The organism is Ruegeria sp. AB5, from assembly GCF_056542645.1.
Window position 1 is genome coordinate 1 of sequence record NZ_JBQGAE010000005.1, and the last position, 56,698, is coordinate 56,698.

Here is a 56,698-nt window from a genome sequence, read left to right on the forward strand (position 1 = left end):
GCTCGATCTCATCGCGCTGACGGCCCAGTTCGGACGTGATCGAGCCGAACAACTCAGCGTCGCGGTCAGATAGGGACTGGGTGAAAAAACCGGTGTCACGGAGATTGGCGTTCATGAGTGCTCCACATGTCTGGGGTATTTCTTGCGGATTTCCTATCGGAAACTTGAGGGGGGCAACAGCGTTAAAGCGACGAATTGCACCGCTGCGGCGTCAAGTCTGGCCTATTGGGGAAAGGTATGTTTGTTTCGGAACCAAATGTGCAGCACCGGAAACCGCGAAACATGAAAAAGAGAATCGCCTTTCTCGCCAGTGAAGTCGACGTGGCGCAATCGGCTCGGGACATGTTGGTGGCGAAGCATGGCAACGCCGCGCCGCGCGATGCGGATGTGGTTGTGGCGCTGGGCGGGGACGGGTTCATGCTGCGCACGCTGAAGAACATGCAGCATCTTGATGCCCCGGTTTATGGCATGAACCGGGGCACGATCGGCTTTCTGATGAACAAATACAGCGAATCCGATTTGTTGACACGTCTGGCTGAGGCGGAAGAAGAGGTCATCAACCCGCTGGCGATGCGGGCAATGGACCAGTCGGGCAAGTTACACGAGGCTTTGGCGATCAATGAGGTCTCGCTGCTACGTGCTGGTCCGCAAGCCGCGCGTCTGAAAATCAGCGTCGATGGGCGCGAGCGGATGGGGGAGCTGGTTTGTGACGGCGCACTTCTGTCCACCCCGGCCGGATCGACGGCCTACAACTATTCGGCCCATGGTCCAATTTTGCCAATCGGGTCGGATGTGCTGGCCCTGACGGCCATTGCAGCTTTTCGCCCGCGCAGATGGCGCGGCGCCTTGTTGCCCAAAGTCGCAAAAGTGCGATTCGATGTTCTGGATGCCGACAAGCGTCCTGTCATGGCCGATGCTGATTCGATTTCCTTTCTTGACATCGATTGGGTCGAGATTCGATCAGAGCCTGCGATTAGGCACCGAATCCTCTTTGACCCGGGTCACGGCCTTGAAGAGAGGCTAATTTCCGAGCAATTCACATAAATCTCCCCATTTAGATGCAAATAGACGTCGCTTGTGTGAAGAACTTCACACGAAGGTGATCTTTCCTCGGGTAGTCTCTATCTGCCCGGAGAACACGCGTTGGTGGGAGTGAGTGGCCACCAAGTCCGCGTTTTCGAAACAATTGCGCAGATTCCGCGCTGGCGAGGGTGGGTGGTGCCGCGCTCGTCATTAGAAATTCGGGCATATTTCAGCAAGGAAACCCCGGGTGTAACAGCCCGGGGTTTATTTTTGCGTGCTCAATTGGATTGGTCCATGTGATCCCACAATTGTTGGCACATTTGTCCAACGCGCGTTTCGATTGCCGCGGCGGCACCAACCGCCAGATCCTCGCGCCAGCGTCGCGCTGCGATTTGCACGTTGATGGGTTGCGGACCGTTCGGCAGGTCGGCCAACAGCGACGGAACGCAAGCGGCGGGCAGGCCCAGAAAGTTCATCGCGTAGGAATACACGGCGCAGCCCAGAACTTCGTGTACACCTTCGGCCCCTTCGGTATCGCGGTCAGGCTTGAAAAAGGGCTGGGGTAGGAACGGGGACAGGACCAAGGGGTAGTCTTGCATGAACAAAGACCACTCGCGCGCGTAATGCGTGCGTTTGGCCAGCATCCGCAGCAGATCGGTTTCGACAATAGGTGGGAATTCCTGGAAATAGACCTCGAATATGTCCCGGATGGTGTCGGAACCGGCAGCTTCGATATCGGACTGCAACAACGTCAGGACCTCCCCCATCAACGAGCGATACCCGATGCGCCCGCATTCGAACACATCCGGAGGATCGACCTCTTCCACAAGGTACCCAGCGTCGATCAAGGCGTCACGGGCGATGTCCAGCGCCTTTTCGACTTGCGGGTGCAAGGCATATCCGAAGGTGTTTTTGGTGAAGGCCACTTTGATCGGGGCCTCCAGCGGCTCGCCGTGCCACGGCAGGGGCACGTGGAAAGGGTCATGCGGATCTGCTGCGATCAGGCTTGGCATGGACAGCTGCAAATCTGTCGCCGACCGAGTGATCAGGCCTTGAACCGACATGGATTGGGCCAGCAGTCCACGCTCGGCCTGTTGGCTGGGGTTCCAGGCGGGGACTCGACCGAGCCCGGGTTTGATAGTCACCGCGCCATTGGCTGCCGCCGGAAACCGCAGGCTGCCACCAATATCATTCCCATGACCCAAGGCGCCGATCCCGGCCATCACCGCCGCTCCGGCTCCGCCCGAAGACCCACCGGGTGAGATATGCCGCCCCCACGGGTTGTGCGTTCGGCCATAAAGCGGATTATCCGTGTCGGCGCGAAACGAGAATTCGGGCGTGTTGGTGCGTCCGATCACGATTGCACCTGCCTTCTGCAGGTTTGAAACAACCGGTGCGTCGTCGGGTGCAATGACGTCTTTCAGGGCAACCACCCCATTTGTGGTGGCATGACCTTTCTGGTCAACGTTGACCTTGATCGTCACTGGCACCCCATGCAGCGGACCGGTCGGGGCCCCCGCAACGCGCGCCCGATCCAGATCGCGCGCACGCTCTTTGGCAAGATCGCCCAGGTCCTCGACCACGGCATTGAGGTCGGGATTGACGGCGTGCATGCGCTCAATCGCGCTGGAAACCGCGTCCTCGGCGCTCAGATCGCCCGCACGGGTCAGAGCGGTCAACTCGGTGGCGCTGAGCCGCCAGATTTCGGTATGTGTCATGGGCCCTCACTGTCTTGTGGCGACAGTAAGGGGCCTGTTTCAGGTTGCAAGAGGGGGCTGGGTTTACTGTGCGTAGCCGATGGTTTGCAGCGCTGTCTTGATCTCATCCAGAATGACCGGATCGTCGATGGTTGCAGGCATCTTGTATTCTTTGCCATCCGCGATCGACACCATGGTTCCCCGCAGGATTTTACCCGATCGGGTCTTGGGCAGCCGATCCACCACTACGGCAAGTTTGAATGCCGCCACGGGGCCGATCTTTTCGCGTACCATCTTGACGACTTCCTGCACGACCTCATTGTAATCGCGCGCGGCACCCGCGTTCAGGCACAGGAACCCGACCGGCATCTGACCTTTGAGCTGATCCGATACGCCTATTACGGCGCATTCAGCAACATCCGGGTGCGCGGCCAGAACCTCTTCCATCCCTCCAGTGGACAGACGGTGGCCTGCGACGTTGATCACGTCATCGGTGCGCGCCATGATGTAGAGGTAGCCGTCCTCGTCAATCATGCCCGCATCACCGGTCTCATAATAGCCTGGGAAGTGCTGCAAGTATGACTTCCGAAAGCGATCTTCGGCATTCCAGAGCGTCGGCAAAGTGCCCGGTGGTAGTGGCAGTTTGACCGCGATTGCGCCCAATTCTCCTGCTTTGACCGGATGGCCACCTTCGTCGAGAATCTGCACGTCGTAACCTGGCATCGGTTTGGCGGGCGAGCCCAGCTTGACCGGAAGTGCCTCGATCCCCAGCGGGTTTCCGGCAATGGTCCAGCCGGTTTCGGTTTGCCACCAATGATCGATCACCGGCACGTTCAGCGCGTCTTGCGCCCATGTGATCGTATCTGGATCGGCGCGCTCGCCGGCCAGATACAGGGCGCGCAGACCGGATAGGTCGTATTTTGCCAGCATCTCGCCCTTGGGGTCCTCGCGTTTGACGGCACGGATGGCTGTCGGGGCGGTAAAGAAGCTGCGGACGTTGTGTTCCGAGATCACGCGCCAGAAGGTGCCCGCATCCGGGGTGCCGACGGGTTTGCCTTCGAACACAATGGTGGTGTTTCCGTGGATCAGCGGGGCGTAGCAGATATAGGAATGGCCCACGACCCAGCCCACGTCCGAGGCCGCCCAGAACACATCTCCCGGATCGACATTGTAGATGTTCTTCATCGACCAGTTCAAAGCGACCAGATGGCCGGCGGTCGGACGCACAACGCCCTTCGGTGCGCCTGTGGTGCCCGAGGTGTAAAGAATATAGGCCGGATCATTGCCTGCCACCGGCACACATTCGGCTGGTTCGATCCCGTATTGGAAGCCGTGCCAGTTGTAATCGCGCCCTTCAATCAATTGCGCCACTTCCTGTTCGCGTTGGAAGATGACGCAAAAATCGGGTTTGTGCGTGGCCATATCGATAGCCCCGTCCAGCAGCGGTTTGTAATGCACCACCCGGCCCGGCTCCATCCCGCATGACGCGGCGATGATGGCCTTGGGTTTTGCATCGTCGATGCGCACGGCCAACTCGTTGCTGGCAAAGCCGCCGAACACGACCGAATGCACGGCACCCAGGCGGGCGCAGGCCAGCATGGCTTCAAGCGCTTCGGGGATCATGGGCATATAGATGATGACGCGGTCGCCTTTTTCTACGCCTTTAGCGCGCAACGCTCCGGCCAATGTGGCGACCCGATTGCGCAGCTCGACGTAAGAGATCTCGCGCTTGGTATGGGTGATTGGACTGTCATAGATAATGGCGGTCTGCTCTCCGCGCCCGTTTTCCACATGGCGGTCGACCGCGTTCCAGCAGGTGTTGACCTGCGCGTCGCTGAACCATTCGTATAAGGGAGCGTTTTCGGCAAACAGAGCCTTGCTGGGCGGTGCTACCCAATCGATGCCCTTTGCGGCCTGCATCCAGAACGCCTCGGGGTCGTTTTTCCAGCTGTCATACACGTCCTGATAGGCCATATCGTCCTCCTCCCAATCTCCTGCGCATGTTGTTATGCATCCCCGTGGCACGGAACAAGCGGTGCAAATGACGGCGCGTCAGTTTATCGCAAAATATTTGCAGTATGCCCAAAATTCATCTGCAAATTTTTGCAAACTCATTGCTCAGAGGGATTTTAGGGCGGTAGACTACGGATTTTGCAAAATTGCAAATTCCATCGTGCAAAGAGCGGTAAGTGAGTCGCGCAGCCAGGCACCGCCGAGGGGTGCCTGACCGAGGTAGGTTTCCGTCAACCGTAATGTGCCACAGGTGTGCCTGCGATGGCCGCCATGTTGAGCAAACCACGTGAGGTTATCGAAGGAGTGACGATATGCGCCTTGTTGCCCATCCCCATCAGGATCGGGCCCACCTCGATTCCGTCGGCTTTCATCTTCAGCACGTTGCGCACGCCGCTGGCGGCATCCGCATGGGCGAAGATCAACACATTTGCAGCGCCTTGCAGGCGTGAATTGGGGAAAATACGCTCTCGCAACTCCGGGCTCAGCGCCGTGTCGAGGTTCATTTCCCCTTCATAGGTGAAATCCCGCGGTTCGCTGTCCAGAATGGCGATCGCCTCGCGCAGGCGCTTGCCTGACCCCTCGGCCTGATTGCCGAATTGCGATTGTGAGCAAAAGGCAATCTTTGGATCAAGGCCGAAGCGGCGCACATGGCGCGCAGCACCTATGGTGATCTCGGCCAGCTCGGCCGGGTTGGGCAATTGCCGCACGTGGGTATCGGCAATAAAGAGCGGCCCGTCTTCTAGGATCATAAGGGACAATGCCCCATGCGGTCGCAGGTCCCCGGTACCCAGAACCTGTTCGACATAGTTCAGATGCCAGCGGTATTCGCCGAATGTGCCACAGATCATGCTGTCAGCTTCGCCGCGCTGTACCATGATCGCACCGATAGCTGTGGTGTTCGTGCGTAAGATCGCCTTGGCCAGATCGGGCGTGACGCCCCGACGCTGCATGACCTGATGATACGAACTCCAATAGTCATAATAGCGAGGATCGTTTTCCGGGTTTACGATCTGTAGGTCTTTGCCGGGGCGCACCATCAGGCCGAGGCGTTCGCACCGAGCCTCGATCACGTCGGGACGACCGATCAGAATCGGGGTTTCTGTGGTTTCTTCCAGAATGGCCTGCGCGGCACGCAAAACGCGCTCATCCTCGCCTTCAGCAAACACGATCCGGCGGCTTGCGGCGGCAGCGGCTTCGAAAACCGGGCGCATCAGCAGGGCGGACTTGAAGACGTTCTGGTTCAGCTTTTCCTTATACGCTTCCAGATCGTGGATCGGACGCTTGGCGACACCGCTTTCCATCGCGGCTTTGGCCACGGCCGAAGACACGATCCCCACAAGGCGAGGATCGAACGGTTTAGGGATCAGGTAGTCCGGTCCAAAGGTCAGTTGCTCACCCTTGTAGGCTGCGGCCGCTTCGGCGCTGGTGGTGGTGCGGGCCAGTTCGGCAATGCCCTCTACACAGGCAATCTGCATTTCGTCATTGATCTCGGTCGCGCCCACGTCCAGCGCGCCACGAAATATGAAGGGGAAACACAAAACGTTGTTGACCTGATTTGGAAAATCGCTGCGTCCGGTGGCGATAATCGCGTTGGGCGCCACTTCGCGCGCCGCTTGGGGCAGAATTTCCGGCGTGGGATTTGCCAGGGCAAAGATGATCGGGCGGTCGGCCATTTTTGCAACCATCTCGGGTGTCAGAACGTTGGGGCCGCTGAGGCCCAGGAACAGGTCCGCCCCACCGACCACATCGTCCAGCGTGCGCAGGTCGGATTTCTGCGCGAACTGGTCTTTGTGCGGGTTCATGTCTTCTGCACGGCCCTCATACACGAGCCCGTGGATATCACACAGCCAGATGTTTTCGCGTTTGACGCCCAACTTGACAAGCATGTTCAGGCAAGCAATCCCGGCGGCACCGCCGCCGGTGGAAACGATCTTGATATCCTCGAACTTCTTTCCAGCGACGTGCAGCGCATTCCTTGCCGCGGCGCCCACAACGATGGCCGTGCCGTGCTGGTCATCATGGAACACCGGGATGTTCATCCGTTCACGGCAGAGCTTTTCGACGACAAAGCAGTCGGGGGCCTTGATGTCTTCGAGGTTGATTGCGCCGAAGGTGGGTTCCAATGCACACACGATATCGGCCAGCTTTTCAGGGTCGGGTTGGTCGACCTCGATGTCAAAGCAATCGATCCCCGCAAACTTTTTGAACAGAACGGCCTTGCCCTCCATCACCGGTTTTGAGGCAAGTGCGCCGATGTTGCCAAGCCCCAGAACCGCCGTGCCGTTCGAGACGACCGCCACCAGGTTGCCGCGCGCCGTATACTGTTCCGCATTGGCGGGATCGGCCTTGATCTCCAGACTGGCCTCGGCCACACCGGGCGAATACGCGCGGGCCAGATCCCGACCGTTGGCCATGGGTTTGGTCGCCTTGATTTCAAGCTTTCCGGGCTTGGGGTGGGCGTGATAGTCAAGCGCGGCCTGCCGCAGGCTGGGTGTGTCTGACATCGGCTTTTCAACTCCCTAAAAAATTTGATTTAGCCTTAAACTATTTTTTTCAGCTTGGCTACGCTACGTCACTTTTTCAGCGGGATTTGGCGCCAGTTGCTCAGTTGGTTGCTTTTTGAACCCAAAAAAAATACACACCGCGAATTCAGTATCCACGCGCTGCACGAGCCTTGCCATGACCCGAAACCTGAAACTTTCGACCGCAGAGGTCTTGCCTGCCACACGGTTCCGGTTTGGAATTGACCGGTTCTGGTTCTGGGTCTCTCTGGCTGTAGCCACACTATTGCTGTCTGTCATTGCACTTTGGCCGGTGCAGGCAGCAGCGTTCAATCAGGAAGGTGGATTGATAGAGACGATTTCGGCAGCCTGCCTGTTTGCAGCTGGGCTGGCGGCTTTGGTGCGGTTCCGGGGCCTAAAGCGGTTGTACATTGGTTTGGTATGTCTGCTTTTGGCGGAACGCGAGTTGGAGGCCGAAATTTATGCCGAAGGCACCACGCCGTTTATGGTGCTGAACGGGCTGGATGTGCTGCTGGACATGACGTTGGTGCGTGTGGTTCTGGCCGTCCTTGTGCTGGGTGGCCTTGTCTGGCATGGCATTCCGGCGGCGTGGCGTGCCGTCAAACTTCAGGCTCCCTTTCTGTCCGTTTTTGTGCTGGCTGGTTTGGCTGCTGTGGTTGCACAGGGTCTGGAAGAGATATCGAGTCTCTACCAAGCCAGTCTGTCGACAAAGATGATGACGCGGCTGTTCGTGCTGGAGGAAACGCTCGAGATGTATTTTTCGATTGGCATTCTGGCCTCGGTTCTGATCGGATGGCCAAAAGAACCGACCGAAGAGACCCCGCATGACCCAGACGCCGCGCGTCCTTCAGATCCGCGCTGAAATCCGCCTGCCCACGCAGGAACTGCGCGACGACATCCCGTTTTACACCAGGGTGTTGGGGATGAAGATGGATATGATCTATCCTGCCGACGACCCCCGGATTGCTGTGTTTTCCGGCCATGGTTTGCGGCTGCGGGTGGAAAAGGATGCCCCTGAACCTCCCGGAACCCTGCGCATTCTTACGGATGACCCCGATGGGTTCGCCGAGGGGCAGCGGGTACTTGTGGCCCCAAACGGAACCCGGATCGAGATTGAGGATCGCGACCCGCCACTGGTCATGCCCGAGACGGTGCATTCTTTTGTGGTGCGCAGGCTCAAGGATCAGGCTCCGTGGATCATCGGACGGGCAGGTATGCACTATCGTGATCTGGTGCCGGATCGGCTTGGCGGGTCGATCATTGCCAGTCATATCCGTATTCCCGACGGCGGCCCGGTTCCGGACATGGTGCACTTCCACAAGGTCGGCTTTCAGTTGATCTTTTGCATCCACGGTTGGGTCGATGTTGTCTATGAAGATCAGGGCGACAAGATGCGCCTGACAGCCGGGGATTGCTTCATTCAGCCGCCGGAAATCCGTCACCGCGTGCTCGAGGCGTCGGACAATGTACAGGTGATCGAGATCGGGGTTCCTGCCGAACATGTCACCGAGATCGATCATGACATGGAGTTGCCCACGCCCTACCTGCGCCCCGAGCGGGAATGGCAGGGGCAGCGGTTTGTCTACAATCGGGCGCAAGATGCAGAATGGGGGCCGTTCCGACTGCCGGGATTTATCTGCCGCGACACGACAATTGCCAAAAACACCAAGGGCGTCGCCGGAGTGCAAGTCGTGCGCCGTGGGCAGGGGGATCCGGTCTGGGCGCGTCACGATACCGACATTCATTTTACTTTTGTCATGAAGGGAGAGGTGACGCTGGAAGGCGAAGATCGCGATCCCTATCGGTTGGAGCAGGGCGATGCCTTCGTGATCCCGCCCGGTATGCGCACGCGGCTGTCCGACCCGACTGATGATATCGAGCTGCTTGAAGTCACTTTGCCCGGAACCTTCCAGACGACCCTTGGATAAATCTGCGGTTGGGGCTTCTACTCGGGATCTGTTTTCCAGTAAGGTATCAACTTCTGACCAACTGATCAAAAAATTGGGGAATCGCCATGTCGCTGAAAGATGCCGCCCTGAAGGTCCGCGAAAACGCCCATGCGCCTTATTCGAACTTCAAGGTGGGCGCGGCGATCCTGTCGGGGTCGGGTGCGCAGTATGTCGGATGTAACGTCGAGAATGTGGCCTACCCAGAAGGCACCTGCGCCGAGGCCGGGGCGATTGCGGCCATGGTAGCAGCCGGTGAGACCGAATTGGCCGAGGTCTACGTCGTGGCCCAGAGCCCGCAACCTGTGCCGCCCTGTGGCGGCTGCCGTCAGAAACTGGCAGAGTTCGGGGCACGAGGCGTCAAGGTAACCTTGGCGACCACTGACGGAACCGAATTGGAAACGACCATCGGACAACTTCTGCCGGGCGCGTTCGACGCCTCGCATATGCAAGACGTTTAGACAGATGGACGCTCGCTCGATCATCGCGAAACTGCGTCGCCATGAGGTGCCGACCAGCGAAGAACTGTCGTGGTTCGCGCAAGGTCTGGCCGATGGCGGTGTCAGTGACGCGCAGGCCGGGGCATTTGCGATGGCCGTGTGCATGGGAGGGCTGGGCGCACAGGGCCGGGCCGATCTGACTGTGGCAATGCGCGACAGTGGCGATGTCCTCAGCTGGGATGTCGATGGCCCTGTGATCGACAAGCATTCGACAGGCGGCGTTGGGGATTGCGTCAGCCTGATACTGGCCCCAGCCTTGGCTGAATGCGGGGCCTATGTGCCCATGATCTCGGGACGCGGGCTGGGTCATACAGGCGGGACGTTGGACAAGCTCGAGGCTATTCCTGGTGTCAGTACGCAGATCGGAGAGGTCCGTCTGGCCCAGATTCTGCACGAGACAGGGGCGGCAATCGTGGGTGCGACGGGACAGATTGCCCCAGCGGACAAGCGGCTTTATGCGGTGCGTGATGTGACCGCGACGGTAGAAAGCCTTGATCTGATCACGGCGTCCATTCTGTCCAAGAAACTCGCAGCCAGCCCGGATGCGCTTGTGCTGGACGTCAAGGTGGGCAGCGGTGCGTTTATGAAGACCATGGATGCAGCCAGGAAACTGGCGCAGGCTCTGACCGATACTGCAAATGCGGCGGGGTGCCGGACCTCGGCGGTAATCACGGATATGAACCAACCCTTGGCCCCGGCACTGGGCAATGCGTTGGAAGTGGCCGAGGTGATGAAAGCTCTGACCAGCAGTGTTTCATCGTCACTGGCCGAGATTTCGGCCGAGCTGGGGGGGGTGCTGTTGGCTGATGCCGGGATTTGCCCGACAGTGGATGAAGGCCGCGCGAAACTTGCCCGGATCATCCGTGATGGACGTGCTGCCGAGCGGTTTGGTCGCATGATCGCGGCCGTGGGCGGTCCGGTGAAATTCGTCGATACCTGGCAACGTTTCCTGCCGGAGGCCAGTGTGATTCAGGAAGTGCCTGCACCAAAAGACGGTTACATCACATCCATCGACGGCGAAGCGCTGGGCCTGTCTGTTGTGGCATTGGGCGGCGGGCGTCAGGTGGAAAGCGATCTGATCGACCCGGCGGTCGGCCTATCGAACATGGTACGGCTGGGCGACCAGGTGTCCAAGGGGGCTCCGCTGGCCGTTGTTCATGCCGCCCGCGAAGACGCGGCGCGTCAGGCCGCAGACAGCGTTTTGGCCGCGATCACCATCGCAGATACCCCAACCGCCGCGCCGGATTTGGTACGTGAAAGGATCACCACATGAGCCGCGCGTTTCTGGTTGTCATGGATTCGGTCGGTATTGGTGGTGCATCTGATGCCGGGCAGTATTTCAACGGTACCGTGCCCGATTCGGGTGCCAACACGGTCGCCCATATCGCGCAGGCCTGCGCTGAAGGCCGCGCCGAACAAGGTCGCTCTGGTCCGCTGCGCCTGCCTCATCTGGATGCGCTGGGCCTGGGCGCTGCGGTGCGTCTGGCATCAAGAGAGGTCACACCCGGGCTGGATGCACAGCCCACGGGGTTGTGGGGCTGCGCGCGCGAGGTTTCGCCGGGCAAGGATACGCCTTCGGGCCATTGGGAACTGGCCGGGCTGCCGGTGCCATGGGATTGGCACTACTTTCCAGACACCCAGCCCGCCTTTCCACTGGAGTTGAGCCGGGCCGCAGCCCAGGCCGCTGGAACCGACGGCATCTTGGGTAACTGCCATGCTTCGGGGACAACCATCATCGCCGAACTCGGGGCCGAGCATATGCGAACCGGTTGGCCGATCTGCTATACTTCAGCCGACAGTGTGTTCCAGATCGCGGCCCACGAGGATAGTTTTGGCCTCGACCGTCTGTTGGAGCTGTGCAAAACCCTTGCGCCGCGTCTGCATGAGATGAAAGTTGGGCGGGTTATTGCGCGCCCGTTTGTCGGTTCACCCTCGGAAGGGTTCAGCCGTACCACCAATCGCAAGGATTTCGCGATCCTGCCGCCCGCGCCGGTTCTGACCAACTGGGTTCAGGACGCGGGTCGACATGTGCATGCGGTGGGCAAGATCGGAGATATCTTCTCGATGCAGGGGATCGATACACTGCACAAAGGGTCCGACGCTGACCTGATGGGGCACCTGTCCGATCTGATCGATGAGGCCGAAGAGGGCAGCCTGACTTTCGCCAACTTTGTCGAGTTCGACAGTCTTTATGGTCACCGCCGAGATATCAGCGGCTATGCCAGGGCACTGGAATGGTTTGACCAGGAAATCGGCGCCCTGCTGAAAAAGCTGCGGCCCGGTGATCTGATGTTGCTGACCGCCGATCACGGCAATGATCCCAGTTGGACCGGAACGGATCACACCCGCGAACAAGTTCCTGTACTGGTCGCAGGCAAAGGCAGAGGCCAAATCGGTCAAATCAATTTTGCCGACGTCGCAGCCAGCATCGCCCACCACCTGAACGTTCCGGCACAAGGGCCGGGAAAGAGCTTTATATGACCGTCGCAGACCTGCCGAAGATCGAATTGCACCTGCACCACGAAGGTGCGGCCCCCCCTGCTTTTATTCGCCAGCTGGCCCACGAAAAACGCGTCGACCTGAGCGGGATATTCAAGGCAGATGGCAGTTACGACTTTCGCGACTTTGCCCATTTCCTCAGCGTGTACGAGACCGCCTGCGAGGTTCTGAAAACACCGGAAGATTTCCGCCGGCTCACATTGGCGATTCTCGAAGAAAGTGCTGCAAACGGTGTCGTCTACTCCGAGACCTTCCTCAGCCCCGATTTCTGCGGTGGCGGAGACCTGCATGCCTGGCGCGACTATCTCAACGCTATCCAAGACGCTGCCGACGAGGCAGAGCGCAGGTTTGACATAACCTTGCGCGGTGTCGTCACCTGCGTGCGCCATTTCGGTCCCGATAAGGCCAAGCGCAGCGCATTGTGCGCGGCGGATACCGCCGGCGAATGGATCACCGGGTTTGGCATGGGCGGCAACGAAGCCGTGGGCGCGCAGGGCGATTTCAAATGGTCCTTTGACTGCGCACGCGAAGCGGGGCTGCGCTTGACCACGCATGCCGGAGAATTCGGCGGCCCCGCAAGCGTCCGCGACGCGGTGCGCGATCTTGGCGTCGAACGTATAGGTCACGGCGTTCGTGCGATCGAAGATGCGGACCTTGTCCATGAACTTGTCGATCGTGATGTCACGCTCGAAGTTTGCCCGGGATCAAATGTCGTGCTGGGCCTCTTCCCCGATTTTGCGTCCCACCCTATTGCGCGGCTACGCGATGCGGGTGTGAAAGTCACGGTTTCAACTGATGACCCGCCGTTTTTCCACACGACCATGCGACGCGAATATGAGATGCTGAGCGAAGCTTTCGGCTGGGAGGCCGAGGATTTTGCCGCTTTGAATGACATGGCCCTGAACGCGGCCTTTTGCGATGAAGATACCCGTGCGCGGGTCAAAAAAAGACTGGAGACCACATGAGCGAACACCTGACCGTCGTCGACCATCCGCTGGTGCAACACAAACTGACGCTCATGCGGGACAAGGGCACGTCGACTGCTGTTTTCCGGCAGTTGCTGCGTGAGATCACGTTGCTTCTGGCTTATGAAATTACCCGTGAAATGCCCCTGACCACGCGCCATATCGAAACCCCGATGGAAGAGATGGACGCGCCAATTCTGGCGGGCAAGAAACTGGCGCTGGTATCGATTCTGCGCGCCGGAAACGGCATGTTGGACGGTGTGTTGGAACTGATCCCTTCAGCGCGTGTGGGGTTTGTGGGGCTTTACCGGGATGAACAGACGCTGAAACCTGTCCAGTACTATTTCAAAGCGCCTGAGGGGTTGAAAGATCGTCTGGTCATCGCGGTGGACCCGATGCTGGCAACGGGCAACAGCTCAGCTGCTGCGATTGACCTGCTGAAAGAGGCGGGCGCGACGGACATCCGCTTTCTCTGCCTGCTGGCTGCCCCCGAAGGCGTTGAGCGCATGAAAGAGGCGCACCCGGACGTCCACATTGTCACCGCTTCGCTTGACCGCGAACTGAACTCCAAGGGGTACATCATGCCCGGTCTCGGCGATGCCGGGGACCGCATGTTCGGTACCAAGTAGGTTGGGTCATTCGCTGCAGATGTTTTGTAGCTGGACCCAATCGCGGTCCGGCAATACCTGCTCAAGCGTGCGCCCGGCCATTGGGTCGGCCTCGATCAGGCCCAGCACGGTTTCACCGGTGATGTCCCGGGCATAGGCGTAGGGGGTCGAGGGGAGGGCGGATTGCGAAAACACCGCCAGCAGCTTTTCATCGGCGACAGAGGGACGGGGTTCCGACAGAACCTGTTCTGTGTAGGTATCCACGATCTCGGGTGTGAGACCTCCGGTCGTCAAAAGGCGAAACGCCGAGGATGCCCCGGTTCTGTCCAGCAAATCATCCAGCGGGTCTTGCTGCAAGGACCGCGCGCGTTCTGCTATGACGAACCCTGCGGCCACGACGGGGTCTTCATGATCCTCGACCAGTGAGCGGTTCAACAACACGGTTCCACCCGGCAGGCTGAGGCTGCTTTGTACTCCGGCCGGCAGAATGATGATCTTTCTGACACCTGTGCGTTTGGCCAGACGATCCAGCGAAGCTTGTGCGTCGCGCGACGTGCAGGCCCGCCCCGAGACCCGTTCGATCCGTTTCAGAATGGTGTCGCCGATCTCCTGCCGCTTCACCTCGGGCACGACCGAAACCACATGGCTTTGCAACGCCCCGGGCAACCACAGCAGCATCACGGCCAGTACGGCGGCCACAACGCCGCCGACGCTGAGCCACCGCAACCGTCCGGGATGGGGGCGGGCCCGGTCAATCGCGCGTTGCAGCCGGTCGATGGCTTCCAGCATCGTCTTTTCGCTTTCAGCCAGTTCCAGCGTCTCGTCTGGGTCGCCGTCAGGATTGAAAATCGCGGGATAGAGGCCCGGGTTTTGGCGCTCAAGTGCCGCCAGCGACCAATGAGTCAACGCGCGGTCGTTGAAATCCGAGATTGTCAGCGTCGCCTCACCAATCGAGATCACAACCTCGCGCCGCTGCGCATCGGGCGAGGGGCGCCACAGACCCGTGGCTTCGATCCGCTGATACTGTTTCAGGGCCGTCATCTGGATTGAGCTGCTCATTTTTTCTTTTGCCACAGCTTAGCACGCTGAAATCCCGACGCGCAAACCTGTTGCGCCCGGTTTCCGAAATATGCTGGATGGCGGGGCGCGTCGGTGCGCGAAACGAATTCGGGATAAAACATGCAGGCGGAAAAGACGACTTTGCCAATACTGGCGTCAGTACTGATGGTGGCGGCGATGGCAATCCTTGGCGTGATTGACAATGTGGTGATCCTGCTAGCCGAAACGATCGGCCTGTGGCAGTTCCATTTCAGCCGTGCCGTGTTGATGTTGCCCTTGATCGTCGGACTGTCGCTGTTGGGCTTTGGAACGTTGCGCGCCAAACGTCTGGGTGCGGTGTTGTTGCGGAGCATGTTGATTGCAACCGCCATGCTTTTCTATTTCGCCTCGCTGGCGATGATGCCAATCGCGCAGGCGCTGGCCGGGTTGTTCACCTCGCCCATGTTTGTCCTTTTGATTTCGGCCATAGGTCTGAAACAAACAATCGGTCCCTGGCGTATCGGTGCGGTTCTGATCGGGTTCGCGGGGATTCTGTGCGTTCTGCAACCGAGCCCAACCGATTTCGACACCCGAACGCTTTTGCCGGTGGCAGGTGGGTTCTTTTACGCACTCAGCGCGATTGTCACGCGCACCTATTGTTCCGACGAAAGTACCGTGGCGCTTTTGGCCAATAACATTGCTGTATTGGGGCTGGCCGGCGCAATCGGGCTGGCCGTATTTACGGCTTTTCCCGTCACGACGCCCGACGGGCCCGAAGGGTTTGTCACCCGCGGTGTGGTGTGGGACATGCGCGCCGCATTGCCGTGGGTTGTGGTGCAGGCCGTGGGTTCGACCATCGCGGTATTCATGCTGATCAAGGCTTATCAGGTTGGTGAGCCATCTTTCGTGGCGGTGTTCGAATACTCGGTGATGATCTTTGGCCCGGTGTTTGCTTGGGTCGCCTTGGGGCAGACCATCGGCCCGACGCAGATCGTTGGCATCGGCTTGATTGCAACTGCCGGGGCTGTGCTGGGGTGGCGGGCAGGGCGCGCGCGCGACGAACAGGAGGCCGCATGATCATATCCCCTGGCCGACGCTATGTGTTTGTGCATATGCCCAAGACGGGCGGCACCTCGCTGGCGTTGGCGCTTGAGCAGCGTGCCATGAAGGATGACATCCTGCTTGGGGATACCCCAAAAGCCCTGAGGCGTCGACACCGCGCCAAGGCGCTGACCGCACGGGGGCGGCTACGAAAACATGCGACACTTGCCGATATCGACGGGGTGTTGCCGGATGGTGTGTTGCAGTCGATGTTCACCTTTACGATGGTGCGAAATCCGTGGGACCGTTTTGTCAGCTACTACCACTGGCTGAGGCAACAAAGCTTTGATCATGAGGCCGTGACCCTGTCGCAGCAACTGGAGTTCGCGTCGTTTGCGGCGCATCCCACGATCCTGCAGTCTTTTCGCGACCACCCGGCCCGGCGCTACATGACCCGGTCCGACGGGATCGAGCAATGCCGTCTTTTCATACGACTGGAGTGTTTTGGGCAGGATGCCGAACCTTTGTTCCGTCATCTGGGTTTTGACCTCTCGCTGCCACATCTCAATACTTCGGACCGGCATCAGGATTATCGCCACTACTACTCCGAACAGTCGGCACATGCGGTGGCCGAAGCCTGCGCAGAAGACATTCAGAGATTCGGGTATCGGTTCGACCCACCGCACCCAGATCGTTTCCAATCCGCCACTAAAGCATAGTGCAGCGGGTTGTCTGTTGCGTGAATTGCGTTGATTTGCCTCAAATCGGGCGCAAATATGACCAAAATAAGACGGCTCACTGCTTCTGCTGCTAGCAATTAAGACATGAATGAAAGTGCCAAAAGGGGGCTAGGCACGTGTTGGAAGTAGTGAGTATTTCGGATGTTTCCGAGTTTTATGATGAAGTGGATCTGCCGGTCGACCCGGATGCTGTGTCGGCGCGCAGAGGTGGGTTTTTGCATGGGACCAAGATTGCGACCACCAGTGGTTGGAAGCTGATCGAACGTCTTGTCGTCGGCGATCTGGTGCGAACGCTGGACCATGGGTTCAAAGAAGTGCGCCGGGTGTCGACCAACCGGGTCAATATCCCGGCGGGCGAAAGCCGGGCCGCGTATCTGCCTGTCTTTGTTCCGGCCCGTGCGGCCTATAACGGGCGGCCTGTGTGGCTGATGCCGGAACAAGGGATGGCGCTGGACCTTGGTAAACTTGATCTGACTGCAGATGGGTTTTCGGTTTTACCTGCGCGGATTCTGAACGGGTCGTGCCGCTTTTCATCGCAATCGCCAGGGGCCTCTTTCGATGTGGTGTCCCTTTTCTTTGATCAGGACGAGGTGATCTTTATCGAAGGCGGGCTGCAAGCCTATTGCCCGTCGGGACGGTTCAGATTGGCGCGGTCCGAGGGGCAAGAACGCTATGCGGTTTTGGAGGAGGATGAGGCGGTTGCACTGGCTGAAGAGGTTGCAAAGTGCGGCGATGTCTCTGCCCTTGCAAATCCGCTGGGTGCCCTGCCTGCCCCGATCCCTCAGGACCCGATCTTTCCGATCCGCCCGGCCGTAGGTATTCGCAGGCCGGGACGGCCCGGGCGACCAAACACGCCGGTTCTGTTTCTTCGGCCGGAATGGCAGACAAACCCTGCGCTTCGCTAAGGAAAATGCAGGCGCATGTATCAATGCGCCTGCGTTCGATGTTCAAGCCGCTTTGGCTTCGGGGTTGAAGCGGCCATAAAAGCTCTGACCTTTTTCGGCCATGTCGCGCAGCAGCGGCGGACAGCTGAAGCGCGCACCATAGGCCTGGGCCAGTTGATCGCAGCGTTCAGCCGCATAGGGCGTGCCGATGATGTCCAGCCAGCTCAGCGGACCGCCAGACCAAGGTGCAAATCCCCAGCCCAGAATGGCGCCCACGTCGCCTTCGCGGATGTCTTCCAGAACGCCTTCTTCCAGCGCACGGACGGCTTCCAGAACCTGAGCAAACATCAAACGTTCCTGCACTTCGATCAGTTCAGGCTGGGTTTCGGCCAGAGGGTACTTGTCCTGCAGGCCCTTCCAGTATTCAACGCGCTTGCCCTTCTCATCATAGTCGAAGAACCCTGCGTTTGATTTGCGACCCAGACGGCCCTGTTCTTCCATCCAGAAGATCAGATCGTCCGAGGGGCTTTCGGGATAAGCGTCGCCCATTGCGGCCTTGGTCGCGCGCGCAATCTTGGCACCCAGATCAATCGAAGTCTCATCAGTCAACTGGATCGGCCCGACAGGGAAGCCCAACTGACGTGCCGCGTTGTCGATCAGGATGGGGCTGACGCCCTCGGTGACCATTCGCGCGCCTTCGTTGATGTAAGGAATGATGCAGCGGTTGGCGTAGAAGAAGCGCGCATCGTTGACCACGATCGGCGTCTTCTTGATCTGGCGCACATAGTCCAGCGCCTTGGCGACAGCGCGATCCCCGGTTTCCTTGCCCTTGATAATCTCGACCAGGAACATCTTCTCAACCGGCGAGAAGAAGTGGATGCCGATGAACTGTTCAGGCCGCACCGAGGCTTTCGCCAGATCGGTGATCGGCAGGGTCGAGGTGTTTGAGGCAAAGATGCAATCCTCGGGGATGATCGCCTCGACCTTTTTGGTCATATCGGCCTTGACGCCCATGTCTTCGAACACGGCCTCGATGATCAGATCGCAGCCTTTCAGATGCTCCAGATCAGGGGTGGCTGTGATGCGGGCCAGCACGGCCTCTTTCTTCTCAGCAGTGGCTTTGCCGCGCTTGATGCCCTTGTCCATATAGCTTTCGGAATAGGCTTTGCCCTTGTCGGCGGCAGCCTGATCACGGTCGACCAGAACAACCTCCATCCCGGCCTGCGCCGAGACCAGAGCGATACCGGCACCCATCATGCCAGCGCCCAGAACGCCGACCTTTTTCACGCGCTGATCAGCTACATCTTTGGGGCGGACCGCACCTTTCTCCAAGGCTTCCTTGTTCAGGAACAGCGACCGGATCATGGCCGACGAGGAGGGGTTCATCAGAACGTTGGTGAACCAACGGGCCTCGATCTTCAGGGCGGTGTCGAAATCTACCAGCGCCCCTTCATAGATCGAACTCAGCAGAGCCTTTGCCGCCGGGAAGGCGCCTTGGGTCTTGCCATGAACCATCGCGTTGGCGCCGACGAAAGTCATGAAGCCAGCAGGGTGGTAGGGCGCGCCGCCGGGCATTTTGTAACCCTTCGCGTCCCACGGCTTGATCAGATCGGCGTCCTTGGCGTTCAGAACCCATTCCTTGGCTGCTGCGACGGGATCGTCCGAAACACCGTCGATCAGCTGAGCGCCCTTGGCTTTCTTCGGGTCCATCATCTTGCCTTCAAGCAGGACCGGAGCGGCCGCCATCGCACCAACCATACGGCTATAGCGCATGGTACCGCCGCCGCCGGGGAAGATGCCCAGCAGAATCTCGGGCAGGCCGATCTTGGCTTTGGCGTTCGAGGTCATGACACGGTGATGACAGGCCAGTGCGATCTCGGTCCCGATACCAGCGCAGGTGCCGTTGATGGCACAGGCGATCGGCTTGCCGCCCTTCTTGGTCTTGGGGTCCATGCCCGCCAGTTCCAACTTGCGCAGGATGTGGTGGCCGCCCATGACGAAGTCGAACAGCGCCTGCGCCGGTTCATCACCGGCCTCCTGACGGATGGTGGCGAGGGTATTCAGGTCCATGCCACCCGCGAATGAGCCTTCTTTGCCCGAGGTAATAACGATCCCCTTGATCTCATCATCATTCAGGGCCTGATCAATCAGTTGGCTGACCTCCTGAAAGGCCTCGCGGGTCAGAACGTTCATGGATTTGCCCTGGGCATCCCAGGTCACAAAAGCGACGCCGTCTGCGTCTTTGCTCAGAGTGAAATCAGTCATTGTCATCTCCAATCTGGTCAGCCGTCAGTGGGCTGCCATCCTTGCAGGTGAAGGTGTTCCCGTTATCCTTCACCATCATGTCTAAGTCGCTGTAGATACAGGTCTCGGTCGGGGTCCGTGTGCCCACCACCAGAAAGGTCGCGGGCACATCGGTCTTGTTCACAAGGTGATGGCCGTTTGCCTCACCGGCTGGCCAAGCGGCGCAGTCACCGGGCAGCATCTCATGCTCACCATCGTCATCGATCAGCACGCATTTACCGCTGAGCATGATGGCAAACTCGTCCTGCTCCATGTGGTAATGGCGCAGCGAGGACAAAGCCTGCGGTTCAAGCCGTACGATGTTGACCCCGAACTGCGTTAGCCCGCCCGCATCTCCGACGCCTTGGTTGAAACGGCCACCGACCGCCTCGGCCAGTTTGCCGGGATAGGATGAGCCACCCTTGAATGGGATCTGAGAGAGATCCAGCTTGGGCATCAGACCCGCTCAATAATGGTTGCCGCACCCATGCCGGATGCGATGCAGAGCGTGGCGAGACCTGTTTCTTTGTCCTGACGCTCAAGCTCATCCAGCAGCGTGCCGATGATCATGGCACCGGTTGCACCCAGCGGGTGACCCATCGCGATCGAGCCGCCGTTGACGTTTACAAGCGCCGGATCGACGTCGAACGCCTGCTGGAAGCGCAGCACGACTGAGGCGAAGGCTTCGTTCACTTCGAACAGGTCCAGATCGCCGATCTTCATGCCGTTGTCGGCAAGGATCTTCTCGGTCACTGGAACCGGGCCGGTCAGCATGATGGTCGGGTCGGTGCCGATCTTCGCAGTTGCTTTGATGCGGGCGCGGGGTTTCAGGCCGTATTTCTCACCAAATTCCTTGTTACCGATCAGAACCGCGGCCGAGCCGTCCACGATGCCCGAGCTATTGCCCGCGTGGTGGATGTGGTTGATCCGCTCCAGATGCGGGTATTTCAGCATCGCGACTTTGTCGAAGCCGGGCATTTGCTCACCCATCATCTGGAAGGACGGGTTCAACGCGCCAAGGCTCTGCATGTCGGTGCCGGGGCGCATGTATTCGTCGCGGTCCAGAATGGTTAGGCCGTTCTGGTCTTTGATGGTGATGACCGACTTCTCAAATCGGTTGTCTTCCCAAGCCGCAGCCGCGCGTTTCTGAGACTCAACGGCCAGCGCATCGGCATCGTCGCGGGTGAACCCAAACTCGGTCGCGATGATGTCGGCCGAGATGCCCTGCGGTACGAAATAGGTGTCCATTGCCAGCGTCGGGTCTACGGCAATCGCGGCACCGTCGCTGCCCATGGCCACGCGACCCATCATCTCGACACCGCCCGCGATATAAGCCTCACCCGCGCCGCCTTTGACCTGGTTTGCGGCCAGGTTCACGGCTTCCATGCCCGAGGCACAGAAGCGGTTGATCGCCAGACCAGGGATCGACTGGTCGAGGTCCGAGGCCAGAACCGCCGAGCGCGCCAGACAGCCGCCTTGCTCCATGACTTGGGTGACGTTGCCCCAGATCACATCCTCAACGGCGTGGCCTTCGAGGTTGTTGCGTTCCTTGATCGCGTTCAGGGTCAAGGCGGACAGGCGCACCGAGGTTACCTCGTGCAGGCTGCCATCCTTACGGCCCTTGCCGCGCGGGGTGCGCAGGGCGTCATAAATGTAAGCTTCGGTCATGGGTCTTCTCCTTAAGCTCGATCCGACGGGTTGCCGGGCATCAGGTCATAGGGGGGTTTCCAGCCGGGCTGCTCGGACAGGCGAGTCAGCCAGGCGTCGATGTTGGGCCAGTCGGCACGGTCAAAGCCGAATGGTTCGGGATAGTAGAGGTAACCGCAGCAGCTGAGATCGGCGTTGGTCACGCCGTCCCCAACAATCCAGTCGCGGCCCTCAAGGTGGGTGTTCAGAACATCATAGGCCGCTTTCAGACGGCCTTGGTTGAAGGCAATCACATCGGCATTGCGGTGTTCTTCGGGCAGGAAATTCATCAGGAAGCGGGTCATGCCCGCCATCGAGCTGAGCTTGTGGTTGTCCCACAGCACCCAACGCAGAATGTCGTAGTTCTCTTCCCGTGTCTTGCCGCCGAATTTACCTGATTTCTCAGTGATATAAGCCTGAATCGCGCCAGACTGGGAGGTCTTGAAATCACCGTCGATCAGGAAGGGCGCTTCGCCCATTACGTTGACATCAGAGCGGAACTCTGGGCTGCGGGTGACGCCTTTGAAGAAATCGACAAAGACCGGTTCCCAGTCAAGACCGGACATTTCCAGTGCCAGAGCAGCTTTGTAACTGTTCCCGCTTTCTCCGAAGCAATGCAGTTTTATGGTCATGCGCTCGCCCCTCCCGTGGCGTTTTGTGCATCTGCTGCCCAAGCTTTTCGGCCTTGGTGCCTAGCGCTTGCGCGCCTCCAACTCGGAATTGAAGAGACGCAATCGATGGGTCAGGTTGTCTTCGTCAATGACGCTGTTGAAATTCTCGAACAGAAAAGACAGCGCCTCGCCTTCATCCAACCCGGCCTCGCGGGCAAAAGCCCTGAGTTTGCGATAGCCGTCCTCGGTCATGGCAACCGGGAAGCGGCGGGTCAGGCGAAAGCGTTTGGGCATTCTGTCTCCTCCGAATACAAGGACCCGGGCGGTGTCGCCCGAGCCCAGACTGTGATCAGAAGTTCGCCGCGTCCAGAGCCATCACCGTATCTGCACCGGTCTGAATGCGCGACAGGTGCATTGCAGTCGCGGGCAGGCGGCGCGCCATGTAGTACCGGCCGGTGTTGATCTTGGTCTCGTAGAACTCTTTGTCCGAGGCGCCACCGTCCAGCGCGTCTTGTGCGGCCTTGGCCATCTGCGCCCACATCAGGCCCAGGCAGACATGACCGAACATGTGCATGAAGTCATAAGAACCGGACAGAGCGTTGTTCGGGTTCTTCATGCCTTCCTGCATGAAGTACATGCCAGCGGCCTGCAGATCCTTGGATGCGGCCTTCAGCGGTTCGATGAAGGCTTTGTCATAGGCTTCGTTCTGGCCGGCGTTTTCCTTGCAGAAGGTTTTGACCATATCGAAGAACGCCATGACGTGCTTGCCGCCATCCTGCGCCAGCTTGCGCCCCACAAGGTCAAGCGCCTGAACGCCGTTTGCACCTTCGTAGATCATCGCGATACGGGCATCGCGGGTGTATTGCGACATGCCCCATTCTTCGATGTAGCCGTGGCCGCCATAGACCTGTTGGGCCTGAACGGTCATGTCGTAGCCTTCGTCCGTCAGGAAGCCCTTGATGACCGGCGTCAGCAGCGAGATCAGCCCGTCCGCATCCTTGTCGCCCGAGCGGTGCGCCTTGTCGATCATGGTCGCGCCCCACAGGATGAACGCGCGCGCGCCCTCGGTGAAGCTTTTTTGATCCATCAAGCTGCGGCGAATGTCGGGGTGAACGATCAGCGGGTCTGCGGGGCCATCAGGGTTTTTCGCCCCGGTCACGTCGCGGCCCTGCAGGCGGTCCTTGGCGTATTCCACAGCGTTCTGATACGCCGCGTCGGCCTGGGACAGACCCTGCATGCCAACACCCAGACGGGCCTCGTTCATCATTGTGAACATGGCGCGCATACCTTTGTGCTCTTCACCCAGAAGGTATCCGGTTGCCTCGTCGTAGTTCATCACACAGGTCGAGTTGCCGTGGATGCCCATTTTCTCTTCGATGTTGCCAACGGCGACGCCGTTGCGCTCACCCAGGCTGCCGTCTTCGTTGACCAGGAATTTGGGAACGATGAACAGGGACACGCCCTTGATGCCTTCGGGGCCGCCCACGATCTTGGCCAGCACCAGATGGATGATGTTGTCGGCCATGTCGTGTTCACCAGCCGAGATAAAGATTTTCTGGCCGGAAATCTTGTAGCTTCCATCCGCCTGCGGTTCGGCTTTGGTGCGCATCAGGCCCAGATCGGTGCCGCAATGCGGTTCGGTCAGGTTCATGGTGCCGGTCCATTCACAGCTGACCATGTTGGGCAGATAAGTGTTCTTCTGCTCGTCGGTTCCGTGCGCCAGAATGGCCGAAGCGGCACCATGGGTCAGACCCTGATACATCGTGAACGCCTGGTTTGAACCCGAGAACATCTCGCCGACGGCTGTGCCCATGACATAGGGCATGTTCTGGCCGCCATACTCTTCCGGCATGTCGAGGCCAGTCCAACCACCTTCCTTCATCTGCTCGAAGGCTTCTTTAAACCCGGTTGGGGTGTACACGATACCGTTTTCCAGCCGGCACCCTTCGGTGTCTCCAACCACGTTCAGCGGGTGCAGAACGTTGGTGGCAACCTTGCCGGCTTCTTCCAGAACGGCACCGGTAAACTCGGCCTCCAGTTCGTCATAGCCGGGAATATCCGATTGCGAGACATTCAGGACGTTGTGCAGGATGAACTGCATATCTTTGGTTGGCGCGTTGTAAACGGGCATGTGAAGCTCCCTTAATTCATATGTCCGGGTGGGCGGGCTTATTCAGCCGCCTTTTTTTCGTGTTTCATCGAGGCGATGACCTTCTCGCCCCAGCGCAACTGCTCTTTCAGATCGTCGATGGCTTGCGTCAACTCTTCGCGGCGCGATTCCATATCGGCCAGACGCTCGCACGCAATCTCAAAGGTCCGGGTCATCTGGGTCAGCTGTTGGTCGCCGACGTGGTACAAATCCAGAAGCTGGCGGATTTCTTCAAGGCTGAACCCGAACCGCTTGCCGCGCAGGATCAGCTTGAGACGTGCACGATCCCGTTTGGTGAACAGTCGTTTCTGACCCTCGCGGATCGGAAACAGCAATTCCTTTGCCTCATAGAATCGCAAGGTACGAGGCGTGACATCATAGGTCTCGCACATATCGCGGATGGTCATAAGGTCTTCGGTCATTGTTCATACCCTCGTCACTGGCGTCATCTGACAGGACTTGCGCAGTTGCTGTTCGCTTTACAACACGAGAGTGACGTTTGCGTAATCCAGACGCTGCGTCACTTCAAAGTTGACGTAACATCAGAACACGTAAGGGCGAAGGGCCGCAATTTTATTTCCCCAACGTCACGATGTTTTCGGGCCAGGATCGCAATCGGAATCATCAAGCCCGTGACGCGCTTTGATGCGTAGCTACAATCCGACAGTTCAGTTCAGGGAGTTCGCAGTGTGATTTCGCAGGCGCCTGAGTTCGTCCATTGCCTCGTCAAGCTGAGCGCGCTGTTGGCGCAGCTCTTCCATCTGCCGGTCGGCCATTTCGACAAAGGTTGCCATCTGGGCCTGGTTGCCCTGATCTTCGTAAATCAGAAGCCATTGCCGAATCTCTTCCAGAGGGAAACCGAATTTCCGCCCTCGCATGATCAGCTTCATCCGCGCGCATTCCCGCGCCCCATAAAATCGGGACCGGCCTTCGCGGTCTGGCTGCAACAGCTCAATATACTCGTAGTAGCGCAGAGTGCGCGGCGTCACATCGAACTCGGCGCACATGTCTTTGAATGACAAACGGTTGTCGGACATTCGGGGTCTCCTCGTTCGCAACCTAGGGCGTCGCGACGGCAAGCGCAACAGGTGGGCTTGCCCTTTGCTTTTTCTGCGGCTCATAAAGGGGGCGCCAACACAGGATGTAACTCAATGGTCGACAAGACAGCTCTAGCCCGCCAGTTCATCGAGGCCATTCCTCATGCGCGGGCCATCGGTCTGCGGCTGACGCAGATCGGTGAAGGTGAGGCCGAGATCACGATGCCGTACAATCAGGACCTGATCGGCGATCCGCGCACCGGTGTGATTCATGGTGGGGCGATCTCGACCATTCTGGATACCTGCTGCGGTGCCGCGGTGATGAGCCATCCGTCGGCCCCAGGGGGAACCGCGACGATCGATCTGCGCATTGACTATATGCGGGCTGCAAAGCCAGGGCAGAGCATAACGGCGCGGGCCAGTTGCTACCATATCACCCGCAACGTCGCCTTTGTGCGGGCAACGGCTATGGATGATGATCACGAACGACCCGTGGCGACCGCGTCTGGCGCGTTTACTGTAGAGGGGTAGCAACATGGCCCGATCCCGTCCCGAACCGGTGCAGGTGGTCAAGCAACGGCGCGATGCGGCGCTGCGCGCGCTGGTCGATGGCGTGCCCTATATCCGGTTTCTGAACATCAGTTTCGACCGCCGCGGCGATGAACTGACCGGCGTTCTGAACTTTGATGAAAAGCTGATCGGCAACCCTCTGCTGCCCGCCATCCACGGTGGTGTGACGGCGGCGTTTCTTGAAGTGACAGCGGTGATCACGCTGAGCTGGGAGCATCTGTATCCCGGCATTGAAAGTGGTGAGATCGATGCAGCGGCTATCGTAGCTGACGAATCCATCCGCTTTCCCAAGACCATCGATTTCACGGTCGATTACTTGCGGTCTGGCCTGCCACGCGACGCTTATGCGCGCGCGTTTATCAATCGGGCAGGGCGGCGCTATGCCTCGGTCCGGGTTGAGGCCTGGCAGGACAATCACGCCAAGCTGTTTGCTCAGGCAACGGGGCATTTCCTGATGCCGCAGCCGTCTCGGGACAAGGGCTGACCATGCGGGACGCCTCGGCACCCATAACTCACAGGCGGGTGCTGAAGATCGCGGTGCCGATTGTGTTGTCTAACGCGACAGTGCCGATACTGGGCGCGGTGGATACGGGCGTTGTCGGCCAGATGGGCGAAGCAGCCCCCATTGGCGCGGTGGGGATCGGTGCGGTGATCCTGTCGGCGATCTACTGGATCTTCGGATTTCTGCGGATGGGGACAACAGGCCTTGCCGCACAGGCGCGCGGGGCAGGGGACATAGCCGAGATGCGCGCCCTGCTGATCCGGGGGCTGATGCTGGGCGGGGCGGCGGGATTGCTGTTCATCCTTGCGCAGGTGGCGATTTTTAGTGGGGCATTTTGGTTGTCCCCCGCCAGCCCCGAAGTCGAGTCGCTTTCGCGCGCGTATCTTGAGATACGTATCTGGGGGGCGCCTGCGACGATTGCGCTTTATGCGGTGACCGGCTGGCTGATCGCGGTTGAGCGCACGCGCGGAGTGTTTCTGTTGCAGGTCTGGATGAACGGCCTGAACATCGCACTGGACCTGTGGTTCGTTCTGGGTCTTGGCTGGGGTGTGGAAGGTGTGGCGATTGCCACGCTGATCGCAGAATGGACCGGGCTTGCGCTGGGCCTGTGGTTGTGCCGCACTGGGTTTCAAAATCAAATCTGGCGTGATTGGCCCCGCATCTTTGATGCGGCCCGCCTGCGGCGCATGCTGCAAGTAAACAGCGACATCATGATCCGCTCTGTCCTTCTGACCGGATCGTTCACAACATTCCTGTTCGTGGGTTCCGATCTGGGCGACATCAACCTTGCGGCCAATCAGGTGCTTTTGCAGTTTCTTGAGATCACAGCCTTTGCGTTGGATGGGTTCGCTTTTTCCGCCGAGGCCCTCGTGGGTGGGGCCGTCGGTGCGCGCGACAGGTATCAGGTGCGACGCGCCTCGATCATGGCATCGCAATGGGGTGTCGGTGGGGCGGTCCTGCTGGGGGCCACGTTCTACTTTGCCGGACCGGCGTTGATCGATCTGATGTCCACATCGCCCGAGGTGCGGGATGCCGGGCGTGAGTTCCTGTTCTGGGCTGCAATCGCCCCGATCGTCGGCGTGGCCAGCTGGATGTTTGACGGTATCTATATTGGGGCGACATGGACGCGCGAGATGCGCAATGCCATGTTGCAATCGGTGGCGATCTACGTTGTCGCCCTGTTCTTGCTGGTGCCCGCCTTCGGCAATCATGGACTTTGGGCGGCGCTGATGGTGCTCAATACCGCGCGCGGCGTGACCATGGGCTGGCGGTATCGCGGACTTGAGGCTCGCGTGGCCTAAAGCAGGCCCAACAGGTTTTCCGGCGGGCGTCCAATGGCGGCCTTGTCATTCAGGATCGCCAGAGGCCGTTCGATCAGGATCGGGTTTTCGGCCATGGCTTGGATCAGGTCCGCATCAGGGGTGTTCTTGGACAGCCCCAGTTCTTTGAACCGCGTCTCGCCCGTGCGCATCATCTGAATAGCGGAAACACCCAGTAGGGCTTGTGCCGCCCGCAGTTCGGTGACCGACGGTGCGTCTTCAAGGTACTTTCGGACGTGAATCTCGGCTCCACGTTCTTCCAGCAAAACCAATCCCATCTGGGACTTCGAACAGCGCGGGTTGTGCCAGTATTCAATCACAGCCAGTCCTTTCGTTTGCTGCCGACCGCCTGCGCAACAGTATCAAACCCGTCGCGGGCCAGCAGGGCGTCCAGACCCTGCGCGATATCGGTCGCCAGAGAAATACCGCCATATACCATCGCCGTATAAAATTGCACCGCCGAGGCACCTGCGCAGATCTTGGCATAGGCTTGTTCGGCCGTGCCGATGCCGCCCACACCGATCAACGGGATCTTGTTTTCGGTCAACGCGCTCAGACGGGCCAACACGCGGGTCGATTTTTCGAAAAGCGGTGCCCCGGATAGACCGCCTTTTTCCGTCTTGTGTGCACTGCGTAAACCATCCCGGGACAGAGTGGTGTTGGTGGCAATCACGGCATCCACACCCGTTTCGGCGGCCACTTCCGCGATGTCCTGCAACTCGGTCTCGGTCAGGTCCGGTGAAATTTTCAGGAAGATGGGCAAGGGACAGGGCAGCGCATCGCGCGTTTCGATGACGCCGCTTAACAAGGCACCAAGTGCGGCCTTGCCCTGAAGATCCCTCAGCTTTTCGGTGTTCGGGGACGAGACATTGACGGTCGCAAAATCCAGATGCGTGGCGCAATGGGCCAGTACTTTGGCGAAATCTCCGGGCCGGTCGTCACTGTCTTTGTTCGCGCCAAGATTCAAGCCGATCACCGCGTCTTTCGGACGATGGGCCAGACGCTGTGCCATGACTTCCATACCGTCGTTGTTAAAGCCAAAACGGTTGATGGCGGCCTTGTCCTCGGTCAGTCGGAACAGGCGTGGTTTTGGATTTCCCGGTTGCGGGCGCGGGGTCACGGCGCCGACTTCAATAAACCCAAAACCCGCTTTTGACAGCGGGGTAAGCACCTCGCCGTTCTTGTCGAAACCTGCCGCCAGTCCCACTGGATTGGGCAGGTGCAGTCCAGCGACTTTGGTGGCCAGCCGCGTCGATGTCACCGGGCCGGGCGTCGGGGCCAGACCGGCCTTCAGCGCCTTGATCGACATCCCATGGGCGGTTTCCGGATCCATTCGGTGCAGGGCCGCCAGCCCCAGTTTTTCAGTCAGCTTCATCCGAAGGATGCTCCTGTTTGCATCTCGCCACAACGGATCAGGCGCGACGTTGCGACCGCCGCCTGACGATGCACGACGGCGGCCCGGTAGATAGGGTCGGTTATCATTTCAAGAAAGGCATGGGCGGTGGGGTAGCGGGCGATGAACACCTCGTCCCATGTTTCATCCAGCGGCCCGATCAGCGTCGCCTGGTACGCGCCCCTCCACAAGATTGATGCCCCGATTCGGGTCAGGATCGGGGCGGTTTCCGTACCGTAGTTCCGGTAGGCCTCGGGCCCCGTCAGACCAGAATTCGCCAGAGCGTGACCCGATGGATAAACCGCTGCCGTGCGAAACCGGACGAGGTTCAGCATTTCGATGGGATGATTCCGATCCAGCACCTTGAAGGCGTCGAACTGTTCGCGTTCGGGATCGACATAGGCGCTCATACCATCTCTCGCGGGAATTGATGCGTTTGGCCGTCAAAAGGCAGGGCGCGCGCCCAAACAACATCGCTTGTGCGAATCTGACGGTAAAGATGCGGAAACAGGTCCCCGCCGCGCGACACCTCCCATCGCAGGTCGCCGCCCATTGCGGTGGCATCGCAGGCCAGCAGGGTCAGGCCCTCGACCCCGGCGAAATGTTTGGCAGCGGTTTCTGCGGCTTGCTGAGCGGTCGAAAAGTGGACAAACCCGTCTGACACGTCGATCGGTGCGCCATCCGTTGCCCCGTGAGCTTGCAATTCTGCCCATTCGTGGGCCCGAAATATCTTGTAGATCAGCATGGCGTCGTGATGCCCCGCCTGCCAAGTGGAATCAAGTTGCATTTCCACCTTTGACTCTTCCGCGTCATCAGAGCACGATCCAAGCAAACAACGACAGGGAGTTTCAATATGTTAACCCGTCTTCTTGCGTCCGCCGCTCTGCTCAGCCTGACTGCGGGAGCGGCTGCCGCCGAATACAAGCTGACCATTCTGCACACCAACGACATTCACAGTCGTATCGAGTCGATCAACAAATACGATTCAACCTGCGATGCCGAGGACGAGGCAGAGGGCAAGTGTTTTGGGGGAATGGCCCGTCTGAAAACGGCCGTCGACGCCAAGCGTGGCGAACTCGCGGATGAAAATGTTCTGCTGCTTGACGCGGGCGATCCGTTTCAGGGGTCGCTTTTTTACACGACCTACAAGGGCGCAGCCGAAGCCGAGTTCATGGAGGACATCGGCTATGACGTCATGGCAGTCGGCAACCACGAATTCGATGACGGTCCCGAAGGTCTGGCGGCGTTCATCGACGCTGTAAGTTTCCCGGTCATATCGGGAAATCTGGACCTGTCCTCCTCGGCTGAACTGAAAGACAAGGTCCAAAACCATGTGGTTCTTGAGGTTGGTGGCCAGAAGATCGGCATTATCTCCGCCCTGGCTACCGACACGGTGGACACGTCGAGCCCCGGCAAGGATGTCATTTTCCAGGATGAGATCGAAAGCCTGAAGGCTGATGTGGCCGCGTTGGAAGAAGAGGGCGTGGATATCATCATCGCCTTGAATCACGTGGGACTGGCAAAGGACCTTCAGATTGCCGAACAAGTTCCGGGTCTTGACTTGGTGGTCGGAGGCCATTCGCACACATTGCTGTCCAACACCGATGAGGATGCGGCAGGCCCTTACCCGGTGATGGTCGGCGATGTGCCGGTGGTTCAGGCCTATGCGTATTCAAAATATCTGGGCGAGGTCACTTTGACCTTTGATGACGACGGCAATCTGATTTCGGCAGAAGGTGAACCAATCCTTCTGGATGCCTCTGTTACACCGGATGCAGCGATCGCGGCACGTGTCGCAGAAATGGGCGCGCCGATTGAAGAGATGAAACAGCGAGTCGTTGCCAGCTCGGCCGCTGCCATTGAGGGGTCGCGCGATGTTTGCCGCGTTCAGGAATGCGAGATGGGCAATCTTGTTGCGGATGCCATGCTCGCGCGTGTTGCGGATCAGGGGGCTCGAATCGCGATAGCGAATGCGGGCGGTCTGCGCGCCTCGATCGACGAAGGTGAGGTTACAATGGGCGAAGTGCTGACTGTGCTGCCGTTCCAGAACACCCTTTCGACCTTTGAGATCAGCGGTCAGGGCGTGATCGATGCATTGGAAAACGGCGTCAGCCAAGTCGAAGAGGTGAAAGGTCGCTTCCCGCAGGTTGCTGGCTTGACTTTTACTTGGGACCCGTCCGTGGCTCCAACGGAAGGACGTATCAGCGATGTGATGGTGGCTGAAGGCGACGGTTTTGTGCCAATTGATCCATCTGCAACATATCTTGTCGTCACGAACAACTACGTGCGCAATGGTGGAGACGGGTACCGTATGTTTGAAGGCGACGACAAGAACGCCTATGACTACGGTCCGGATTTGGCGGACGTCACGGCCGAGTATCTTGCGGAAAACGCACCCTACCAACCCTACCTGGATGGGCGTATCCAACGGAAATAGCGATAGAAAACACCGCGCCCTTGGGGCGCGGTGTTTTTTCCTATCAGCTGAAATCGTATTCCGGCCAGAGCGCGGGATCGAACCCGTCCAGCATCGGCTGGATGTGATCGGCAACGTCGCGCCAACCGCCAATTGATTTGGTCGAAATTTTCTTTCTAACCTGGTCGATACTGGCCGTGCGCACCTGCTTTTTGTTGTCTTCCGGATGCATCATGACTTCGGTCCATTCGATCCCGCAGAACTGGGCCACTTGCTGGCTGTAGGTCTTCGGGTCAGCTACTAGATCCTCGTATTGAACAGTCAAAATCTGATCTCCGAACACGGCATCCCAATGCGCCATGTAGCGCCGGTACATGTTTGCGGAATGGGCGATGGTCTCCAGTTTTGACGAGTAGTTCATGCCACCAGCAGGGAATCGCCTGATCCATTTCGACAGTCCGACATCACGCGGGTCGCGCAACATGTTGATGATTTTGGCATTTGGGAAGGCGGACAAAAGGAAACCGACCCGTTGGTAGTTGTGGGGCATCTTGTCGACGAATGCGGTCGAGTCTGCAGGAATGGGCGGCATGAGTTCGCGAAAATCTTCTGCAAAATCGCGGGCGGCTTCGTCATCATATTCCTTTTCGCCTTTTCGGTAGTCGCTAGACAAATCCGCGGCCAGAATGAGCTCCCCGCACCCGGAAATTTGTGGGTCCGAACTCAACATCATCTCCATCAACGTGGTACCCGAACGCGGTTGTCCGATCACGAAAATAGGGACTGGTTTTTTGATTACCCCGGAACTTGGCTGAGTGGCTGTGACCGGAAAGAGAGAGGTAATCTGTTGGAATTTCTGCTCCTCGCGGTCCACATTATAGGGATTTGTTTCGTGCTGCATTGCATTGGCAACCGCAAACTGGGGAAGCGCTGCGTTCAACCCATTTGCCTTGGAAATCACCTGCGCTTTGGCAAACTCCAGATCCGGGGCCGCCGCTTCGTTCTCCTTGATTGCAGCGTCCAGCGTTTCAAGGAACTCAGCTGCTTTTTCCGTTTCCACCATGGTAGACAGTTGGAACAAGGCAGAGGGATGTGTTGGGTTGGCGTCCAGGATGTCGTTCAAAATGCTAAGCATGCCTTCTTTGTCACCACTTTGGTGGAGGTTGATTGCTTTTTGGAAGGCGATGCCAAGATTGTTTGGGGCCAATTCGTAGGCGCGCGACACATCGCGTGTGTTGTCGTCGACGAAGCCTATACGCCCGTAGGCGTTCGCCCGTTTAGACAGAAACTTGGGATTATCGGGGTCAGTTTCCAACTTGTGGGTCGTATACTGTATGATCGAACGCCAGTTCTTACCCTGGCGTTGGATTTCCTCGATAACCCGGGCGAGTTCTTTGTTGCGCGGAAACTTTTCCGCCATTTGTTCCGCATAGGACAGAGCTTTGGACACCTGACCAGTCTGCATCAGCGCATTTGCAAGGTTCTCGGCAAACTGCGGATCATCGGGCTTCATCCGTGAGGCTTCCACAAAATGTGGGATTGATCGCTTGTATTGTTTCATTTCCGTCAGAACAAAACCTGCGATCGCCTGATAGTCGGAATCTTTCGGGAACTTTTTGATACCCAACTGGGCTTTCTTTAGCGCCTGCGGCAGCTTTCCTGCGTCCAGCAAAGCCATAGCCTTGCCCTTCAAGGAATTCGCTGTTTGATTTTCCATGTGACCCCGTGAGACCCTGTGCCTGTATGAAACGGTTATCGATGGTTCATTACCCATGTGCGGACGGTTTGCAATAACTCTTCCCAATGACGCAATGGCGCAGCTATTTTCTGCGCGGCCCGCGAATGCTTTACCTGCGGTGCCCAACTTCAATGTATGTCCTACAAATCAGGTTCACGTTGTGCGTTCCGGGGACGCCGGACGTCAGTTGGATGCATTGCGATGGGGGTTTCTGCCGCACTGGTACAAAACTCAAACAGCTGGGCCTTTGTTAATAAATGCGCGGGCCGAAACAATTGCGGAAAAACCTGCATTTCGCGAGGCGAGCCGCACGCGGCGCTGCCTGATCGTGGCGAGTGGATTTTATGAATGGACCAAGACGGAACAAGGGACAAGGCTGCCCTGGTATATCAGCCGCAAAAACGGCGGCACCATCGCATTTGCGGGCGTCTGGCAGGATTGGGGTTCTGAGGAGGCGCGGCAATCCACGTGTGCCATCGTCACCACGCAGGCGAACCAAACCCTGTCAGCCATCCACCATAGGATGCCCCTGATCATCGAGTCGGACGATTGGCCGCTCTGGTTGGGAGAAGCGGGCAAGGGGGCGGCACGGCTGATGCGTCCGGGGGCCGAGGATGTGTTGAAGTTTCATCGTGTCGACACGGCCGTGAATTCCAACCGTGCCTCAGGACCTGAATTGCCCGAGGCAATCTGACAATGATCGCTGGCGGGCTTTTCTTGTCAGGCTCTGGCGGTTAGATCATTGGCATGGCTATAAAATTCTCTGATTTACCGCAGCTCTATGCGCATGGGTTTGATGCTGTGATCGACGTCCGCAGCCCAGCCGAGTTTACCCAAGACCACCTGCCGGGTGCGATCAATCTGCCTGTGCTGGACGATGAAGAACGCGCGCGGGTGGGTACGATCTACAAGCAACAAAGCCCGTTTTTGGCCCGGAAAATCGGAGCGGCTTTGGTGTTTCGAAACACGGCCCGGCACGTTGAACACAGCCTCAGCCATCATCAGGGAAGCTGGCGACCGCTGGTCTATTGCTGGCGGGGCGGTCAGCGCTCGGGCTCGTTCACATGGGCATTGCAACAGATCGGCTGGCGGGCCGAGGTGGTCGATGGCGGGTACCGCACCTATCGCCGCCTTGTGAACGCGTATCTGTATGATCGGCCGCTGCCGTTTCGGTTAGTGGCCTTGGATGGCTATACCGGAACCGCAAAGACCGAATTGCTTCAGCACCTTGCCCAACGTGAAATTCAGATCGTTGATCTGGAAGGGTTGGCCAACCATCGTGGGTCTCTGCTGGGCGAAATGCCGGGTGGGCAGCCCAGCCAGAAATCCTTTGAGTCCGCTCTTTCTGCCGCTTTCTGTGCGCTGGACCCCGCGCGCCCCGTCGTGGTCGAAGCAGAATCGTCGAAGATCGGCGATCGTATTCTGCCACCCAGCCTCTGGACCGCAATATGCAATGCACCGCGTATTCAGGTTGCCGCGCCGCTTGCGGAGCGTGCCGCGTATCTGACCCGCGCCTACGACGACATTCTGTCGGATGGTGATCGGTTGCGTGACCGGCTGTCTCCGCTTCGCTCACATCGCGGGCACGAAGTTGTTGATACATGGCTGGACCTGATCGATGCCGGGGACAAACACCTCTTGACCTGCGCGCTGATGGAACAGCACTACGATCCTGCTTATGCCAAGTCCCAACGGTTGCATCCTGTCAAAATTCTGGCTCGGATTGATGTTTTGCAGTTGGACAAAGCTGGGTTGCACAATGCCGCTGTCCAGATCGAACATGCATTGGATCAGCTTTGAAGCGTTAACCCCGCAGCGTCGGTCAGGCGTCCTATCTTTTGTGCCGGGTATCCGGCTTCACGCAGGCGTTTCAATACGTTATCTGCGTCACTTTGGTCGATTGCCGCCAGCAAACCACCTGCGGTCTGAGGGTCAAACAACAGCGCGGCCTTCCCGTCCGAGGGGAGCTCGGGCGCAATGGATCGATTCTCGTCAAACAGGGTCGAGCGGATGCCGTTTTCGCTCAGCTCGAGTGCTCCGAGCATCACCGGAAGTGCAGCAATATCCAGCACCGCGCCGCAGCCGGAGGCGTTGCATATCCCTTGTAAATGCCCGGCCAGTCCAAATCCCGTGACATCCGTCATAGCATGCGCGCCCGACAGAATGCACGCTGCCGCCGCCTGCGAATGGGTCATGAGATCATATGCCGTGGCGACTGTATCACCGTCAGCACGTCCGGCCATTTCCGCCGCCATCACAATGCCGCTGCCAATCGGTTTGGTCAGAATCAGCACGTCCCCGGGTTTTCCACTCGCCAGCGTGATCGGCGCGTTGGGGCACAGACCTGTAACCGTGAAGCCGATCGTCATCTCGTCCCCTATCGAGCTATGACCACCGACGATTTCGGCCCCGGCTTCTTGCATCGCCTCATTCGCGCTGTGCATGATTTCGGCCAAGGTCCGTTCCTGCAACTCGGAGGACATGCGGGGCAGGATAATCGTCGCGGTCGCAGCCTGAGGGTCCGCGCCCATGGCCCAGATATCCCCCAGGGCGTGGACCACCGCGATACGCGTCATCAGCACCGGGTCGTTGGTCGCACTGCGCAGATGGTCCGTGGTCATGACCTGCCTTGCAGTGCCGGTTGTCAGCAATGCCGCGTCGTCTCCGGGCAATGGTGTTACATCTGACCGAACAGTAGCGGGCAGAGCTTTGATCACGCGTTGCAAAGCGTCCCGTCCGACCTTTGCGCCGCAGCCACCACACATCGGTTTGTCGCCCAGTGCCTCGGGTACACCGGCGGCATACGCGTGGGGCAATGCTGTGGCTTTCATGGCTGGCAAGTCTCGAAATCTGTTCATGAAGGTCTGGTCGATGTGGTTTTTCCACTTCCACATCAATGCGCCACTGAAAGAGGTGCCCAGGCGTTCCCCCAACGCAGATTTGCCGCCAAGAGAAATCAGTTTCAGATAGTCCTTTTGGGGCACATACCGGCGCATTTTCCCGGCTCCCAGCGCGGCCCGCAGGTTGTTGAACAGAACCGGCGCCTCGCGTACTGCGTAAACCCCCGCCTTGGGTCGCGGATTCTCGGTCAGGTGGGCGCAGTCTCCGGCGGCGAAAACTGCGGGATCGCTGGACTGAAGGTGACCGTTCACGCGGATAAAACCGTCACTCAGGTCCAGCCCGGTGCGGCTGATCCAGTCATAGGCACGGGCACCGGCGGCGCCAGTTACAAAATCTGCCGGAATCTGTCGGCCATCCTCAAGCGCGACATGGTTTGAAGTGATGCTTTTGATCGACACCCCTTCCAGCACGTCCACCCCGAGGTTGGTCATTGCTTGACGGATGGTTGCGGCGGCTTTGGGGACCGTCGCTGTCAGGGCCGAGGCATTGTCGATCAGCGTCACCTGCGTCGGGCGTTGCCTGACTTTCAGCGCATGGGCCATAGCCATGGCCAGTTCAACGCCAGCAACGCCACCCCCGATCACGACAACCGATGCGGGGCCGTCACTGTCCAGATATGTGGCCCAACGGGCGGCGAACGGGCCAAGAGGCTTGGCAGGCACGGCGTGTTCGCCAAAACCGGGCAGGGCGGGCATTTCCGACGTGATCCCGACATTGACCGAGGCCACATCGAAAGCGACCGGAGGTCGCCCGGGTACATGGATACAGCGCTGCGTGGTATCGATGCCGTCGACCGCCCCCAAGATCACCCGCGCCCCCGCAAACCGGGCGAGCTTTACCAGATCGATGTCCAGCTCCCATCGGGCGTAGTGACCGGCAACATAGCCGGGCAACATCCCCGAATAAGGAGCGGTTGGTCCCGGGTTGATCACTGTCACCCGCGCGCCGGGCAAGGCGTTCATCCCCCATTTGCGCAGCAGCAGGGCGTGGGTATGTCCTCCACCAATCAGAACCAGATCACGGGTCAGGGGCAGCGGAGGTTTGTGCATCAGAGTCAGTTCGTACTGTGGTCAGGGACGTCTTCAACCTGTTCGACCGCGTGGGTGGCCCAAAGCTCATCCTCGCCCGCACTCGGCAGATCTTGTGCTTTTTCATGGCGATGAATGTGCCACTTGGCAATAAACAGGGCCGTGATCGGAGCTGTCAGGAACAAGAACAGCGTAATCAGCAGCTCGTGCATGGACAGTTTGCCTTCCAGCAGAACCGAATGCGCGATCGAGGCCAGCAATACGCCGCCCACGCCCAGTGTTGTCGCCTTGGTCGGAGCGTGCAGACGCGACATCGGATCTTTCAGTTTGATCATCCCAAACGAGCCCACGAACCCAAAGATACCCGAAACGATCAGGAACACGGCGATCAGTATCTCGACTAAAAATGTCATATCGCCCTCATTCGATGATGTTGCCGCGCAGCATGAAGCGCGCATAGGCCACGGTTGAAACGAAGCCCAGCATGGCGATGATCATGGCGGCCTCGAAAAAGATCTCGCTGCCTTGCGACAGACCATACAGAATCATAAGGGCGATGGTGTTGATCACCATCGTGTCCAGAGCCAACACGCGGGTGCCGACGCCATCTGCGGTGATGATCCGCCAAAGGCACATCATGATCGCTGCTCCGAAACAGGCAAAAGCAAACCAGATCGCATAGATCATCATTCGAAAATCTCCTTCAGGCGGCGTTCGTAGCGTTGTTTGATCTGGTCGCGAACCGCATCGGGGTCCGGTGCGTCAAGGCAATGAACCAACAGGTTGTGACCTTGCGCTGACAGATCACAGCTTACTGTGCCGGGCGTCATTGTTATCGTGCCCGCCAGAACGGTGATGGCTTCGGGGGTGCGCAACTCGAGCGGGATGCAGATCCAGCCCGGCTTGCGGTCACCATCGCGTTTGAACAGGATGATCCGGGCAACGGTGATGTTGGCCATAACGATATCCCACAGGACCACCAGCATGTATTCCGCCACCATCGGCCAGTTCCGCAGCTTTGGACGGTCCGGCCAGTAAGGTTGTGTGATGAACGGGATGATGATGCCCAGGATCAGGCCGAATACGAGCGAGTTCAAGGACCCGTTATTGGCCAACAGAACCCACACCAGCGTCAGCAGAAAGGTCAGGTGCGGGTGCGGAAAGACGCGGTGTAACAGCTTGATCATTCTTCCACTCCCAATACAGCCGAGATGTATTGCTCGGGTGTGAACAATTGTTCAGCGGTTTTGCTGGTGTATTCCAAGGCTGGACCGGCAAAAACGGTCAGCAGAATCAATCCTGCGACCAGACCAAAGACCGCGGTGAAGGCCAGTCCGGGATTGGGCTCGGGCGCGGCTATGGGCGGGTTTTCGTCCGGTTCCGTCTCTGGCGGTATGTGCTGCGCGTCGTGGCATTTCCAGAAGATCAGCGATCCGGCCCGCGCCAATCCGACGATGGTGACAAAAGACCCGATCAGAACCACGGCCCACACCCATGTCGAGTCCGGCGCATCGCGTGCAGCGTCCAGCACCAGAAGCTTGCCGATGAAACCCGACAGCGGCGGCATTCCCGCCATGGCAATGGCGCCAACAAAGAAAAGAGCCGAGATCAAGCCGGTCTGTGCCATGGGTGCCTTGGGCACGATGGCACCGCCGCGCCGCTCCATCACCAAATCCGCAATGAGGAACAGCAGCGCCGTGGCCAGCGTTGAATGGAAAACATAGTAGAGCGCCGCAGCACTGGCGTCCGGCGTGAAAAGCGATATGGCGATCAGCAGCGTACCCATTGACGCAATGGCGCAAAAGGCCACCATCCGCGCGATATGCTGCGCGCCGAGAATGCCGATGGCCCCAACGGCCAGCGTCAACAATGCGGCAGGTTGCAACCATTCGCCAACCAACCCTTGGGTTGCTTCCACCTCTGGTCCAAATGCCAGCGTATACATCCGGATGATTGAATAGGCCCCAACCTTTGTCATGATCGCAAATAATGCGGCAACAGGCAGTGGCGCATTGGCATAGCTGGCCGGAAGCCAGAAATGCAGCGGCAGCACGGCGGCCTTGATACAGAAGACCAGCAACAGCAGCACGGCACCGACACGCAGCAAGGCGGTGTCTTCGGCTGGCAGTTCCGCTACACGTAGCGCGATGTCGGCCATGTTCAGCGTGCCGGTCACGCCATAGAGAGTGCCCAAAGCGAACAGAAACAGGGTCGAGCCCAGCAGGTTATAAGCCACGTACTGCACGCCCGATTTCAGACGCACCGAGCCACCCCCGTGAGTCATCAACCCGTAGGATGCGATCAGAAGAACTTCGAAAAAGACAAACAGGTTGAACGCGTCACCGGTCAGGAACGCGCCGCAAACGCCCATAAGCTGGAAATGAAACAGCGCGTGGAAATGCTTCCCCCGCTCATCCCAACCCGAGGCAATCGCGTAAAGGACAATGGGCAAGGCAAGCAGAGCGGTCAGCAGAACCATCATGGCCGAAAGCCGGTCAAGGACCATGACAATGCCAAATGGCGCAGGCCAGTTGCCAAGCTCGTAGACCTGGATCTCACCTCCCGACGCTTGCGCGGTGATGGTCAGGGCAATGCCAAGCAGGGCAATGACGCCCGAGACCGAGAAGATGCGCTGCAGGTCCAGATGATAACGCAGGACCATGATGATGAACGGGGCCAGGATCGCAGGAAGGACGATCGGCGCGACGATCCAGTGGTTCATGCGTCTTCTCCCGGCGCGTCCACGCTGTCCTGCGGGCTCATGTCGATATGGTCATCCTTCGAGGACAGGTAGGCGGACAGGGCAATCATCACGATCACGGCTGTCATGCCGAACGAGATCACGATGGCGGTCAGAACCAATGCCTGCGGCAGCGGATCCGTGTAGGGGACGTCTTCGTATTTGTTCAGAACGGCAGGCGCGTTCAGCGCCAACCGCCCGGTGGCAAACAGGAACACGTTCACCGCATAGGTGATCAATGACAGGCCAAGAATGACCGGAAATGTCCGGCGACGCAGGATCAGGAAAATCCCGGCGGCGGTCATAATGCCTACGGCAGAGGCAACGAGCGCTTCCATCAGGCCTGCTCCTTCTCTTTGTCTTCGTCTTGGGCAGCATCCCTAAGCGGGTTGATATCCATCGGGAATTCCTGTGCCATGCCCGGTCGCCACGCAAAGCGCGACAGGCTGTCCAATGCCAGCATCACAGCGCCAAGAACAGCCAGGAATACGCCCACATCGAACAACATGGCTGTTGCCCATTCGAACTCTTCCAGCGGCGGCCAGTTGATATAGCCGAAGTCGCTGGTCAGGAAGGGACGCTCGTTGAACCAGGCCCCCAGACCGGTGGCAGCGGCGATTAATACGCCCCAGCCGATAGTGCCGTGATAGTAGAACCTTTGCCGCTCGATGGCCCAGGTGTAGCCGCTGGCCATGTATTGCATCAGGAAGGCAATCGCCACGACCAGACCGGCGATGAAGCCACCCCCGGGCTGGTTATGGCCGCGGAAGAAGATGTAGGCGCCGACCATCAGGGCAATCGGCATCATCACCCGGGTCACAACGACCATCATGAGCGGGTGCGAATCCCCCGATTGCGGCCAATGGGGTTTGCGATTCAGCAGGTAGCCACGCACATTGGTGCCCAAGACCGCTTCGGTCAGGGCAAAGATGATCAGTGCCGCAATGCCCAGAACGATAATCTCACCAAAGGTATCGAAGCCCCTGAAATCCACTAGGATGACATTCACCACGTTGGTGCCGCCACCGCCCTTGTACGAGTTTGCAAGGTGGAACTCGGAGATCGTCGGAAAGGCAAAGTCGCGCAGCATGATCGCATAGATCAACGCTCCACTCCCGATCCCGGCGACAACGGAAATCGCGGCGTCCCGCCAGCGCCGTGCGGCTGAACTGTCCCAAGGTGTTTCGGTTGGCAGGAAGTTCAGTGACAACAGCAGCAGGATCATTGTCACAACTTCGACCGAGATTTGCGTCAAAGCCAGGTCCGGTGCGGATAGATAGTTGAAGGCGATCGACACGATCAGGCCAACAACACCGATCAGAACCAGCGACAACAGGCGATTGCGGTGGAACCACATGATGCCCAAGGTTGCACCCACCAGACAGATCCAGCCGATGATGGGGATGATCTGCGCGGGCAACGGAACGCGGGTTTCAACGCTTATCGTTCCGGTTGCATAGGCGTAGTAGCCCAGCCCGACGGTGAAGGCGACGAAGACGATCGCGTAACGGCTGAGGACGCCGTTATGCAGCTCGTCCGTGATCCACTGGCTAAGCCGCGTAAACGCGTTGATGATCGCCTCGAAAATCACCTTGGCCTCGGGGCGGGGCAGGGCGTTCCAAATCTGTTCACCGCGTTTGTGCTGTGACAGAAGAAACAGACCGCCCAGCGTGGCCACGACGGACATGTACAGGGCAGGCGTAAAACCGTGCCACAGTTTCAGCGAGTAGTAGGGCAGCTTTTCGCCCCCGATGACGGCGCTGGAAACAACGGCGACCAACGGACCGACGATGGCGGCTGAATAAAGACCAATCAATATGACCAGAACAACAAGGAAGGCAGGTGCAATCCACAGACCAACGGGTGGGTCATGTGGCTTTGCCGGATAGTCGTCACGCTTCGGGCCAAGGAACACATGGCTTACGAACCGGAACGAGTAGGCCGCCGAGAACAGCGCCGCCACCAAGGCCAGAGCGGGCACTAGATAGTGCGTGTTCAGCCACGTGGTATGCACCGTTTCTTCCAGCATCATTTCTTTCGACAGGAACCCATTCAGAGGGGGCAGCCCGGCCATCGACAGGGCTGCAATGGTTCCGATGGTGAATGTGACAGGCATCAGATGGCGCAAGCCGCCCAGTCGTTTGACGTCTCGTGTTCCGGTCTCGTGATCGACGATCCCGGCGGTCATGAACAGTGCTGCTTTGAACGTCGCATGGTTGATGATGTGGAACACGGCGGCAACGGCTGCGAATTTGGTGCCAAAGCCCAGCAGCATGGTGATCAGGCCCAGATGCGACACGGTCGAAAACGCCAACAGCGCCTTCAGGTCATCCTTGAACAGCGCGATCACAGCCCCAAGCAACATTGTCACCAGACCGGTCGTCGCCACGATGTAGAACCAGGCCTCGGTGCCGGACAGCACCGGCCACATGCGCGCCATCAGGAACAGACCGGCTTTCACCATGGTGGCCGAGTGCAGATAGGCCGAAACCGGCGTCGGTGCGGCCATCGCGTGTGGCAGCCAGAAATGAAACGGGAACTGCGCCGATTTGGTGAAACACCCAAGCAGGATCAGGATCAATGCAGGCAGGTAGTACGGCGAGGCCTGGATCAACTCTTTGTTCTGCAGAATGACGCTCAAGTCATAGGACCCCACGATGTTGCCTAGGATCAGCATGCCCGCGATCATCGCGAGCCCGCCTCCACCTGTGACCGCCAGTGCCATTCGCGCGCCTTGGCGGCCTTCGGGAAGATGTTTCCAATAGCCGATCAACAGGAAGGAGCTGAGGGAAGTCAATTCCCAGAAAATCAACAAAAGCAGGATATTGTCGGACAGAACGATACCGACCATCGCGCCTTGAAACAGCAAAAGGTAAGTATAGAACTGCCCCATCGGATCCTCACGCGACAGGTAGAACCGCGCGTACAGGATGATCAGCAGGCCGATGCCCAAAATCAGCAGGGCAAACAGAAATCCCAGACCGTCCAGCATGAAATTTGCATTCAGTCCCAAACCCGGAATCCAATCGAACCGGGCGGTCACGACGTCTCCGCGCATTATCGAGGGGATGTGAAGCAGAAGACCCATCAGGGCGAGAAAAGTGGTAAGCCCTGCGGCCGAAGCGGCTGCATTTCGTCCCGCCCGGATCAGGAGGGCTGGAAAAACAGCTCCGATAAAGGGAAGGGCCGCGATGAGGAATAGGGACAAGTACGGTACTCCGGTCTTTGCGGTCAATATGACTGAATTGGTAAGGATAATTTAATGACTGTTCAAAAATTGCAAGGTTTTGAACGGTTCTAAAAGATACATATTAGATGCCTTTTACCTGCGTGATAATGACGCGAACTTGATCCAGGGGCCTGAATTCGCCAAAGCGTGACAGTTTCCGCTATGATAAAACCAACCTGTCAGTGCAGGAGGGCGCCGCGTGACGGACAGGAAAAACCGATCCCGAAGATGGGTTTTGCTGGGTGGAGCAGGGGCCATCGCAGCAGGATTTGCCATTCGCCAGTATCGCTTGATTCCCCCGGACTACGCAGGAGGTCACCTGCCGGTTGCTCAGGCCCATAAGCAGGCCGTGTCCGGCGACATTCTACTGGTTGATATCCGGACCCCGCGTGAGTGGCGGGCAACCGGCATTGGCCACGGGGCGCACCCTCTGGATATGCGACGCGAGGATTTCAATGAAGCCTTGATGCAAATGACCGACGGAGATCCATCAAGGCCCGTGGCCTTGATCTGCGCGCGTGGCGTTCGATCCGCGCGGCTCAGCAATCAACTGACCGAGGCTGGATTTACGAACATCATCGACGTGCCCGAAGGGATGCTTGGTTCTGCTGCCGGGCCGGGGTGGGTACGCGCCGGGTTGCCGGTCAAGGCTTTCTCTGAGGGGACGTGATGAAAACGAATTACTGGTTGTCTTTCTGTTTGGCAGTTACAGGGCAAACGGCCTTTGCGGCCTGCGGGATTGTCGAGGGAACATGCGAAACCTTTTCCGGCGAATACCACATTGAATTGCCTGACGCCGAAAATCCGCCATTGGTGGTGTTTCTGCATGGATATGGCGGCAGTGGTGCGGGAACACTGAAAAATCGCAGCATGGTCGAGCCGTTGCTGGCCCGTGGCTACGCGGTCATGGCGCCGGAAGCTTTGGAACGGGTTGATCGGGGCGGCACGAAAAGCTGGAATTTCTATCCAGGGTTCGGAGACCGTGACGAAACCGACTTTCTGGGCGAAGTCGTGGACGACGCAGCAGCCCGGTTCGGTATCGACAGCGAGCGTGTGGTCCTGGGTGGGTTTTCCGCCGGTGGGTTCATGGTGAACTATCTCGCCTGCGACGCGCCCGAGACATTTTCGGCTTATGCACCCGTTTCAGGTGGGTTCTGGCGCCCGCATCCGGAAGACTGCGCAGGGCCGGTGCGCATGTTTCATACACATGGCTGGACCGACAATGTGGTTCCGTTGGAGGGGCGGTTACTTGGTGGCGGGCGCTATCACCAAGGCGACATCTTTGCGGGTTTGGAAATCTGGCGTGTTGCCAATGAATGTGAGGATACCAAGCCCAGCGGATTTTCCACCACCGGGCAATTTATGCGACGCAACTGGATGGGGTGCGCCGAGGGCAGCGCGTTGGAATTTGCGCTGTTCCCCGGCGGTCATACCGTGCCAGTCGGCTGGGCGGATATGATGTTGGACTGGTACGAAGGCCTGCCCGGCGGCTGACTTATTCCGCCGGTGTCATGCGGCCTTTGCCTTCGATCAGCCGTTTCAACTCGTCCCGATGACGACGGGCAGACCGGGTGATGGCCGGTTCGGAAAAGTCTTCGCGCATTCCGACCATTCGGCGGGCAGCCCCGGCAGACACACCGCTGAGCGCCGAAAGCGGGATCGCCAGTGCAAGGCTGATCGCGATCGGTGCCAGCCAGACCGAAACCAATCCGGCCAGAATACCAACGCTCAGGGCGAAACCGCTGACCGTTTCCAGAGCGTGGCACAGGATCAGCGTGCGCAGACTATAACGGCCTCCGTCACGCGCCTGCGGAGACCACCCCTTTTGGACGCCCAAAGCGGTCCGGAATACGGCGATCATCTGTTGCACCATCAGAATCGGGGCATAGAGGATCGACAGTAGGACCTCGAAGAGGAACGAGGTGAAGAACCGGCGCCAGCCGCCGAAATCCGAATAGCGCACACCGCTCAGCGGCAGTGCGGCCGCGCCCAGAACCTTGGGGGCCAGCAACATGGCGTACATGACCAGTATGATCAGCACGTGGCGTGTCTCGGTCATTTCGGGCCATTGCGGGAACAGCGGATTGTCAGGGCTGAAATAATGCAGCACCGAGGCTTCTTCACCTTGTCCGATGAGCGCCCACATTAACAGCAGCGCAAACCACAGCGGCGACATCAGATAACCGACCGCGCCGTGGAACATGTGAAACCGCGAGACCGAACGGAACCCGCGCGAACCCAGCAGCTTTAGATGTTGCAGGTTCCCCTGACACCAACGGCGATCCCGCATGGCATGGTCGATTAGAGTGGGGGGCGTCTCTTCGTAAGAGCCCCGGATACGCGGCAGAAACCGCACACCCCATCCAGCGCGGCGCAACAATCCGGCCTCGACGAAATCGTGGCTCATGATCAGCTTTTCCTGTCCGGTCATCGAGCGCAGTTTGGGCAGGCCAGCACAGGTGGCAAAAGCCTTGGTGCGGATGATGGCATTGTGGCCCCAATAGTTACCCTCTTGCCCGCACCACCGGGCCAGACCTTCGGCAAAGGCGATACCGTAGACGCCGTTGGCGAACTGCTGCATCCGGGCAAAGACCGACTGCGCGCCAATCAGTTGCGGGTAGCTCTGGATCAGACCCGCGCCGGGGTCACGGGCCAGCGAGTCCGTCAGGCGGGCAATCGCGCGACCTGTCATCAGGCTGTCCGCGTCCAGAACCAGCATCGCGTCCCAATCCGCGCCCCAGCGGCTGACCCAATCGGCGATATTGCCCACTTTGCGGTCCGTATTCTGTTCGCGTCGGCGATAGTAGAGTTTCAGGTCTGGCGCCAGCGTGGTGCGCAGTGCCTCGATGCTGGCTTGCTCTTGCGCAGCGATATCCGGATCACGGGTGTCGGACAGGATGAACATGGCATATTCATGCTGACCGCCACGCGCGCGCAGCTCTTCCAGCATGGTACGCGCATTGCCCAGCACGAACCACGGCACTTCATTGTAGGTTGGCATCAAAAGGGCGACGCGCAGCGATTGCGCGCGTTTTTGTCTAACTGGACGTTCCTGACGGGACAGGGATGCCATACCCAAAAGTACAGTGCAGACGGTAAATGAAATCCAGAAAAAATTGAAAGAAATCAGGACCAGAAGGATAGCTTCGGCAAGATTGATACCCTCGGCCCCGAACCAGTCACTCATGACCCACAGCAGGCCCAGTGTCGCCGCCATTGCCGGAGAGAATACAAGTGCGCGCCAGAACCCGGCAGACCGCCTTTGACCTTCAGGCACTTCGGCGTCCCGGAACCCGGCGCTGAAGTCCTGTGCGGGCATGGCCAGCGGACTCTCAGGCGGCATGATATGCAGATCGCGGTTCATGTCGTCCAGCGGTACAGCCACACTTCGGAGGCTGGTTGTTTGTCGACCAGAAGCTGCGCGCGCAATTCGACATAGTCCCGATCACCGGGCTGGAACGAAAACGCCAAACGCACGCCTCCGGTATCCGGGTTGCGCTGCAAGACGCCGTCCGATGTTTCGGCATGGGGGGAATTGGCGAAGATGGTGACGGCGTCCAGGTCGTCGAACAACTCGCTGGGTTCGAAATCGATCACGGCCAGACGGCCTTCGCCAAACGTGTTTTCCCCCATGGCGGTGTTGATGACGCGCGGCATTGGCGTGCGCTGGGGGTCCTCGCCCCAGATCAGGCGATAGCTGAGATCAACCTGGCTGCCCGCGGAATAGGGTGCAGCGGGCCGCCAATAGGCGACGATATTGTCATAGATTTCCTGATCGGCGGGAATTTCGACCAGCGTTACCGTGCCTTTGCCCCAATCTGCGCCGGGTTCGACCCATAGGCTGGGACGCTTGTGGTAATTCGCCTCGAGATCCGCGTAGTCCGAGAACGCGCGCTTGCGTTGCATCAGGCCGAAACCCTTGGGATTGGTGTCCACAAACGACGAGATTTGCAGGCGGGTCGGGTTGGCCAGTGGCCGCCAGATCACTTCACCCGCACCGTTGCGGATCAAAAGCCCGTCGCTGTCATGAACAGCAGGACGGAAATCGTCGAACCGGCTATGGTTGGTCTGGTCGAACAGGAACATCGAGGTGCCGGGCGCGATGCCGACATGATCCAGCTCGGTGCGTGGAAACAGGGTGGCTTCGACATCCATGATGCAATCAGCGCCTGCGGTGACATTGAACCGATAAGCCCCGGTCACGCTGGGACTGTCCATCAGCGCGTGCACCACCATGTTGCGCTGACCCGGTTCCGGGCGTTCCAGCCAGAAGCGAATGAATTCGGGGAATTCCTCACCATCAGGATCGCCGGTCTTCAGCGCCAGTCCACGCGCGGACAGGCCGTAGACCTCGTGCAGGCCAATGGCACGGAAATAGCTGGCCCCCTGCCAGACGCAGAATTCATCGGTTTTGCCCGGGCGGTGCATCTCGGTGCGCAGGCGCAGGCCTGAGAAGCCTAGGGTTTCGTCGATGGGCAGCGTCGGGACTTCGTCTGACTTGTCGAACATGTCCAGATCGAACGGCACCGGTTTTGTCATGCCGTTTTCAATTGTCGACACTTTCACCGTGCGCGGGAAATACAGGCCGGGGGTAAAGAAATCGACGTTGAAGGGCGTCTCGGTCTCGTACCACAAGGCCCGATCCAGCCGAAACCGGATGGACCGATACTGCGTATACGTCAGGTCCTGCCATTCCTTCGGAACCATTTCGCGCTCGGCATAAGGGCGGCTGGCCAGGTCGCGCGCGAGGTCGATGACGTGAGAGCGATCAAACGGCACGTCTCCGCCCGAGGCAAAAGTGGCGGGCGCCAGAAACAGGGCGGACGTTGAGGCCAGAAATGCGCGTCGCGTCAGAATCATTTCTTTATTTTCCAAGGCTGTGACTTGAACCAGGCGGCTAGATAGGCCACTGCGATGATCATGGCAAAGCCAGTTGTGTTGGCGACAAGCACGGTGGCAAAATCCCGCCCAGCGTGATCCAGGGCGACGCCGATCAACCGCGCAGCTGCCATTGAGAAGACGAATACGGCAAGCGATTGCTGACCCACTTTGGTGATCAATTTTAAAACCACCTGCCAGATCCGCGCGCCAAGGCTGTGACCCGTCGCAATCAGCCTGTGACCATGCTCACCGGCGGCGACCCAACCCAGATAGGCCAGCGACAGGAAATGGATGTAGCGGAACAGACCAAACTCGGTCTTGCCGCGTAGTTCCTTGGTCAGGGGCCAAAGTTCTCGGATGTTTTCGCCCAGCCCCGGGGCTGCGGCCTCGACCCAAAGGAAGACCTTCCAAGACCCGATGGGCGCGGACAGGACCAGAAATGCAATTGCCGCCCAGATCAGGGTCTTTGAGACGGGTGGGGCAGGAATCCAGCCGCGCATGAAGGCAAAGCCGGTGAAGAACAACAACTGCCATCCGAATGGGTTGAAGAACCATTGCCGGTCAGACCAGGGCTCGGCCGGTAGCGCCAGCGCGCCGGTTTGCGCAACAAGCCAAATGCCAACACACACTGCAGCCATCAGCCAGAAGTTGACGCGATAAAGCGCCATGTAGAGCGGCATCATGGCCAGAACCACCAGATACATTGGCAGAATGTCAAAGTAGTTTGGGACATAGGTCAGGGTGAAAAGCCCGACGATCTGCGGCGCAGGGTCGTTGAAAAAATGCTGCAGATTCAGGGAAGAGATGTAAGTTTTCTCAAACGCTCCGGTTTGGTCCAGTGCGGCCATGCTCATGGCGACAAAGAAGAACAGGCAGATATGTGCCCAGTAGACCTGCCAGATGCGGAATGCCACCCGGGCGGTACCCATCCACCAGCCCGTGCGCAAAAATGCGCCGCCAAAGGCGATGGCCGAGGCCATGCCCGAGCAGAAAACGAAGATTTCGGTGGCGTCGGAAAAGCCAAATCGCGCTGGTATCCAGCTTGTCCAGGGGTTGCCGGGAACATGTGCAATCAGGATGATGAACATCGCGATGCCGCGATAGAAATCGAGGCGCGGGTCACGCACGGTGGCAGGGGCTGCCGCAGGGGCAGCCACTGGCGCAAAATCAGAAGCGGGCGATACAGTCGCCATACGGTTTCTGTCCTTCTTGGTCTTTTTTGTTATTCAGCCGGGACGCTTTGTGCGTCGCCGTTGTCGCGGGCCGAGTCGATCAAGGCCCGGCGCGCCAGTGCATAATTGTCCTCACCCCCGGCGCGTTTGGCGCGGCGGTCATCCAGTATACGCTCGACGGCATCCAGACGGCCCGCCCGCAGGCCGGAATCAATCGTGATGCGCTCGAATACATCACGTTGCGCGTGGCTGCCACCGGCCAGTTGCATACCGGCACGCGCGGTCGACAGGAAATCGAAAGCCGCGCCGTAGAGCCCGTCGCCAAACGCCTCAAGCCCCTTGGCGGCTGCAATGCCCGGATCGGACATACGGATCGGCGTGTCACCCTGATTGCGCTGCGCATCTTTCTGGATGCGCTGCAACATCTTTGCGGTTGCATCCGAACGATTGTCACCCGTCAGTGCCAGTAGATAGTGCAGGTCAGCGAAGATCAGGCAGCCATCTTCGGTGCGGGCCGCGCTGAGGTCGGCCAGTTCTTCCCAGCGGTTGCCGACATTGATGCCCTCTAGCTCCATCCGCGACAGCAGCGAAGTCGCGTTGGAGATGTCGCGGTAGTCATCGGTCTTGTCCTTGCGGATGTGCCGATCATACAGATCGATCACCTGATCGACCTGACCCAGATCCAGATGCATCAGCGCTTTGTGCCACCAGACGTGATAGCGGAAATTGTTGCAATGGGCCCAGGCATCCTCGCGCCCGGCCAACCAGTCCAGACCGGTTTGCGCGTTGCCTGTCATTTCGTGGACATGCGCAACGGCGTGCAGCCCCCAGGCATCGTCCGACACCATCCATAGCGCCTGACGCCCGGCGATCTCGGCTTTCTCATAGGCGCCGGTTTCTTCGAGCGCGAAGGAATGGCATCCCAGCAGATAGCCACGGCCTGCATGGTCGGGTTCATAGGCGGGCATGACGCGTTCAATCGAGCGGCGCATGCCTTTGGCATCGCCCAGCACGAACCGGGTGGCATGGCTGAGCTTCATCGCCAAAGTGTCCGTGGGGTGAGAGCGCAGGACCTCTTCAAACTTCTGGATCGCTTGCGACGGCAAATCTGCCAGATAGAGCGACAACGCATCCACAAAGAGTTGCTCGCGGGGCGAGACGGGCTGGCGTTTCGTCGCCTCTTGGGCAGCCGTCAGTGCGTCAGTTGCAACCGGCAGCATCTCGCGTCGGCCCAGCAGAACCATGAAAAGCCCCTTGACCGCATGACCCAGTGCGAAGTCCGGCTCAAGCTCGAGCACCTTCCCCAGGTGCTGAGGGGTGATTGCCGCGTGCGCCATGAACCCAAGCAGAACACCATCCCACGCGTCGACAGCTGCCGGGTGGCTGAGGGTGTTCATTTGTCCAAAAACGTCTTGCTTCATGCCTGGGTCCAATCTGATTGCGATATCTGACACTTTTCGATCTATCAGAGTGTGCGGGCGGGTCGTAACAGTATCGACCCTGCTCTCGAATTGGTGAAAACGCGTGTGTGCAAAAAACGAAAAAAACCGCCGATTCAAGGGCATGTTTCAGCAACTTGCCGCCGAAATAGGCAAGTGTTTCAGTCTTCAAAAGGGTTTTCAGCGCCCAGAACGGCCTCTGTGTCCGCCCCAAATGTCGGTGGTGCGTGTCGATAGGCAACAGGCGTACGCGACAGATTGAGAGGATTCCCGATCAGATTTACCTCACCCGGTTGAGCCTGCATGGCGATTTTCATATGCCGCGCGGCGACCTGATCGGTGTCGAAGACCTGATCCAGCGTTTGCACGGGACCGACCGGAACCTTCCGGGTTTCAAGTTCGGAAATGACGGTCGCCGTCGGGTACGCTCGCAACGCCGGGCGCAGGACCGCGTTCAGGGCTTCCCGGTTTTCCAGACGTGCCGGATTGCTGGCAAAGCGCGGTTCGTCTGGCAGTTCGGAATGGCCGATGAATTCGCAGAAACGCCGGAACTGGCTATCGTTGCCAACAGCCAAAATCACGTGGCCATCTGAAGTTTCATAAACTTCATAGGGGACGATATTGGGATGCCCGTTGCCGCGCCGTTGGGGAACCTGGCCCGACGTCAGGTAGTTCGTGCCTTCATTGATCAACCAGGCCACCTGCGCATCAACTAGCGCCAGATCAATCTGTTGCCCCTCACCGGTGAGGTCGCGATGTCGCAGCGCCGCCAGAATACCCACGGTCGCGTACATGCCGCACATGACGTCGGCGATACCCACGCCGACTTTCATGGGTTGACCGTCGGGATCACCGGTCAGGGACATGATCCCGCCATAGCCTTGCGCCATCAGGTCATAACCGGGTTTGCTGGCGTTGGGCCCGGTCTGCCCGTAGCCCGAGATCGAGCAGTAGACGAGCCCCGGCAGATCCCCGGACAAGCTGTTGTAGTCCAGCCCATATTTGGCCAGGCCGCCCGGTTTGAAGTTCTCGATCAGAATATCGGCGTGCGAGGCGAGCCGCTTGATTTCCGCCTGACCCTCGGGTGTTGCGATGTCGATTGCGACGGATTTCTTGTTGCGATTCGCTGACATGAAATAGGCGCTCAGGTCCGAGCGGTTTCCGTCTGCGTCTGCGATATAAGGGGGACCCCATTGCCGTGTGTCATCACCGCCCGTGGCCGGGTTTTCGATCTTGATCACACTTGCGCCCAGATCACCCAGCAATTGCGTGCAGGTCGGACCAGCCAGAATGCGCGACAAATCCAATACCTTGACGCCCTTAAGTGGTCCCTCAGATCCGGCCATCATATTCTCCACGCTCGATCTCGGCGGCGATGACGGTGAAGCGGTCAGCCTTGACGGCTTCTTTCAGCGCCGTCCGCAGTTCTGCGCGGTTGCGAACGGTATGTCCATAGCCGCCGAACGCACGGCCCATGGCAGCAAAATCGTGGCGATCAAAATCAACACCCTTGTTGCCCATCTGGCGCTGACGCTGTTTCAGCTCGATCAGTGCGAGGCTGGCATCGACAAAGACCAAAAAGATGGGATTGCCGCCCATTTCAGCGGCGGTCGACAACTCTCCGGCCACCATGAGGAATCCGGCATCGCCCGAGAAGCTGATCACAGGGCGGTCGGGTTCGGCCAGCTTCAGGCCCATTGCCATCGGCACCGCGCATCCCATCGTGCAGAGCGCCGAAGACTGGATCAATCCGCGAGGTTCCGAACACTCCCACATCTGGCTCAGCAGGATGCGATGCGCGCCGCTGTCCGCTGTCGCCAAAGTGTTGGATGGCAGCATGGCGCGTGTTTCGGCGATCACACCGGCCGGCCCCCAGTCATCATCCTGCGGGAATGCCTGTGCCAGAGCTGCCTTGACCCGGGCAGGCGCACCATCGGGCCATGTGACGCGCGCGGGGTTGCCCTTGGCGATAGCCTCCAGTGTCTGTCCGGTATCCGCCACCAGATTCAGCCCGGCCTGATGCATATAGTGGTCGTTGACCACCGCCGAGATGTCGATGACACGTTTTTCCTCGGGGTCCCAGATCTCGCGCCAGCCGGGGCGCATTTCGATTGGGTCATAACCCAGACACAAGACCAGATCGGCCTGTTCCACCAAAGGCACAAGATGCGTGTCAGCCAGCGGCGACAGACCGGCACCGCCGAGGCAAAGCGGGTGATCCTCGGGCACGATTCCCTTGGCCTTGTAGGTGGTTAAGAAGGGGATGTTGAAGTGCTCCAGAAACGCCTGAACGACGCTGCGCGAGTCGTCATACAGGACGTCGAGACCGACGATGGCCAAGGGGCGCTCGGCCTCGGCGACCCAGCGCCGGGCTTTTGAAAGGCAGTCGCCTTCGGGCGACACGGCTGCGGGTTTTGCCAGACGACGCCGCTTGGTTGACGGCACCCGTGTGTCCGCGACCGAGATCGGCACGTCGATATGAACGGGACCCGGGCGGGGTTGGTTTGCAAGAGAGACGGCCCTATCCGCGACAATATCCGCACCCTCGGCGGTCAGCAGATAAGTGGCTTTGGTGATCGACCGATAGATCTGGCTGTGATCCATCACCTGATGAGTGTATGTCAGCGCCTCATCCGCATCCACACAGCCGGTCAATACGATCATCGGCACGCGGTCCTGAAACGCATTGGCGACGACATTGATACCGTTCATCGCTCCGGGGCCAAGGGTTGCCACCAAAATGGCCGGTGCGCCATCGCGGTGATGCACGGCTTCGGCCATAAAGCCTGCGGCGTTTTCGTGTTTGGTCAGATGAAAGGCGATACCGGCCTGTTCCAGCGCGTCGACCAGCGTCAAAACCTCGCCGCCCGGCATTCCGAATGCATGACGGCAGCCCGCCTCATACAACCTTTGGGCCACAAGGTCCGCAGCGCGGGGGGAGAGGTCCTGCATCAGTCATGCTCCGAAATAGACTATGCAAGGCAAATGTCTGACATCCCCTGCGGTGGCAAGGCAGATCACGCCAGTGTGACTAATTGACTGCGGATTCAGCTATGGTTTCGAACTTTGCATCCAGTTCTGCAGCGATCATTGACAGGGCCTCGCCACCTTCAGCGGCATAGGGTTCAAAGACAAAACTGGGTGTTTTGTAGGATAGGGTCGCCGTGCCGTCATTGTTTTCGGTAACATACAGCCGGATCGGTGCTTCGATCATCGCTGCGGTCGAGGTTTCCAGAACACGCACTGCATAGTCATTGTTGAACACCCCAATGACCCGGTTGCCCGGAATCGTGATGCCACGCGCGGCGGCGGCTTTGGTCGGACCGGCCTGGGTGACCACGATCAATCCGTTTGCCTTAACGGCTGTTTTGGTGTCCGCAACCAATGCGTCATAGGATTTGTTCGTTTCAAACACGGCCCATCCCGTCAGAGGCTCTTCGGCCCACGCGGGTAGCGCCAGCAAACAGATCAAAACGCTCAGAGCTTTCATTGGGAGGCCTCCGTCCTGCTATCCTATTGAGTGATGCCAGACTTCCCGCGCTTTTGCAGCAAATAGATGTCCATGATCCAGCCATGATCGGCTCGGGCCTTTGCGCGTGTGTCCAGAATCTGTTGCGCAACGTCGATCAGGGGGCCATGGATCAGCAATTCTTCGTTCATTCCGACATAGGCACCCCACCATATGTCAAAATCGGACATGTTCAGGCGCTGGAACGAACACTCTCCGTCCAGCATGACGGCGATCTTCGAGGCCTTAGACGGCCAACCTTCCTCGCGCAGACGTCGGCCGGTCGTGACAGTGTATGACGCCCCGATATCGTTGATCGGGATGGCGTGGGCTGCCGTCAGCGCCTGCAAGGCCGTGATCCCCGGAATGACCCGCTTTCGTGGTTGCGGGTCCAGCCGGCTGGCAATGCGCAAAGAGCTGTCATAAAGCGACGGATCGCCCCAGATCAACAGGGCAACCTTGCGGGCGCCTGGATGGGTCGCAATGGCTTTCTGCCAGCGCAGGGCAATAGCGTCGTGCCAGTCATCGACCCCTTGCAGATATCCGTCGTCAGCGCGTCGTTCGGGAATGTCGAAATAAGCGATCCGAGGCGGGGTTTCAGCGACCATTTGAACGATCTCTTCCCGAAGACCCGCCAGATCGGCTTTGTTTTCGCCCTTTCGCGGGATCAGGATCAAATCGGCCTGGCGGATCGCCTGTATACCTTGCAGCGTCACATGATCGGGGTTGCCGGTGCCGATGCCGATCAGGGTCAGATCATACATCCTCAAACTCCGCCAATGGGCCATAGAGGATCAGGGCCGGCGCTGTGCCGATCTCGGATTGCAGCTTGTTCGCAAGAGCGCCAATTGTCGAACGGTGCAGTTTTTGATCCGGCGTCGACACGGATTCGGCCATCAGCGCGGGCGTATCCAGTGGCAGGCCGTGGGCATGCAAAGCTTCGACCAGCAAAGGAAAGGTCCGTTTTCCCATGAACACGACTGTTGTTGCCAATCCATCCGCCAACGCAGGCAGGTTGAGATCGTTGGGTAGCTTGCCGCTGACATCGTGACCGGTAACGAACTGTACCCGGCGCGCGGTCAGGCGGCGCGTCAACGGCAGCCCGGCAGCCGCCGCCGCCGCGATGGCCGACGGGATACCCGGGATGATCTCATATTCGATCCCGGCCGCGCGCAGAGCGACCAATTCCTCTTCGAGCCGCCCAAACAATCCGCCGTCGCCGGATTTCAATCGAACAACCCGCTGCCCGGTTTGCGCATATTCGACCAGCAAACGGCTGACATGATCCTGCCTTGGCGACGGTCGCCCGGCGCGCTTGCCGACACCGACCAGATCGGCGTCATCGCGGGCATGGGTCAGGATCGGCCCGCTGCTCAGGTCATCAAACAGGACTGCATCGGCCTTTTTCAGCCGGTCCACGGCCTTGAGCGTCAAAAGCTCCGGGTCGCCGGGACCAGATCCGATGAATGAAACAAACCCGCTCATCCCGACGCCTCGGCGATCAGGTGAAAGAATGTGCCGGTGACAGTGCCGCGCGCTGATCCGGTTTGGGGGCCTTCGGTGCCTTCAGCGTCAAACACCCGGGCCAACGGGGCGTCGGGTTGTTCGACAATCGACGAATAGTGGAACTCGTGCCCGCGCAAGGCCGTCCCGGCGGCAAGCCCCGGCATCGCAGCCAAGAGTTCCGCGCGACGATAGCCCAGGTTGAATTTGCGCTTCTCATAGGATGTGACCAGTCCAAGCAATCCGGCCATCCGGTGCCGCGCGCCATCCTTGTCGATCAACCCTTCACCCAAGGCCATGTAGCCCCCGCATTCCCCATGGACCGGTTTGGTTTGGGCATGGCGACGCAATCCGGTCAGAAACGTGTTTGATGCGGCCAAAGTGGCCGCGTGCAATTCTGGATATCCACCGGGCAGCCAGACCAGGTCAGCGTCTGTTGCGGGTGCTTCGTCCGCCAGGGGCGAAAAGGGCAGAACCTCAGCCCCCGCCTCACGCCAGCCTTTCAGCAAGTGCGGATAGGTAAAGGAAAAAGCAGCGTCCTGGGCCAATGCGATGCGCTGGGCAGGGGGCCGCGGCAGCGCGGCTGACGATGGCCCCGAGGGGCCTGAGGAAGCCGCCCGTCTGATCGCATCCAGATCCACATGTTCACGCAGGAACGCCGCATATCCGGCGATGGCGCTTTCCAGATCGGGATGCTCGATCGCTTGAATCAAACCCAGATGCCGCTCGGGCAGGGTCAGGTCTCCGCGTCGTGGTAGCACGCCCAGCACGGGTAGCCCGGCACGCTCCATCCCCAATCGGGTCAGACGCTCATGGCGCGCACTGGCACAGCGGTTCAGGATCACACCGGCAAAGGGCAGGTCCGGATTATACATCTTGAAACCCAGTGCCGTCGCCGCCGCTGATTGTGCCTGACCGCCCACATCCAGAACCAGCACCACAGGCCAGCCCATCCGCAAGGCCGTTTCGGCACTGGAGCCATGGCCCAACTCGCCTGGTTTTGCCACGCCGTCGAACAGCCCCATCGAACCTTCTGCCACCACGATGTCGGCACCCTCAGCCTGCGCCGAAACAGCATTCAGCAACGGATCACCCATCGCCCAACTGTCCAGGTTGA

At 59.0% G+C, this 56,698-nt stretch carries 53 protein-coding genes (1 of these 53 cut by a window edge); 19 read left to right on the forward strand and 34 right to left on the reverse strand.

Features of this window, described 5'->3' with window-relative positions; all coding sequences use genetic code 11:
* Positions 1-282 precede the first annotated feature (282 nt).
* Complete coding sequence (locus ACR0L4_RS10685; RefSeq protein ID WP_480512820.1) at positions 283-1,044, forward strand: NAD kinase; 762 nt, start codon at positions 283-285, stop codon at positions 1,042-1,044.
* 257 nt (positions 1,045-1,301) lie between these two features.
* Here ACR0L4_RS10685 and ACR0L4_RS10690 read toward each other — a convergent pair whose 3' ends face one another.
* The 3 genes from ACR0L4_RS10690 to ACR0L4_RS10700 all read right to left on the reverse strand — a co-directional run bounded on the left by ACR0L4_RS10690 (position 1,302) and on the right by ACR0L4_RS10700 (position 7,237).
* Positions 1,302-2,741 carry an amidase gene (locus tag ACR0L4_RS10690; protein WP_170751216.1) on the reverse strand — a complete coding sequence of 480 codons (1,440 nt, stop codon included), beginning with the start codon at positions 2,739-2,741 and terminating at the stop codon, positions 1,302-1,304.
* Between the two features lie 63 nt (positions 2,742-2,804).
* On the reverse strand, positions 2,805-4,694 hold the full coding sequence (prpE, locus tag ACR0L4_RS10695) for a propionate-CoA ligase PrpE (RefSeq protein WP_480512822.1): 1,890 nt from the start codon (positions 4,692-4,694) through the stop codon (positions 2,805-2,807).
* A gap of 269 nt (positions 4,695-4,963) precedes the next feature.
* Positions 4,964-7,237: a phosphate acyltransferase gene (locus ACR0L4_RS10700; protein WP_170751212.1), complete on the reverse strand. Its 2,274-nt coding sequence runs from the start codon at positions 7,235-7,237 to the stop codon at positions 4,964-4,966.
* Between the two features lie 175 nt (positions 7,238-7,412).
* On the opposite strand from ACR0L4_RS10700, the gene ACR0L4_RS10705 reads away from it, so the two are divergent.
* From ACR0L4_RS10705 to upp, 7 genes are all read left to right on the forward strand, one after another.
* Positions 7,413-8,117 carry a hypothetical protein gene (locus ACR0L4_RS10705; protein WP_480512824.1) on the forward strand — a complete coding sequence of 235 codons (705 nt, stop codon included), beginning with the start codon at positions 7,413-7,415 and terminating at the stop codon, positions 8,115-8,117.
* Positions 8,080-9,183, forward strand: a complete 1,104-nt coding sequence (locus ACR0L4_RS10710) for a cupin domain-containing protein (RefSeq protein ID WP_480512826.1) — start codon at positions 8,080-8,082, stop codon at positions 9,181-9,183. Before ACR0L4_RS10705 ends, ACR0L4_RS10710 begins: the two co-directional genes overlap by 38 nt.
* 86 nt (positions 9,184-9,269) lie before the next feature.
* Entirely contained in the window at positions 9,270-9,662 is a 393-nt protein-coding gene (locus ACR0L4_RS10715) for a cytidine deaminase (protein ID WP_480512828.1), read from the forward strand.
* 4 nt (positions 9,663-9,666) lie between these two features.
* Entirely contained in the window at positions 9,667-10,974 is a 1,308-nt protein-coding gene (locus ACR0L4_RS10720; protein ID WP_480512830.1) for a thymidine phosphorylase, read from the forward strand.
* Positions 10,971-12,182 (forward strand): phosphopentomutase, encoded by a 1,212-nt coding sequence (locus ACR0L4_RS10725; RefSeq protein WP_480512832.1) that lies wholly within the window; start codon positions 10,971-10,973, stop codon positions 12,180-12,182. The genes ACR0L4_RS10720 and ACR0L4_RS10725 overlap by 4 nt, the downstream gene beginning before the upstream one ends.
* Positions 12,179-13,165, forward strand: coding sequence for an adenosine deaminase (locus ACR0L4_RS10730; protein WP_480512834.1), 987 nt, complete (start codon positions 12,179-12,181; stop codon positions 13,163-13,165). The genes ACR0L4_RS10725 and ACR0L4_RS10730 overlap by 4 nt, the downstream gene beginning before the upstream one ends.
* Positions 13,162-13,794: a uracil phosphoribosyltransferase gene (gene upp / locus ACR0L4_RS10735; RefSeq protein ID WP_170751199.1), complete on the forward strand. Its 633-nt coding sequence runs from the start codon at positions 13,162-13,164 to the stop codon at positions 13,792-13,794. The genes ACR0L4_RS10730 and upp overlap by 4 nt, the downstream gene beginning before the upstream one ends.
* Before the next feature lie 6 nt (positions 13,795-13,800).
* Here the strand turns inward: upp and ACR0L4_RS10740 are convergent, their stop codons facing one another.
* Positions 13,801-14,814, reverse strand: coding sequence for a hypothetical protein (locus ACR0L4_RS10740; RefSeq protein WP_480513214.1), 1,014 nt, complete (start codon positions 14,812-14,814; stop codon positions 13,801-13,803).
* 138 nt (positions 14,815-14,952) lie between these two features.
* Here ACR0L4_RS10740 and ACR0L4_RS10745 point away from each other — a divergent pair, with 138 nt between their 5' ends.
* From ACR0L4_RS10745 to ACR0L4_RS10755, 3 genes are all read left to right on the forward strand, one after another.
* Complete coding sequence (locus ACR0L4_RS10745) at positions 14,953-15,888, forward strand: DMT family transporter (protein WP_480512836.1); 936 nt, start codon at positions 14,953-14,955, stop codon at positions 15,886-15,888.
* Entirely contained in the window at positions 15,885-16,571 is a 687-nt protein-coding gene (locus ACR0L4_RS10750) for a sulfotransferase family 2 domain-containing protein (RefSeq protein ID WP_480512839.1), read from the forward strand. Before ACR0L4_RS10745 ends, ACR0L4_RS10750 begins: the two co-directional genes overlap by 4 nt.
* Positions 16,572-16,708: 137 nt before the next feature.
* Positions 16,709-17,497 carry a Hint domain-containing protein gene (locus ACR0L4_RS10755; protein ID WP_480512841.1) on the forward strand — a complete coding sequence of 263 codons (789 nt, stop codon included), beginning with the start codon at positions 16,709-16,711 and terminating at the stop codon, positions 17,495-17,497.
* 42 nt (positions 17,498-17,539) lie between these two features.
* On the opposite strand, the gene ACR0L4_RS10760 is transcribed toward ACR0L4_RS10755, so the two are convergent.
* The 8 genes from ACR0L4_RS10760 to ACR0L4_RS10795 all read right to left on the reverse strand — a co-directional run bounded on the left by ACR0L4_RS10760 (position 17,540) and on the right by ACR0L4_RS10795 (position 25,242).
* On the reverse strand, positions 17,540-19,741 hold the full coding sequence (locus ACR0L4_RS10760) for a 3-hydroxyacyl-CoA dehydrogenase NAD-binding domain-containing protein (protein WP_480512843.1): 2,202 nt from the start codon (positions 19,739-19,741) through the stop codon (positions 17,540-17,542).
* Positions 19,734-20,216, reverse strand: a complete 483-nt coding sequence (locus ACR0L4_RS10765) for a cupin domain-containing protein (RefSeq protein ID WP_480512845.1) — start codon at positions 20,214-20,216, stop codon at positions 19,734-19,736. Before ACR0L4_RS10765 ends, ACR0L4_RS10760 begins: the two co-directional genes overlap by 8 nt.
* Positions 20,216-21,427 (reverse strand): acetyl-CoA C-acetyltransferase, encoded by a 1,212-nt coding sequence (locus tag ACR0L4_RS10770; RefSeq protein ID WP_480512847.1) that lies wholly within the window; start codon positions 21,425-21,427, stop codon positions 20,216-20,218. Before ACR0L4_RS10770 ends, ACR0L4_RS10765 begins: the two co-directional genes overlap by 1 nt.
* 11 nt (positions 21,428-21,438) lie before the next feature.
* Complete coding sequence (locus ACR0L4_RS10775) at positions 21,439-22,077, reverse strand: glutathione S-transferase family protein (protein ID WP_480512849.1); 639 nt, start codon at positions 22,075-22,077, stop codon at positions 21,439-21,441.
* Between the two features lie 60 nt (positions 22,078-22,137).
* Positions 22,138-22,350, reverse strand: a complete 213-nt coding sequence (locus ACR0L4_RS10780) for a hypothetical protein (RefSeq protein ID WP_152457422.1) — start codon at positions 22,348-22,350, stop codon at positions 22,138-22,140.
* A gap of 55 nt (positions 22,351-22,405) precedes the next feature.
* Entirely contained in the window at positions 22,406-24,187 is a 1,782-nt protein-coding gene (locus ACR0L4_RS10785; RefSeq protein ID WP_480512851.1) for an acyl-CoA dehydrogenase C-terminal domain-containing protein, read from the reverse strand.
* Positions 24,188-24,225: 38 nt separating this feature from the next.
* A complete protein-coding gene (locus tag ACR0L4_RS10790; protein ID WP_170751184.1) occupies positions 24,226-24,627 on the reverse strand; it encodes a MerR family DNA-binding protein in 402 nt (133 codons plus the stop codon).
* A gap of 246 nt (positions 24,628-24,873) precedes the next feature.
* Positions 24,874-25,242, reverse strand: coding sequence for a MerR family DNA-binding protein (locus tag ACR0L4_RS10795; RefSeq protein ID WP_170751181.1), 369 nt, complete (start codon positions 25,240-25,242; stop codon positions 24,874-24,876).
* A gap of 114 nt (positions 25,243-25,356) precedes the next feature.
* On the opposite strand from ACR0L4_RS10795, the gene ACR0L4_RS10800 reads away from it, so the two are divergent.
* From ACR0L4_RS10800 to ACR0L4_RS10810, 3 genes are read left to right on the forward strand one after another with little or no spacing between them, the layout of a single operon-like run.
* A complete protein-coding gene (locus tag ACR0L4_RS10800; RefSeq protein ID WP_480512854.1) occupies positions 25,357-25,773 on the forward strand; it encodes a PaaI family thioesterase in 417 nt (138 codons plus the stop codon).
* Between the two features lie 4 nt (positions 25,774-25,777).
* Complete coding sequence (locus ACR0L4_RS10805) at positions 25,778-26,296, forward strand: PaaI family thioesterase (RefSeq protein WP_170751177.1); 519 nt, start codon at positions 25,778-25,780, stop codon at positions 26,294-26,296.
* A 2-nt stretch (positions 26,297-26,298) separates the two neighbouring features.
* Positions 26,299-27,615, forward strand: a complete 1,317-nt coding sequence (locus tag ACR0L4_RS10810; RefSeq protein WP_480512856.1) for an MATE family efflux transporter — start codon at positions 26,299-26,301, stop codon at positions 27,613-27,615.
* Here ACR0L4_RS10810 and arsC read toward each other — a convergent pair.
* From arsC to ACR0L4_RS10830, 4 genes are read right to left on the reverse strand one after another with little or no spacing between them, the layout of a single operon-like run.
* Positions 27,612-27,953, reverse strand: coding sequence for an arsenate reductase (glutaredoxin) (gene arsC, locus ACR0L4_RS10815; RefSeq protein WP_480512858.1), 342 nt, complete (start codon positions 27,951-27,953; stop codon positions 27,612-27,614). The two genes, ACR0L4_RS10810 and arsC, sit on opposite strands and share 4 nt — an antisense overlap.
* Positions 27,950-29,008 carry a quinone-dependent dihydroorotate dehydrogenase gene (locus ACR0L4_RS10820; protein ID WP_480512860.1) on the reverse strand — a complete coding sequence of 353 codons (1,059 nt, stop codon included), beginning with the start codon at positions 29,006-29,008 and terminating at the stop codon, positions 27,950-27,952. Before ACR0L4_RS10820 ends, arsC begins: the two co-directional genes overlap by 4 nt.
* Complete coding sequence (locus ACR0L4_RS10825) at positions 29,005-29,436, reverse strand: DUF1330 domain-containing protein (RefSeq protein WP_480512862.1); 432 nt, start codon at positions 29,434-29,436, stop codon at positions 29,005-29,007. The genes ACR0L4_RS10820 and ACR0L4_RS10825 overlap by 4 nt, the downstream gene beginning before the upstream one ends.
* On the reverse strand, positions 29,433-29,771 hold the full coding sequence (locus ACR0L4_RS10830; protein ID WP_480513216.1) for a DUF952 domain-containing protein: 339 nt from the start codon (positions 29,769-29,771) through the stop codon (positions 29,433-29,435). Before ACR0L4_RS10830 ends, ACR0L4_RS10825 begins: the two co-directional genes overlap by 4 nt.
* A 108-nt stretch (positions 29,772-29,879) precedes the next feature.
* Here ACR0L4_RS10830 and ACR0L4_RS10835 point away from each other — a divergent pair, with 108 nt between their 5' ends.
* Positions 29,880-31,463 carry a bifunctional metallophosphatase/5'-nucleotidase gene (locus tag ACR0L4_RS10835; RefSeq protein ID WP_480512864.1) on the forward strand — a complete coding sequence of 528 codons (1,584 nt, stop codon included), beginning with the start codon at positions 29,880-29,882 and terminating at the stop codon, positions 31,461-31,463.
* 43 nt (positions 31,464-31,506) lie between these two features.
* Here ACR0L4_RS10835 and ACR0L4_RS10840 read toward each other — a convergent pair whose 3' ends face one another.
* Positions 31,507-33,159, reverse strand: coding sequence for a sulfotransferase (locus ACR0L4_RS10840; protein ID WP_170751164.1), 1,653 nt, complete (start codon positions 33,157-33,159; stop codon positions 31,507-31,509).
* Positions 33,160-33,214: 55 nt separating this feature from the next.
* Here ACR0L4_RS10840 and ACR0L4_RS10845 point away from each other — a divergent pair, with 55 nt between their 5' ends.
* Positions 33,215-33,874, forward strand: coding sequence for an SOS response-associated peptidase family protein (locus ACR0L4_RS10845; protein WP_170751162.1), 660 nt, complete (start codon positions 33,215-33,217; stop codon positions 33,872-33,874).
* 53 nt (positions 33,875-33,927) lie between these two features.
* The gene (gene mnmH / locus ACR0L4_RS10850) at positions 33,928-34,980 is read left to right on the forward strand and encodes a tRNA 2-selenouridine(34) synthase MnmH (RefSeq protein WP_480512867.1); all 1,053 of its coding nucleotides are present in this window, start codon (positions 33,928-33,930) and stop codon (positions 34,978-34,980) included.
* Here mnmH and selD read toward each other — a convergent pair.
* Genes selD through ACR0L4_RS10885 form a run of 7 tightly spaced genes read right to left on the reverse strand, consistent with a single transcriptional unit; the run spans position 34,971 to position 43,057 of the window.
* A complete protein-coding gene (gene selD / locus ACR0L4_RS10855; RefSeq protein ID WP_480512869.1) occupies positions 34,971-37,130 on the reverse strand; it encodes a selenide, water dikinase SelD in 2,160 nt (719 codons plus the stop codon). The genes mnmH and selD overlap by 10 nt on opposite strands.
* A gap of 5 nt (positions 37,131-37,135) precedes the next feature.
* A complete protein-coding gene (locus ACR0L4_RS10860) occupies positions 37,136-37,522 on the reverse strand; it encodes a Na+/H+ antiporter subunit G (protein WP_480512871.1) in 387 nt (128 codons plus the stop codon).
* Between the two features lie 7 nt (positions 37,523-37,529).
* Positions 37,530-37,799 carry a K+/H+ antiporter subunit F gene (locus tag ACR0L4_RS10865; RefSeq protein WP_170751154.1) on the reverse strand — a complete coding sequence of 90 codons (270 nt, stop codon included), beginning with the start codon at positions 37,797-37,799 and terminating at the stop codon, positions 37,530-37,532.
* On the reverse strand, positions 37,796-38,293 hold the full coding sequence (locus tag ACR0L4_RS10870; RefSeq protein ID WP_480513218.1) for a Na+/H+ antiporter subunit E: 498 nt from the start codon (positions 38,291-38,293) through the stop codon (positions 37,796-37,798). Before ACR0L4_RS10870 ends, ACR0L4_RS10865 begins: the two co-directional genes overlap by 4 nt.
* Complete coding sequence (locus ACR0L4_RS10875) at positions 38,293-39,831, reverse strand: monovalent cation/H+ antiporter subunit D (RefSeq protein WP_170751152.1); 1,539 nt, start codon at positions 39,829-39,831, stop codon at positions 38,293-38,295. Before ACR0L4_RS10875 ends, ACR0L4_RS10870 begins: the two co-directional genes overlap by 1 nt.
* Entirely contained in the window at positions 39,828-40,187 is a 360-nt protein-coding gene (locus ACR0L4_RS10880) for a Na+/H+ antiporter subunit C (RefSeq protein ID WP_170751150.1), read from the reverse strand. The genes ACR0L4_RS10875 and ACR0L4_RS10880 overlap by 4 nt, the downstream gene beginning before the upstream one ends.
* On the reverse strand, positions 40,187-43,057 hold the full coding sequence (locus ACR0L4_RS10885; protein WP_480512873.1) for a monovalent cation/H+ antiporter subunit A: 2,871 nt from the start codon (positions 43,055-43,057) through the stop codon (positions 40,187-40,189). The genes ACR0L4_RS10880 and ACR0L4_RS10885 overlap by 1 nt, the downstream gene beginning before the upstream one ends.
* A gap of 220 nt (positions 43,058-43,277) precedes the next feature.
* Between ACR0L4_RS10885 and ACR0L4_RS10890 the strand changes: the two genes are divergently transcribed.
* Both ACR0L4_RS10890 and ACR0L4_RS10895 read left to right on the forward strand, forming a co-directional pair.
* On the forward strand, positions 43,278-43,748 hold the full coding sequence (locus ACR0L4_RS10890; protein WP_480512875.1) for a rhodanese-like domain-containing protein: 471 nt from the start codon (positions 43,278-43,280) through the stop codon (positions 43,746-43,748).
* Positions 43,748-44,572 carry a CE1 family esterase gene (locus tag ACR0L4_RS10895; RefSeq protein WP_480512876.1) on the forward strand — a complete coding sequence of 275 codons (825 nt, stop codon included), beginning with the start codon at positions 43,748-43,750 and terminating at the stop codon, positions 44,570-44,572. The genes ACR0L4_RS10890 and ACR0L4_RS10895 overlap by 1 nt, the downstream gene beginning before the upstream one ends.
* A gap of 1 nt (position 44,573) precedes the next feature.
* On the opposite strand, the gene mdoH is transcribed toward ACR0L4_RS10895, so the two are convergent.
* The 10 genes from mdoH to ACR0L4_RS10945 all read right to left on the reverse strand — a co-directional run.
* Positions 44,574-46,442 carry a glucans biosynthesis glucosyltransferase MdoH gene (mdoH, locus tag ACR0L4_RS10900; RefSeq protein WP_480513220.1) on the reverse strand — a complete coding sequence of 623 codons (1,869 nt, stop codon included), beginning with the start codon at positions 46,440-46,442 and terminating at the stop codon, positions 44,574-44,576.
* Positions 46,439-47,938 carry an OpgD/OpgG family glucan biosynthesis protein gene (locus tag ACR0L4_RS10905; protein ID WP_480512878.1) on the reverse strand — a complete coding sequence of 500 codons (1,500 nt, stop codon included), beginning with the start codon at positions 47,936-47,938 and terminating at the stop codon, positions 46,439-46,441. Before ACR0L4_RS10905 ends, mdoH begins: the two co-directional genes overlap by 4 nt.
* Positions 47,935-49,152 carry an OpgC family protein gene (locus tag ACR0L4_RS10910; protein ID WP_480512880.1) on the reverse strand — a complete coding sequence of 406 codons (1,218 nt, stop codon included), beginning with the start codon at positions 49,150-49,152 and terminating at the stop codon, positions 47,935-47,937. Before ACR0L4_RS10910 ends, ACR0L4_RS10905 begins: the two co-directional genes overlap by 4 nt.
* Before the next feature lie 29 nt (positions 49,153-49,181).
* Entirely contained in the window at positions 49,182-50,552 is a 1,371-nt protein-coding gene (locus ACR0L4_RS10915; protein ID WP_480512882.1) for a tetratricopeptide repeat protein, read from the reverse strand.
* Between the two features lie 179 nt (positions 50,553-50,731).
* Positions 50,732-51,916 (reverse strand): CaiB/BaiF CoA transferase family protein, encoded by a 1,185-nt coding sequence (locus ACR0L4_RS10920; protein ID WP_480512884.1) that lies wholly within the window; start codon positions 51,914-51,916, stop codon positions 50,732-50,734.
* Entirely contained in the window at positions 51,903-53,522 is a 1,620-nt protein-coding gene (locus tag ACR0L4_RS10925) for a thiamine pyrophosphate-binding protein (RefSeq protein WP_480512886.1), read from the reverse strand. The genes ACR0L4_RS10920 and ACR0L4_RS10925 overlap by 14 nt, the downstream gene beginning before the upstream one ends.
* Before the next feature lie 79 nt (positions 53,523-53,601).
* Entirely contained in the window at positions 53,602-54,060 is a 459-nt protein-coding gene (locus tag ACR0L4_RS10930) for a DUF302 domain-containing protein (RefSeq protein ID WP_480512888.1), read from the reverse strand.
* 23 nt (positions 54,061-54,083) lie between these two features.
* Entirely contained in the window at positions 54,084-54,842 is a 759-nt protein-coding gene (gene cobF / locus ACR0L4_RS10935) for a precorrin-6A synthase (deacetylating) (RefSeq protein WP_480512889.1), read from the reverse strand.
* Positions 54,835-55,563, reverse strand: coding sequence for a uroporphyrinogen-III C-methyltransferase (gene cobA, locus ACR0L4_RS10940; RefSeq protein ID WP_480512891.1), 729 nt, complete (start codon positions 55,561-55,563; stop codon positions 54,835-54,837). Before cobA ends, cobF begins: the two co-directional genes overlap by 8 nt.
* On the reverse strand, positions 55,560-56,698 hold the 3' portion of the coding sequence (locus ACR0L4_RS10945) for a cobyrinic acid a,c-diamide synthase CobB (RefSeq protein ID WP_480512893.1). It continues 181 nt past the right edge of the window; only the last 1,139 of its 1,320 coding nucleotides appear in the window; its start codon lies beyond the right edge, outside the window — the gene reads right to left on this strand; its stop codon occupies positions 55,560-55,562. Before ACR0L4_RS10945 ends, cobA begins: the two co-directional genes overlap by 4 nt.

What these genes read in the sequence shown, in the direction of transcription:
- ACR0L4_RS10725 (WP_480512832.1), top strand. Translation starts at nt 10,971, where the DNA reads ATGAGCCGCGCGTTTCTGGTTGTCATGGATTCGGTCGGTATTGGTGGT.
- ACR0L4_RS10715 (WP_480512828.1), top strand. Translation starts at nt 9,270, where the DNA reads ATGTCGCTGAAAGATGCCGCCCTGAAGGTCCGCGAAAACGCCCATGCG.
- ACR0L4_RS10730 (WP_480512834.1), top strand. Translation starts at nt 12,179, where the DNA reads ATGACCGTCGCAGACCTGCCGAAGATCGAATTGCACCTGCACCACGAA.
- ACR0L4_RS10770 (WP_480512847.1), bottom strand. Translation starts at nt 21,427, where the DNA reads ATGACCGAAGCTTACATTTATGACGCCCTGCGCACCCCGCGCGGCAAG.
- mdoH (WP_480513220.1), bottom strand. Translation starts at nt 46,442, where the DNA reads ATGAACCGCGATCTGCATATCATGCCGCCTGAGAGTCCGCTGGCCATG.
- ACR0L4_RS10800 (WP_480512854.1), top strand. Translation starts at nt 25,357, where the DNA reads ATGGTCGACAAGACAGCTCTAGCCCGCCAGTTCATCGAGGCCATTCCT.
- ACR0L4_RS10875 (WP_170751152.1), bottom strand. Translation starts at nt 39,831, where the DNA reads ATGAACCACTGGATCGTCGCGCCGATCGTCCTTCCTGCGATCCTGGCC.
- ACR0L4_RS10785 (WP_480512851.1), bottom strand. Translation starts at nt 24,187, where the DNA reads ATGCCCGTTTACAACGCGCCAACCAAAGATATGCAGTTCATCCTGCAC.
- ACR0L4_RS10780 (WP_152457422.1), bottom strand. Translation starts at nt 22,350, where the DNA reads ATGCCCAAACGCTTTCGCCTGACCCGCCGCTTCCCGGTTGCCATGACC.
- ACR0L4_RS10705 (WP_480512824.1), top strand. Translation starts at nt 7,413, where the DNA reads ATGACCCGAAACCTGAAACTTTCGACCGCAGAGGTCTTGCCTGCCACA.
- ACR0L4_RS10895 (WP_480512876.1), top strand. Translation starts at nt 43,748, where the DNA reads ATGAAAACGAATTACTGGTTGTCTTTCTGTTTGGCAGTTACAGGGCAA.
- ACR0L4_RS10810 (WP_480512856.1), top strand. Translation starts at nt 26,299, where the DNA reads ATGCGGGACGCCTCGGCACCCATAACTCACAGGCGGGTGCTGAAGATC.
- ACR0L4_RS10880 (WP_170751150.1), bottom strand. Translation starts at nt 40,187, where the DNA reads ATGGAAGCGCTCGTTGCCTCTGCCGTAGGCATTATGACCGCCGCCGGG.
- ACR0L4_RS10845 (WP_170751162.1), top strand. Translation starts at nt 33,215, where the DNA reads ATGTGCGGACGGTTTGCAATAACTCTTCCCAATGACGCAATGGCGCAG.
- ACR0L4_RS10775 (WP_480512849.1), bottom strand. Translation starts at nt 22,077, where the DNA reads ATGACCATAAAACTGCATTGCTTCGGAGAAAGCGGGAACAGTTACAAA.
- ACR0L4_RS10835 (WP_480512864.1), top strand. Translation starts at nt 29,880, where the DNA reads ATGTTAACCCGTCTTCTTGCGTCCGCCGCTCTGCTCAGCCTGACTGCG.
- ACR0L4_RS10765 (WP_480512845.1), bottom strand. Translation starts at nt 20,216, where the DNA reads ATGCCCAAGCTGGATCTCTCTCAGATCCCATTCAAGGGTGGCTCATCC.
- ACR0L4_RS10690 (WP_170751216.1), bottom strand. Translation starts at nt 2,741, where the DNA reads ATGACACATACCGAAATCTGGCGGCTCAGCGCCACCGAGTTGACCGCT.
- cobA (WP_480512891.1), bottom strand. Translation starts at nt 55,563, where the DNA reads ATGAGCGGGTTTGTTTCATTCATCGGATCTGGTCCCGGCGACCCGGAG.
- ACR0L4_RS10795 (WP_170751181.1), bottom strand. Translation starts at nt 25,242, where the DNA reads ATGTCCGACAACCGTTTGTCATTCAAAGACATGTGCGCCGAGTTCGAT.
- ACR0L4_RS10700 (WP_170751212.1), bottom strand. Translation starts at nt 7,237, where the DNA reads ATGTCAGACACACCCAGCCTGCGGCAGGCCGCGCTTGACTATCACGCC.
- upp (WP_170751199.1), top strand. Translation starts at nt 13,162, where the DNA reads ATGAGCGAACACCTGACCGTCGTCGACCATCCGCTGGTGCAACACAAA.
- ACR0L4_RS10905 (WP_480512878.1), bottom strand. Translation starts at nt 47,938, where the DNA reads ATGATTCTGACGCGACGCGCATTTCTGGCCTCAACGTCCGCCCTGTTT.
- ACR0L4_RS10685 (WP_480512820.1), top strand. Translation starts at nt 283, where the DNA reads ATGAAAAAGAGAATCGCCTTTCTCGCCAGTGAAGTCGACGTGGCGCAA.
- ACR0L4_RS10840 (WP_170751164.1), bottom strand. Translation starts at nt 33,159, where the DNA reads ATGGAAAATCAAACAGCGAATTCCTTGAAGGGCAAGGCTATGGCTTTG.
- ACR0L4_RS10910 (WP_480512880.1), bottom strand. Translation starts at nt 49,152, where the DNA reads ATGGCGACTGTATCGCCCGCTTCTGATTTTGCGCCAGTGGCTGCCCCT.
- cobF (WP_480512889.1), bottom strand. Translation starts at nt 54,842, where the DNA reads ATGTATGATCTGACCCTGATCGGCATCGGCACCGGCAACCCCGATCAT.
- ACR0L4_RS10915 (WP_480512882.1), bottom strand. Translation starts at nt 50,552, where the DNA reads ATGAAGCAAGACGTTTTTGGACAAATGAACACCCTCAGCCACCCGGCA.
- ACR0L4_RS10805 (WP_170751177.1), top strand. Translation starts at nt 25,778, where the DNA reads ATGGCCCGATCCCGTCCCGAACCGGTGCAGGTGGTCAAGCAACGGCGC.
- ACR0L4_RS10750 (WP_480512839.1), top strand. Translation starts at nt 15,885, where the DNA reads ATGATCATATCCCCTGGCCGACGCTATGTGTTTGTGCATATGCCCAAG.
- ACR0L4_RS10790 (WP_170751184.1), bottom strand. Translation starts at nt 24,627, where the DNA reads ATGACCGAAGACCTTATGACCATCCGCGATATGTGCGAGACCTATGAT.
- ACR0L4_RS10920 (WP_480512884.1), bottom strand. Translation starts at nt 51,916, where the DNA reads ATGGCCGGATCTGAGGGACCACTTAAGGGCGTCAAGGTATTGGATTTG.
- ACR0L4_RS10740 (WP_480513214.1), bottom strand. Translation starts at nt 14,814, where the DNA reads ATGACGGCCCTGAAACAGTATCAGCGGATCGAAGCCACGGGTCTGTGG.
- mnmH (WP_480512867.1), top strand. Translation starts at nt 33,928, where the DNA reads ATGGCTATAAAATTCTCTGATTTACCGCAGCTCTATGCGCATGGGTTT.
- ACR0L4_RS10930 (WP_480512888.1), bottom strand. Translation starts at nt 54,060, where the DNA reads ATGAAAGCTCTGAGCGTTTTGATCTGTTTGCTGGCGCTACCCGCGTGG.
- selD (WP_480512869.1), bottom strand. Translation starts at nt 37,130, where the DNA reads ATGCACAAACCTCCGCTGCCCCTGACCCGTGATCTGGTTCTGATTGGT.
- ACR0L4_RS10825 (WP_480512862.1), bottom strand. Translation starts at nt 29,436, where the DNA reads ATGAGCGCCTATGTCGATCCCGAACGCGAACAGTTCGACGCCTTCAAG.
- ACR0L4_RS10830 (WP_480513216.1), bottom strand. Translation starts at nt 29,771, where the DNA reads ATGCTGATCTACAAGATATTTCGGGCCCACGAATGGGCAGAATTGCAA.
- ACR0L4_RS10860 (WP_480512871.1), bottom strand. Translation starts at nt 37,522, where the DNA reads ATGACATTTTTAGTCGAGATACTGATCGCCGTGTTCCTGATCGTTTCG.
- prpE (WP_480512822.1), bottom strand. Translation starts at nt 4,694, where the DNA reads ATGGCCTATCAGGACGTGTATGACAGCTGGAAAAACGACCCCGAGGCG.
- ACR0L4_RS10720 (WP_480512830.1), top strand. Translation starts at nt 9,667, where the DNA reads ATGGACGCTCGCTCGATCATCGCGAAACTGCGTCGCCATGAGGTGCCG.
- ACR0L4_RS10925 (WP_480512886.1), bottom strand. Translation starts at nt 53,522, where the DNA reads ATGCAGGACCTCTCCCCCCGCGCTGCGGACCTTGTGGCCCAAAGGTTG.
- ACR0L4_RS10710 (WP_480512826.1), top strand. Translation starts at nt 8,080, where the DNA reads ATGACCCAGACGCCGCGCGTCCTTCAGATCCGCGCTGAAATCCGCCTG.
- ACR0L4_RS10745 (WP_480512836.1), top strand. Translation starts at nt 14,953, where the DNA reads ATGCAGGCGGAAAAGACGACTTTGCCAATACTGGCGTCAGTACTGATG.
- ACR0L4_RS10865 (WP_170751154.1), bottom strand. Translation starts at nt 37,799, where the DNA reads ATGATGATCTATGCGATCTGGTTTGCTTTTGCCTGTTTCGGAGCAGCG.
- ACR0L4_RS10760 (WP_480512843.1), bottom strand. Translation starts at nt 19,741, where the DNA reads ATGACTGATTTCACTCTGAGCAAAGACGCAGACGGCGTCGCTTTTGTG.
- ACR0L4_RS10820 (WP_480512860.1), bottom strand. Translation starts at nt 29,008, where the DNA reads ATGAAGCTGACTGAAAAACTGGGGCTGGCGGCCCTGCACCGAATGGAT.